The organism is Pseudomonas sp. M47T1 (assembly GCF_000263855.1).
Taxonomy (GTDB): domain Bacteria; phylum Pseudomonadota; class Gammaproteobacteria; order Pseudomonadales; family Pseudomonadaceae; genus Aquipseudomonas.
Map to the genome: position 1 here is coordinate 1 of NZ_AJWX01000041.1, position 40,504 is coordinate 40,504.

50 protein-coding genes, 3 tRNA genes and 1 pseudogene are annotated in these 40,504 nt (G+C 60.5%); 20 read left to right on the forward strand and 34 right to left on the reverse strand.

The genetic code is table 11. From position 1 onward, the window contains the following. Positions 1–455: 455 nt before the first annotated feature. The 9 genes from PMM47T1_RS27370 to thrS form a co-directional block, all read right to left on the reverse strand. Positions 456–532, reverse strand: a tRNA-Pro gene (locus tag PMM47T1_RS27370). Between the two features lie 106 nt (positions 533–638). Continuing rightward, the gene (locus PMM47T1_RS27375) at positions 639–995 is read right to left on the reverse strand and encodes a MerR family transcriptional regulator (RefSeq protein WP_008375355.1); all 357 of its coding nucleotides are present in this window, start codon (positions 993–995) and stop codon (positions 639–641) included. Continuing rightward, positions 976–1,278 (reverse strand): integration host factor subunit alpha, encoded by a 303-nt coding sequence (gene ihfA / locus PMM47T1_RS27380; protein WP_002553164.1) that lies wholly within the window; start codon positions 1,276–1,278, stop codon positions 976–978. Before ihfA ends, PMM47T1_RS27375 begins: the two co-directional genes overlap by 20 nt. Before the next feature lie 3 nt (positions 1,279–1,281). Beyond that, complete coding sequence (gene pheT / locus PMM47T1_RS27385; protein WP_008375357.1) at positions 1,282–3,660, reverse strand: phenylalanine--tRNA ligase subunit beta; 2,379 nt, start codon at positions 3,658–3,660, stop codon at positions 1,282–1,284. A gap of 21 nt (positions 3,661–3,681) precedes the next feature. Continuing rightward, positions 3,682–4,698 (reverse strand): phenylalanine--tRNA ligase subunit alpha, encoded by a 1,017-nt coding sequence (gene pheS, locus PMM47T1_RS27390; protein ID WP_008375359.1) that lies wholly within the window; start codon positions 4,696–4,698, stop codon positions 3,682–3,684. A 108-nt stretch (positions 4,699–4,806) separates the two neighbouring features. Continuing rightward, positions 4,807–5,163, reverse strand: coding sequence for a 50S ribosomal protein L20 (gene rplT / locus PMM47T1_RS27395; protein WP_002553161.1), 357 nt, complete (start codon positions 5,161–5,163; stop codon positions 4,807–4,809). A gap of 28 nt (positions 5,164–5,191) precedes the next feature. Then, positions 5,192–5,386 carry a 50S ribosomal protein L35 gene (gene rpmI / locus PMM47T1_RS27400; RefSeq protein WP_002553160.1) on the reverse strand — a complete coding sequence of 65 codons (195 nt, stop codon included), beginning with the start codon at positions 5,384–5,386 and terminating at the stop codon, positions 5,192–5,194. A 60-nt stretch (positions 5,387–5,446) separates the two neighbouring features. Beyond that, on the reverse strand, positions 5,447–5,998 hold the full coding sequence (gene infC, locus PMM47T1_RS27405) for a translation initiation factor IF-3 (protein WP_177323411.1): 552 nt from the start codon (positions 5,996–5,998) through the stop codon (positions 5,447–5,449). After that, on the reverse strand, positions 5,998–7,920 hold the full coding sequence (gene thrS, locus PMM47T1_RS27410; RefSeq protein ID WP_008375363.1) for a threonine--tRNA ligase: 1,923 nt from the start codon (positions 7,918–7,920) through the stop codon (positions 5,998–6,000). The genes infC and thrS overlap by 1 nt, the downstream gene beginning before the upstream one ends. Before the next feature lie 330 nt (positions 7,921–8,250). On the opposite strand from thrS, the gene PMM47T1_RS27415 reads away from it, so the two are divergent. Next, positions 8,251–8,556 (forward strand): hypothetical protein, encoded by a 306-nt coding sequence (locus tag PMM47T1_RS27415; protein WP_008375366.1) that lies wholly within the window; start codon positions 8,251–8,253, stop codon positions 8,554–8,556. Positions 8,557–8,843: 287 nt separating this feature from the next. After that, complete coding sequence (locus PMM47T1_RS27420; RefSeq protein ID WP_003234260.1) at positions 8,844–9,056, forward strand: cold-shock protein; 213 nt, start codon at positions 8,844–8,846, stop codon at positions 9,054–9,056. Positions 9,057–9,164: 108 nt separating this feature from the next. On the opposite strand, the gene PMM47T1_RS27425 is transcribed toward PMM47T1_RS27420, so the two are convergent. Next, positions 9,165–9,494, reverse strand: coding sequence for an I78 family peptidase inhibitor (locus PMM47T1_RS27425; RefSeq protein WP_008375372.1), 330 nt, complete (start codon positions 9,492–9,494; stop codon positions 9,165–9,167). A 120-nt stretch (positions 9,495–9,614) separates the two neighbouring features. Then, positions 9,615–9,917: a hypothetical protein gene (locus PMM47T1_RS27430; RefSeq protein WP_008375375.1), complete on the reverse strand. Its 303-nt coding sequence runs from the start codon at positions 9,915–9,917 to the stop codon at positions 9,615–9,617. A 190-nt stretch (positions 9,918–10,107) separates the two neighbouring features. Between PMM47T1_RS27430 and PMM47T1_RS27435 the strand changes: the two genes are divergently transcribed. Next, positions 10,108–10,335, forward strand: a complete 228-nt coding sequence (locus tag PMM47T1_RS27435; protein WP_008375376.1) for a hypothetical protein — start codon at positions 10,108–10,110, stop codon at positions 10,333–10,335. Between the two features lie 68 nt (positions 10,336–10,403). Here the strand turns inward: PMM47T1_RS27435 and rbsD are convergent, their stop codons facing one another. The 7 genes from rbsD to PMM47T1_RS27470 all read right to left on the reverse strand — a co-directional run bounded on the left by rbsD (position 10,404) and on the right by PMM47T1_RS27470 (position 16,795). Continuing rightward, entirely contained in the window at positions 10,404–10,808 is a 405-nt protein-coding gene (gene rbsD, locus PMM47T1_RS27440) for a D-ribose pyranase (protein WP_008375377.1), read from the reverse strand. After that, entirely contained in the window at positions 10,805–11,725 is a 921-nt protein-coding gene (gene rbsK, locus PMM47T1_RS27445) for a ribokinase (protein ID WP_008375379.1), read from the reverse strand. Before rbsK ends, rbsD begins: the two co-directional genes overlap by 4 nt. A 16-nt stretch (positions 11,726–11,741) precedes the next feature. After that, the gene (locus tag PMM47T1_RS27450) at positions 11,742–12,767 is read right to left on the reverse strand and encodes a LacI family DNA-binding transcriptional regulator (RefSeq protein WP_008375382.1); all 1,026 of its coding nucleotides are present in this window, start codon (positions 12,765–12,767) and stop codon (positions 11,742–11,744) included. Positions 12,768–12,770: 3 nt separating this feature from the next. Further along, positions 12,771–13,763 (reverse strand): ABC transporter permease, encoded by a 993-nt coding sequence (locus PMM47T1_RS27455; protein ID WP_008375384.1) that lies wholly within the window; start codon positions 13,761–13,763, stop codon positions 12,771–12,773. Further along, complete coding sequence (locus PMM47T1_RS27460; protein ID WP_008375387.1) at positions 13,760–15,313, reverse strand: sugar ABC transporter ATP-binding protein; 1,554 nt, start codon at positions 15,311–15,313, stop codon at positions 13,760–13,762. Before PMM47T1_RS27460 ends, PMM47T1_RS27455 begins: the two co-directional genes overlap by 4 nt. Positions 15,314–15,369: 56 nt before the next feature. Further along, positions 15,370–16,326, reverse strand: a complete 957-nt coding sequence (locus tag PMM47T1_RS27465; protein WP_008375389.1) for a sugar ABC transporter substrate-binding protein — start codon at positions 16,324–16,326, stop codon at positions 15,370–15,372. 244 nt (positions 16,327–16,570) lie between these two features. Further along, positions 16,571–16,795 (reverse strand): YgdI/YgdR family lipoprotein, encoded by a 225-nt coding sequence (locus tag PMM47T1_RS27470; RefSeq protein WP_008375391.1) that lies wholly within the window; start codon positions 16,793–16,795, stop codon positions 16,571–16,573. Between the two features lie 157 nt (positions 16,796–16,952). Between PMM47T1_RS27470 and PMM47T1_RS27475 the strand changes: the two genes are divergently transcribed. The 3 genes from PMM47T1_RS27475 to PMM47T1_RS27485 all read left to right on the forward strand — a co-directional run bounded on the left by PMM47T1_RS27475 (position 16,953) and on the right by PMM47T1_RS27485 (position 18,755). Continuing rightward, positions 16,953–17,222 (forward strand): DUF1654 domain-containing protein, encoded by a 270-nt coding sequence (locus PMM47T1_RS27475; protein WP_008375394.1) that lies wholly within the window; start codon positions 16,953–16,955, stop codon positions 17,220–17,222. Between the two features lie 77 nt (positions 17,223–17,299). Continuing rightward, entirely contained in the window at positions 17,300–18,361 is a 1,062-nt protein-coding gene (locus PMM47T1_RS27480; RefSeq protein WP_008375397.1) for an endonuclease/exonuclease/phosphatase family protein, read from the forward strand. 64 nt (positions 18,362–18,425) lie between these two features. Then, a complete protein-coding gene (locus tag PMM47T1_RS27485) occupies positions 18,426–18,755 on the forward strand; it encodes a hypothetical protein (RefSeq protein WP_008375400.1) in 330 nt (109 codons plus the stop codon). Positions 18,756–18,886: 131 nt separating this feature from the next. On the opposite strand, the gene PMM47T1_RS27490 is transcribed toward PMM47T1_RS27485, so the two are convergent. Then, positions 18,887–19,459, reverse strand: a complete 573-nt coding sequence (locus PMM47T1_RS27490) for an SPOR domain-containing protein (RefSeq protein WP_008375402.1) — start codon at positions 19,457–19,459, stop codon at positions 18,887–18,889. A 72-nt stretch (positions 19,460–19,531) separates the two neighbouring features. On the opposite strand from PMM47T1_RS27490, the gene PMM47T1_RS30655 reads away from it, so the two are divergent. From PMM47T1_RS30655 to PMM47T1_RS30020, 3 genes are all read left to right on the forward strand, one after another. Next, positions 19,532–19,663, forward strand: coding sequence for a hypothetical protein (locus PMM47T1_RS30655; RefSeq protein ID WP_274379888.1), 132 nt, complete (start codon positions 19,532–19,534; stop codon positions 19,661–19,663). A gap of 94 nt (positions 19,664–19,757) precedes the next feature. Beyond that, the gene (locus PMM47T1_RS27495; protein ID WP_008375404.1) at positions 19,758–20,054 is read left to right on the forward strand and encodes a DUF6388 family protein; all 297 of its coding nucleotides are present in this window, start codon (positions 19,758–19,760) and stop codon (positions 20,052–20,054) included. Positions 20,055–20,111: 57 nt separating this feature from the next. Continuing rightward, complete coding sequence (locus PMM47T1_RS30020) at positions 20,112–20,255, forward strand: hypothetical protein (protein ID WP_157213094.1); 144 nt, start codon at positions 20,112–20,114, stop codon at positions 20,253–20,255. Here the strand turns inward: PMM47T1_RS30020 and PMM47T1_RS28785 are convergent. From PMM47T1_RS28785 to PMM47T1_RS27515, 3 genes are all read right to left on the reverse strand, one after another. Next, positions 20,252–20,890 carry an SPOR domain-containing protein gene (locus PMM47T1_RS28785; RefSeq protein WP_008375406.1) on the reverse strand — a complete coding sequence of 213 codons (639 nt, stop codon included), beginning with the start codon at positions 20,888–20,890 and terminating at the stop codon, positions 20,252–20,254. The genes PMM47T1_RS30020 and PMM47T1_RS28785 overlap by 4 nt on opposite strands. A gap of 335 nt (positions 20,891–21,225) precedes the next feature. Then, complete coding sequence (locus tag PMM47T1_RS27510) at positions 21,226–21,573, reverse strand: hypothetical protein (protein ID WP_008375408.1); 348 nt, start codon at positions 21,571–21,573, stop codon at positions 21,226–21,228. Between the two features lie 144 nt (positions 21,574–21,717). Further along, a tRNA-Val gene (locus PMM47T1_RS27515) sits at positions 21,718–21,788 on the reverse strand. A 50-nt stretch (positions 21,789–21,838) separates the two neighbouring features. Here PMM47T1_RS27515 and PMM47T1_RS27520 point away from each other — a divergent pair. Next, positions 21,839–22,465 (forward strand): annotated as a pseudogene (locus PMM47T1_RS27520) (tyrosine-type recombinase/integrase); the annotation flags it as partial. Positions 22,466–22,902: 437 nt separating this feature from the next. Here the strand turns inward: PMM47T1_RS27520 and PMM47T1_RS27525 are convergent. From PMM47T1_RS27525 to PMM47T1_RS27540, 4 genes are all read right to left on the reverse strand, one after another. Then, positions 22,903–23,379 carry a hypothetical protein gene (locus PMM47T1_RS27525; RefSeq protein WP_008375413.1) on the reverse strand — a complete coding sequence of 159 codons (477 nt, stop codon included), beginning with the start codon at positions 23,377–23,379 and terminating at the stop codon, positions 22,903–22,905. Between the two features lie 16 nt (positions 23,380–23,395). Continuing rightward, the gene (locus tag PMM47T1_RS27530) at positions 23,396–23,647 is read right to left on the reverse strand and encodes a bacteriocin immunity protein (protein ID WP_008375417.1); all 252 of its coding nucleotides are present in this window, start codon (positions 23,645–23,647) and stop codon (positions 23,396–23,398) included. 7 nt (positions 23,648–23,654) lie between these two features. Continuing rightward, positions 23,655–25,001, reverse strand: coding sequence for an S-type pyocin domain-containing protein (locus PMM47T1_RS27535; protein ID WP_043301615.1), 1,347 nt, complete (start codon positions 24,999–25,001; stop codon positions 23,655–23,657). A 269-nt stretch (positions 25,002–25,270) separates the two neighbouring features. Further along, positions 25,271–25,347: transfer RNA gene (locus tag PMM47T1_RS27540), tRNA-Val, on the reverse strand. A gap of 175 nt (positions 25,348–25,522) precedes the next feature. Here PMM47T1_RS27540 and PMM47T1_RS27545 point away from each other — a divergent pair. Further along, positions 25,523–26,806 (forward strand): NAD(P)/FAD-dependent oxidoreductase, encoded by a 1,284-nt coding sequence (locus tag PMM47T1_RS27545; protein WP_008375424.1) that lies wholly within the window; start codon positions 25,523–25,525, stop codon positions 26,804–26,806. A gap of 126 nt (positions 26,807–26,932) precedes the next feature. Here PMM47T1_RS27545 and PMM47T1_RS27550 read toward each other — a convergent pair whose 3' ends face one another. Then, complete coding sequence (locus tag PMM47T1_RS27550) at positions 26,933–27,595, reverse strand: hypothetical protein (protein ID WP_050990469.1); 663 nt, start codon at positions 27,593–27,595, stop codon at positions 26,933–26,935. A gap of 236 nt (positions 27,596–27,831) precedes the next feature. Here PMM47T1_RS27550 and PMM47T1_RS30165 point away from each other — a divergent pair, with 236 nt between their 5' ends. Next, positions 27,832–28,008, forward strand: a complete 177-nt coding sequence (locus PMM47T1_RS30165; protein WP_008375429.1) for a hypothetical protein — start codon at positions 27,832–27,834, stop codon at positions 28,006–28,008. A gap of 54 nt (positions 28,009–28,062) precedes the next feature. On the opposite strand, the gene PMM47T1_RS27555 is transcribed toward PMM47T1_RS30165, so the two are convergent. Continuing rightward, on the reverse strand, positions 28,063–28,812 hold the full coding sequence (locus PMM47T1_RS27555) for a TerC family protein (RefSeq protein ID WP_008375431.1): 750 nt from the start codon (positions 28,810–28,812) through the stop codon (positions 28,063–28,065). Between the two features lie 114 nt (positions 28,813–28,926). Here PMM47T1_RS27555 and nhaR point away from each other — a divergent pair, with 114 nt between their 5' ends. Next, on the forward strand, positions 28,927–29,829 hold the full coding sequence (gene nhaR, locus PMM47T1_RS27560) for a transcriptional activator NhaR (RefSeq protein WP_008375432.1): 903 nt from the start codon (positions 28,927–28,929) through the stop codon (positions 29,827–29,829). Here nhaR and PMM47T1_RS27565 read toward each other — a convergent pair. Then, positions 29,820–30,980, reverse strand: a complete 1,161-nt coding sequence (locus PMM47T1_RS27565; protein WP_008375435.1) for an MFS transporter — start codon at positions 30,978–30,980, stop codon at positions 29,820–29,822. The two genes, nhaR and PMM47T1_RS27565, sit on opposite strands and share 10 nt — an antisense overlap. 178 nt (positions 30,981–31,158) lie before the next feature. Beyond that, positions 31,159–31,668, reverse strand: coding sequence for a DUF1993 domain-containing protein (locus PMM47T1_RS27570; RefSeq protein WP_008375436.1), 510 nt, complete (start codon positions 31,666–31,668; stop codon positions 31,159–31,161). 121 nt (positions 31,669–31,789) lie between these two features. On the opposite strand from PMM47T1_RS27570, the gene PMM47T1_RS27575 reads away from it, so the two are divergent. Then, the gene (locus PMM47T1_RS27575) at positions 31,790–32,437 is read left to right on the forward strand and encodes a YceH family protein (RefSeq protein ID WP_008375438.1); all 648 of its coding nucleotides are present in this window, start codon (positions 31,790–31,792) and stop codon (positions 32,435–32,437) included. Here PMM47T1_RS27575 and PMM47T1_RS27580 read toward each other — a convergent pair whose 3' ends face one another. After that, positions 32,438–33,256 carry a shikimate 5-dehydrogenase gene (locus PMM47T1_RS27580; protein ID WP_008375440.1) on the reverse strand — a complete coding sequence of 273 codons (819 nt, stop codon included), beginning with the start codon at positions 33,254–33,256 and terminating at the stop codon, positions 32,438–32,440. A 178-nt stretch (positions 33,257–33,434) separates the two neighbouring features. Here PMM47T1_RS27580 and PMM47T1_RS27585 point away from each other — a divergent pair, with 178 nt between their 5' ends. Both PMM47T1_RS27585 and PMM47T1_RS27590 read left to right on the forward strand, forming a co-directional pair. After that, positions 33,435–33,770: a hypothetical protein gene (locus tag PMM47T1_RS27585; RefSeq protein ID WP_008375442.1), complete on the forward strand. Its 336-nt coding sequence runs from the start codon at positions 33,435–33,437 to the stop codon at positions 33,768–33,770. A 138-nt stretch (positions 33,771–33,908) separates the two neighbouring features. Further along, a complete protein-coding gene (locus tag PMM47T1_RS27590) occupies positions 33,909–34,100 on the forward strand; it encodes a hypothetical protein (protein ID WP_008375443.1) in 192 nt (63 codons plus the stop codon). Between the two features lie 128 nt (positions 34,101–34,228). Here the strand turns inward: PMM47T1_RS27590 and PMM47T1_RS27595 are convergent, their stop codons facing one another. Next, complete coding sequence (locus PMM47T1_RS27595; protein WP_008375445.1) at positions 34,229–34,789, reverse strand: hypothetical protein; 561 nt, start codon at positions 34,787–34,789, stop codon at positions 34,229–34,231. 220 nt (positions 34,790–35,009) lie between these two features. Here PMM47T1_RS27595 and pbpG point away from each other — a divergent pair, with 220 nt between their 5' ends. Continuing rightward, a complete protein-coding gene (pbpG, locus tag PMM47T1_RS27600) occupies positions 35,010–35,927 on the forward strand; it encodes a D-alanyl-D-alanine endopeptidase (RefSeq protein WP_043301616.1) in 918 nt (305 codons plus the stop codon). Between the two features lie 34 nt (positions 35,928–35,961). On the opposite strand, the gene PMM47T1_RS27605 is transcribed toward pbpG, so the two are convergent. Together PMM47T1_RS27605 and PMM47T1_RS27610 are read right to left on the reverse strand one after the other, a co-directional pair. Beyond that, complete coding sequence (locus PMM47T1_RS27605) at positions 35,962–36,927, reverse strand: sensor domain-containing diguanylate cyclase (RefSeq protein WP_008375449.1); 966 nt, start codon at positions 36,925–36,927, stop codon at positions 35,962–35,964. An 83-nt stretch (positions 36,928–37,010) separates the two neighbouring features. Continuing rightward, positions 37,011–37,490 (reverse strand): hypothetical protein, encoded by a 480-nt coding sequence (locus tag PMM47T1_RS27610; protein WP_008375451.1) that lies wholly within the window; start codon positions 37,488–37,490, stop codon positions 37,011–37,013. A 235-nt stretch (positions 37,491–37,725) separates the two neighbouring features. On the opposite strand from PMM47T1_RS27610, the gene PMM47T1_RS27615 reads away from it, so the two are divergent. From PMM47T1_RS27615 to PMM47T1_RS27625, 3 genes are read left to right on the forward strand one after another with little or no spacing between them, the layout of a single operon-like run. Continuing rightward, positions 37,726–38,409, forward strand: coding sequence for a response regulator transcription factor (locus PMM47T1_RS27615; RefSeq protein ID WP_008375453.1), 684 nt, complete (start codon positions 37,726–37,728; stop codon positions 38,407–38,409). Next, on the forward strand, positions 38,387–39,778 hold the full coding sequence (locus PMM47T1_RS27620) for a sensor histidine kinase (RefSeq protein ID WP_043301617.1): 1,392 nt from the start codon (positions 38,387–38,389) through the stop codon (positions 39,776–39,778). Before PMM47T1_RS27615 ends, PMM47T1_RS27620 begins: the two co-directional genes overlap by 23 nt. Before the next feature lie 4 nt (positions 39,779–39,782). Then, positions 39,783–40,445, forward strand: coding sequence for a response regulator transcription factor (locus tag PMM47T1_RS27625; protein WP_008375456.1), 663 nt, complete (start codon positions 39,783–39,785; stop codon positions 40,443–40,445). The last annotated feature ends 59 nt before the right edge of the window (positions 40,446–40,504 follow it).

The window sequence follows — 40,504 nt, forward strand, 5'->3', positions numbered from 1 at the left end:
AGTAACGGGAAATGAATCGAAGCTAGCAAAATGCTATATCCACGTCCACCCGTGGTTGCTGCTGATGGTTGCGGCTCGCTGAGTGGGATCACGCTTGATCAGCCCTCTCCCCGTCACGCCGCTGAAACCGCGTGATACTTAATGCCTCTGCCGGAACCCGAGCGATTGTCTGAATCACCTCAGCAGCAACCGAGACTATCACCCCGCCAATACCCATCCTCCGGTGCTCGCCTCGCGGACCTTCGATATGGGCAATACAGTTGACGAACGCACTTGTCACTTCAGAGCATTGCCTTGGCACGGGGTGCCTCCGGACACGAGATCAGAACACAACTGCGCCTTCCGGATGGCAACGCTACCCAGATCCAAAATATCCGTGGGAGTAAATGTGGGAGTATTTGTTTAGACATGAAAAAGCCCAACCTTTTCAGATTGGGCTAAGTCATTGAAAAATATGGTCGGGACGGAGTGATTCGAACACTCGACCCCTAGCACCCCATGCTAGTGCGCTACCGGACTGCGCTACGCCCCGACTAGGCGTGAATCATGTTGCGTAAAACCCGTTCCTTGTTGAAGGGAACGATCAAGAATATACCGCAAGCTTTTGAAAAGTGGAAGTATTTTCTTGATGCGATTTATTACTTTTTCAGTACCACCAGCACGTCTTCAAGTTCGGAGATCATCTGCCGAATCAGCTGCTTGTATTGCGTGGTGTCGTCCTTGGCTTCGTCGCTGGACATGCGCAAACGCGCGCCGCCAATGGTGAAGCCCTGATCGTAGAGCAAGGCGCGGATCTGCCGGATCATCAGCACGTCCTGGCGCTGGTAATACCGGCGGTTTCCGCGGCGCTTGACCGGGTTAAGCTGGGGGAATTCCTGTTCCCAGTACCGCAGTACGTGGGGTTTTACAGCGCAAAGTTCGCTGACTTCACCAATGGTGAAGTAGCGTTTGCCAGGAATCGGCGGAAGCTCGTCGTTATGACTTGGTTCCAGCATATGCCTCAACTCGGGCCTTCAACTTCTGCCCTGGACGAAAGGTGACCACACGGCGAGCCGTGATCGGGATTTCCTCACCGGTTTTCGGGTTGCGGCCAGGCCGCTGGCGCTTGTCGCGCAGGTCAAAGTTACCGAAACCGGACAGTTTGACCTGCTCGTTGTCTTCCAGAGCGTGCCTGATTTCCTCGAAAAACAGTTCGACCAATTCCTTGGCTTCCCGTTTGTTCAGGCCCAGCTCTTCATAAAGACGCTCGGCCATCTCAGCTTTCGTCAGAGCCCCCATGCGCTACTTCCTTAACGTGGCATTCAACCTTTGTTCGAGCGAGGTGAGGATAGCTTGCGTTGTGGAATTCACCTCATCGTCATTAAGAGTGCGCGATGGATGCTGCCAGGTCAAGCCAACTGCAAGGCTTTTTCTATTGGGATCAATACCTTTACCTTGGTAGACGTCAAAGAGGCTGAGGTCTGTGAGCCATTCCCCTGCATTTTCACGAATAACCTGCAGTACGGCGCTTGCCGGCACTTCACGATCGGCGACCAGGGCCAGGTCACGACGCACTTCCGGGAACTTGGACAGTTCCGAGAATTTCGGCAGCTTGCCTTCGGCCACTTCAGCCAGCACCAGCTCGAAGACGAACACCGGACGGTCCAGCCCCAGGGCTCTTACCAGCTCTGGGTGCAGGGCGCCGAGGTAGCCGACTTCACGGCCTTCGCGCACGATACGTGCGGTTTGACCAGGGTGCAGGGCCGGGTGCTTGCCTGGCTCGAAGCTGAATTGCTGCAGCGCGCCGGCAAAGCCCAGTACCGATTCCACGTCCGCCTTGGCGTCGAAGAAGTCGACGGTGTCGCGGCCCTGTGCCCAGCCTTCGGGCAGGCGCGATCCGCAGACCACGCCGGCCAACATCGGCTCTTGCTTCAGGCCGTCCAGCTGCCCGACAAAACGCAGGCCGCTTTCGAACAGGCGCACGCGGTCCTGTTGGCGGTTGAGGTTGTGTTGCAGGGCCTTGACCAGGCCCGGCCACAACGAGGTGCGCATGGCCGCCATGTCGTTGGAAATCGGGTTGGCCAGCAGCAGCGGCTCGACGCCTGGGTTGAACAGCTCGAACCACTTGGGATCGATGAAGCTGTAGGTGATCGCTTCCTGGTAGCCACGGGCAACCAGCAGGCGGCGCAGCTCCGGCAGTTCGCCACGGGCTTCGGCCTTGGCCTGGGGGGCCAGGCGGGCTTGCGGGTAACGAACCGGCAGGCGATTGTAGCCGTAAAGGCGCGCCAGCTCTTCGATCAGGTCCACTTCCAGGCTGATATCGAAGCGATGGCTTGGTACTTCAACGCGCCACTGGCCAGCAGCCTCGGCGGTGATGCCCAGGCCCAGGGCGGCGATCAGACGCTCGATTTCGGCCGGGTCCATGTCCATGCCCAGCATCTGGCTGACGCGCTCGGCACGCAGGGTGATTGGCGCGATGTGCGGCAGGTGCTGCGCGCTGACGGTCTCGATGATCGGGCCTGGCTCGCCACCGGTGATGTCCAGCAGCAGGCCGGTGGCGCGCTCCATGGCTTCACGGGCGAGATTGAAGTCCACGCCACGCTCGTAGCGATGCGAAGCGTCGGTGTGCAGGCCGTAGGAACGGGCCTTGCCCGCCACGGCGATCTGGTCGAAGAACGCGCTTTCCAGGAAGATATCGCGAGTCTTGCCGGTGACACCGCTGTGCTCGCCGCCCATGACGCCGGCAATGGCCAGGGCCCGGGTGTGGTCGGCGATGACCAGGGTGTCGGCGCGCAAGGTCACTTCCTGACCGTCCAGCAGGACCAGCTTCTCGCCCTCCTCGGCCATGCGCACGCGGATACCACCGTTGATTTCAGCCAGGTCGAAGGCGTGCAGCGGCTGGCCCAGTTCGATCATCACGTAGTTGGTGATGTCCACGGCCGCGTCGATGCTGCGCACTTCACTGCGACGCAGGCGTTCCACCATCCACAACGGGGTAGGCTTGGACAGGTCGACGTTGCGGATCACGCGGCCCAGGTAACGCGGGCAGGCGGCAGGCGCCAGTACGTCAACCGGGCGTACGTCGTCAATCACCGGTGCCACTGCGGCCACCACGGGACGTGTGACCGGGGCGTTGTACAGCGCGCCCACTTCACGGGCAAGGCCCGCCAGGGAGAGGCAGTCGCCACGGTTCGGGGTGAGGTCGACCTCGATGCTGGCGTCGTCCAGGCCCAGGTACACGCGGAAGTCTTCGCCTACCGGCGCATCGGCCGGCAGCTCCATCAGGCCGTCGTTGCCCTCGCCCACTTGCAGCTCGGACTGCGAGCACAGCATGCCGTTGGACTCGACGCCGCGCAGTTTGGCCTTCTTGATCTTGAAGTCACCCGGCAGTTCGGCGCCCAGGGTGGCGAACGGGATCTTCAGGCCCGGGCGCACGTTCGGCGCGCCGCAGACAACCTGGAAGGTCTCGCTGCCGTTGCTGACCTGGCATACGCGCAGCTTGTCGGCATCGGGGTGTTGCTCGGTGCTCAGCACTTCGCCGACGATCACGCCGGTGAAAGCGCCAGCCGCGGGGGTGACGCTGTCCACTTCAAGCCCGGCCATGGACAGACGAGCCACCAGCTCATCGCGACCTACCTGCGGGCTTACCCAGCCACGCAGCCATTGTTCACTGAATTTCATCCTGCTCTCCTAATAATTCGTTTAGCGAAATTGCGCGAGGAAGCGCAAGTCGTTGTCGAAGAACAGGCGCAAGTCATTGACGCCGTAACGCAGCATGGCCAGGCGCTCGGCGCCCATGCCGAAGGCAAAGCCCTGGAACTCTTCAGGGTCGATGCCAGACATGCGCAGCACGTTCGGGTGCACCATGCCGCAGCCCATGACTTCCAGCCAGCCAGTCTGCTTGCACACGCGGCAACCTTTGCCGCTGCACATCACGCACTGGATGTCGACTTCAGCCGAAGGCTCGGTGAAGGGGAAGTAGGAAGGACGGAAGCGTACGGCCAGCTCTTTCTCGAAGAACACCCGCAGGAACTCCTCGATGGTGCCTTTGAGGTCCGCGAAGTTGATATCACGGTCGATCAGCAACCCCTCGACCTGATGGAACATCGGCGAGTGGGTGATATCCGAGTCGCTGCGGTATACCCGGCCCGGGCACACGATGCGAATCGGAGGCTGCGAAGATTCCATGCTGCGAACCTGCACCGGCGAGGTGTGGGTGCGCAACAGCATGTTCGCATTGAAATAGAAGGTGTCGTGCATCGACCGGGCCGGGTGGTGGCCAGGGATGTTGAGCGCCTCGAAGTTGTGGTAGTCGTCTTCCACCTCAGGGCCTTCGGCAATGCCGTAGCCGATGTGGGTGAAGAACTGCTCGATCCGCTCCAGGGTGCGCGTGATCGGGTGCAGGCCGCCAGAGGTCTGGCCACGGCCCGGCAGGGTCACGTCGATTTGCTCGGCGGCGAGCTTGGCACTCAGTTCGGCTTCTTCGAAACCGGCCTTGCGTGCATTAAGGACATCTGTGACACGCTCCTTGGCATCGTTGATCAGCGCACCGACTTTCGGGCGCTCATCGGCCGGCAGGTTGCCCAGGGTCTTCATCACCTGAGTCAGCTCGCCTTTCTTGCCAAGGAATTGAACCCGGATCTGCTCCAGGGCATTGATGTCTTCAGCGTGTTGCACGGCCTCCAGAGCTTGAGAGACCAGCGCATCCAGGTTTTCCATGTACAGACTCCAGATACAAAACAGGGGAAGAGCTTAAAGGCTCTTCCCCTGTTTATGACGTTTAACACCCGTTACCGTGAACCGGCCCCAGGTGATTGTCGTGGGTACTTAGGCCAGAGTGGCTTTAGCTTTCTCGACAATCGCAGCAAACGCCGCTTTTTCGTTCACTGCCAGATCAGCCAGAACCTTACGGTCGATCTCGATGGACGCTTTTTTCAGGCCAGCGATGAAACGGCTGTAGGACAGACCGTTTACACGAGCACCAGCGTTGATACGAGCGATCCACAGAGCGCGGAACTGACGCTTCTTCTGGCGACGGTCGCGGTAGGCGTATTGGCCTGCCTTGATGACCGCTTGCTTGGCTACACGGAATACGCGCGAACGCGCGCCGTAGTAGCCTTTAGCCAGTTTCAGAATCTTTTTGTGACGCTTACGGGCAATGACGCCACGCTTTACACGAGCCATGAGTAACTTCCTCTATCTTTGACCGAAATTAACGAAGGCGCAGCATGCGCTCGACTTTTGCAACGTCCGACGGATGCAGCAAGCTGCTACCGCGCAGTTGACGCTTACGCTTAGTCGACATTTTGGTCAGGATGTGGCTCTTGAAAGCGTGTTTGTGCTTGATGCCGTTAGCGGTTTTCAGAAACCGCTTAGCTGCACCACTCTTGGTTTTCATCTTTGGCATGTTCGGATACTCCGCATTCAGTTGATAAACATAACCGCAAGGCCTGCCGTGCCCTGGTGGTTATTTCTTTTTCTTGGGGGCGATGACCATGATCAGCTGGCGTCCTTCCATCTTAGGATGCTGTTCGACGGAACCGTACTCCAGCAGGTCTTGTTCAACCCGCTTGAGCAGTTCCATACCCAGCTCCTGATGCGCCATCTCACGGCCGCGAAATCTCAACGAAATCTTGGCCCTGTCCCCATCACTAAGGAAACGTACCAGGTTGCGTAGTTTTACCTGGTAATCCCCTTCCTCCGTCCCTGGACGAAACTTGATTTCTTTTACCTGGATCTGCTTCTGGTTCTTCTTCGCCGCAGCAACCTGCTTCTTCTTTTCGAAGATCGACTTGCCGTAGTCCATGACTCGGCAAACCGGAGGCACTGCGTCGGCAGAAATCTCTACCAGATCCAGCTTCGCTTCTTCAGCGATACGAAGCGCTTCATCAATCGAGACGATGCCAACCTGCTCGCCGTCAGCGCCAATTAACCGAACCTCGCGTGCCGAGATATTCTCGTTGATCGGGGCCTTCGGTGCAGCTCGTTTATCTTGTCTCATTTCACGCTTAATAATAATTACTCCGAATCTTGGCGACCACGCCGGGAAACCGCTTGTGCGAGGAACTCGGTGAACTGGGCGACGGGCATGGAGCCCAGGTCTGCACCTTCACGGGTACGCACAGCGACAGTTTGCGTTTCAACTTCCTTGTCCCCAATGACGAGGAGATAAGGAACCTTGAGCAACGTATGCTCGCGGATTTTAAAGCCGATCTTTTCATTTCTCAAGTCGGACTTGGCACGAAATCCGCTTTCCGTCAGATTTTTTTCCACGGACTGGACAAAATCAGCTTGTTTATCAGTGATATTCATGATCACTGCCTGGGTTGGCGCCAACCAGGCCGGGAACGCACCTTCGTAGTGCTCGATCAGGATACCGACGAAACGCTCGAAGGAACCCAGGATGGCACGGTGAAGCATGACCGGATGTTTACGGCTGTTGTCTTCGGAGACGTATTCGGCACCCAAGCGGATTGGCAGGTTGAAGTCCAGCTGCAGCGTACCGCACTGCCAGACGCGACCCAGGCAATCCTTCAGGGAGAACTCGATTTTCGGACCGTAGAAAGCACCTTCGCCCGGCTGCAGATCGTAAGGCAAACCTGCGTTGTCGAGAGCGGCGGCCAGAGCGGACTCGGCACGATCCCACAATTCGTCGCTGCCCACACGCTTTTCAGGACGAGTGGACAGTTTTAGCTGGATATCCTTGAAACCGAAGTCCGAATACACGTCCATGGTCAGCTTGATGAACGCTGCCGATTCGGACTGCATCTGCTCTTCGGTGCAGAAGATGTGAGCGTCGTCCTGAACGAAACCACGCACGCGCATGATGCCGTGCAGCGCGCCCGAAGGCTCGTTGCGGTGACAGGCGCCGAACTCAGCCAGGCGCATCGGCAGTTCGCGGTAGCTCTTCAGGCCTTGGTTGAACACCTGCACGTGGCAGGGGCAATTCATCGGCTTGATGGCGTAGTCGCGGTTTTCCGACTCGGTGGTGAACATGTTCTCGGCGTAGTTGGCCCAGTGCCCGGACTTTTCCCACAGGCTGCGGTCAACCACCTGCGGCGTCTTGATCTCCAGGTAGCCGTTGTCACGCTGCACCTTGCGCATGTACTGCTCGAGCACCTGGTACAGGGTCCAGCCGTTGGGGTGCCAGAACACCATGCCCGGCGCTTCTTCCTGGAGGTGGAACAGGTTCAGGCGCTTGCCGATCTTGCGATGGTCGCGCTTTTCCGCTTCCTCGATGCGCTGGATGTAGGCCGCCAGCTGCTTCTTGTCAGCCCAGGCGGTACCGTACACGCGCTGCAGCTGCTCGTTCTTGGCATCGCCACGCCAGTAGGCGCCCGACAGCTTGGTCAGCTTGAACGACTTGAGGAAACGGGTGTTCGGCACGTGCGGGCCGCGGCACATGTCGACGTATTCTTCGTGGTAGTACAGGCCCATGCTCTGGGTGTCAGGCATGTCCTCGACCAGGCGCAGCTTATAGTCTTCACCACGGGCGGTGAAGACATCGATGACCTCGGCGCGCGGCGTGACCTTCTTGATGACGTCGTATTCGGTCTCGATCAGCTGGTGCATGCGCTGCTCGATGGCCGCCATGTCGTCCGGCGTGAAAGGACGCTCGAAGGCGATATCGTAGTAGAAGCCTTCGTCGATGACCGGGCCGATCACCATTTTCGCCGTCGGGTACAGCTGCTTGACCGCGTGGCCAACCAGGTGCGCGCAAGAGTGACGAATGATTTCCAGCCCCTCTTCGTCCTTGGGGGTGATGATCTGCAGGGTGGCGTCGTTTTCGATCAGGTCGGATGCATCGACCAGGCTGCCGTTGACCTTTCCGGCCACGGTGGCCTTGGCCAGGCCGGCACCGATGGAGGCGGCGACTTCAGCGACCGAAACCGCGTGATCGAACGAACGTTGACTGCCGTCGGGAAGAGTAATGATGGGCATGGCGCCTCCTCTCCTAGTGGTGACCCCTACCAAAGGTCACGTGGGTTGGGATGAGCCAGTACAAGATTCGGCGGTATGCCTGCCTCACAGTGGCAGGAGCCGCTAGGCCAACCAGGACCGAACCAGAGTGACTGGAATAGTAATAAGGTAACTCGCCATTGCGGTTGCCAAAGGAGCAACCCGCACCTGTCGAGGGCGACCACAATAGCACAGAATAACGCTGATGAGTGGTCGCCAGCCGGCGGCTTGCCGGAACTTGCTTTCCATCCTTCACTCTGATGAAAGGCAAGCCATACTTCGAGTCAACCTGAACCCAAGGAGCATTACGGTATGCGTCTTCAATCGCTTTTCCTTTCCCTGGCCGCGTGCGCCGCAATCACCCTGCCCCAGTTCGCCAGTGCCGGCCAGTGGCCAGCCGGGGCGGAAAGCCAGTTCCTCTCGCAATGCCAGAACGCCGCCGCCGAAAAAGCCGGCGCCGCCAAGGCCAAGGCTGTGTGCGAGTGCAGCGACAAGGCCATCACCAGCAAGCTGAGCACCGACGAACTCAAGCAAGTGGCCAACTCCGACAACGGCGTGGACGCCCAATTGCAGAAGAAAATGATGGACGCGGCAGCCAGCTGCCGGACCAAAAGCTAGGCCCTTTTGGTGCCTTGCGTGCCCCCGATTGACCCCAAAGGCCTGAAAACCGGCCAACCGAAGGCGAAATCTGTGTTTTTTTTCGTCTTTTTTTTTCGCCGCTTTTTTCCGCCAAACCCAATGAAATCAAGGGTTAGACGGCTTTTGCGGTGTAGGGACGAAAAAATAGCTGGGACAAATGCGCATCTAAAGAGCTATTCGGTCGAACATTTAGACTATGATAGCTCGGTGTGCCCAGTTGGCCTGAGCAGCACAGCACTACTTAATATGTTTCTTGGAGATACACCATGTCTAATCGCCAAACCGGCACCGTAAAATGGTTCAACGATGAGAAAGGCTTCGGCTTCATCACTCCTCAAGGTGGCGGTGACGACCTGTTCGTACACTTCAAAGCTATCGAATCCGACGGTTTCAAAAGCCTGAAAGAAGGCCAGACCGTTTCGTTCGTGGCTGAGAAAGGCCAAAAGGGCATGCAAGCTGCTCAAGTTCGCGGCGAGTAATCTCCCGAGCTAAAAAGAACCCGTCCATGTGACGGGTTTTTTTATGCCTGCGATTTACTGCCCTACGCGGTTCCGTAGCCGCTGCCGCCAGCAGCTACGGGTAGCGGCTCAGCCGCAGTTGACGCGTGTGATCGTGCCGCTGTCATCGGCATTGAGGTTAACGCGGTCCGAACGGTATTCCAAGGTCACCACGTCATGGGGCTTTAGAATACGTGCAATCTGCGAGCCCGACCCGGTGCGCGCCTGCTCCAGCAACTGCGGGGAAGCTGGCTTGCCCACGGCGAACTGGGCGCCCTCGGCATGACATCGCCCGTCACTGGCCACCGCAGGGGCCGCGCTAGCCGCCCCCCCATTGCCCGAACCATTGCCAGACGACGCACAGCCCGCCAGGGCCAGTATCGCGAGCAGGGTTACCGATGATGCACGCATGCAGGACATGAAGCCTCCTTGTGAGAAAAAAGATCTGCCCCTGTGCGACAACACATCGGCCGCAGGGTTGCATGCCAGCCAGTCTGCCCGACCCGGCTGCGGCTGGCGCAGCGCATTCATGTCCAAATGTTAATAGACATCGATGTAATCGAAGGGCGGGTTGGGCCAGTTCTGCTTCAAGGCATTGAAAATCTGCTGGACCCACACGTCATCGCACGCCGCGACCTCCCCCACGTAGCCCGAACCCGCCGCCCAGGTCTCCAGGCGAAAGCACAAGCCGTCGACCTCTTGGCCGCCCACCATCGTGGATAACCAGGCCTGCCCCGCCTTGCTGACGCGCAATTGGTTGTGGACGTGGTCATCGCCCGCGGCAATCAACTGGCGCACGGCGTCGAGGGTAAAGGCGTTGCTGTCGTTCAAATCGATGTGCACGGGGCGCTTCCAACCAGGCAAATAAGCCCGATTTTGGCATGAACCCGGCTTTATGCCTAAGTAGGAGTGCCAAAAGATGCCCCAAATGGTTTACTGGAACCCCCACGCAGGCCATTTGCCGCGACGGGACTCAGCAGCCAGGGAACCGGCCCTGCTGATGCCACTTCACCTGCTCAGGTAGCCCAGCATCATGGCCAACGTAACCGTAGTCGCCGACATCAAAGCCAAATGGCCCCAGGGGCAATGCTCCTACAGCCCGGGCAACCCCGAGGAACTGGCGATCATTGCCATCGACCTGCTGGTCAAGGAACTGGGCACTCCGGCGGCGCTGTCGTTCATCGACCAAGTGTTCGAGAAATACTCCGGCGAGCATGGGCATTACACCGCCCCGCCCGAGGCGCCTGCGCTGCCGGCTTGACCTGTTCGCCCTGCCGCTGCCGTCAGGCTGCGGCTACAGGTTTCAGATTCAGGGGCAGCGCGCAGGCTTCAGAACGTGACGCCTGCAATCAGGATGACGTTGCTGTAAGGCTGACACTCCCCTGTACGCACCACCGCCCTGGCCTGGCGGGTCAGTTGCTTGAAGTCATCATGGCTGATGGCCTCCCGCCCCCCCAGGGCGCCCTCCTCGTTCAGGCGCTCCAGCGCAACCAGCGCGGGCGGTGATGCCGCAAAGATCTCCTGAGCCAGCACATGGCGCTCCACCTGCATTTCACTGAGCACCACCGTCAGGGTCGAGACAAAGTCCGGTACGCCGGGCGTCAACGCCAGGTCGATCAGCTCGACGCCCGGCGGCACCGGCAAACCGGCATCGCCGATGACGACGATGTCGCCGTGCCCCAGGGAGGCGATCAGCCGCGACAGGGCGATGTTGAGCAGCGCAGTCTTTTTCATGGCTGCACGAACCCCGTTACATCGGCCAGGTACGGAATGGACGGCTGCGCCCCGGCCCGGGTGACCGACAGTGCCGCGGCCACCTGGCCAAACGCAATTGCCTGAAGCTCGTGCTCGCCGCGCGCCAGCGCGGCGGCGAACGCCCCGACAAAGGTGTCTCCCGCCGCCGTGGTATCCACCGCCTTTACCACCGGCGCAGGAAAGTGCTGGAAGCGACCGCCCTCGGCGAACAGCGAGCCCTGGGCCCCCAGCGTGATAATGACCTTGCCGGCGCCCTGGGCGTGCAGGTGCGTGGCGGCCTGCTGGGCGCTGTGCAACGAGTCGACCCGCACGCCGGTCAAGGCAAAGGCTTCGCTTTCGTTCGGGATCAGGTAGTCGATGGCGCGATACCAGTCAGCCGGCAGTGGCGCGCTGACCGGTGCCGGATTGAGGATCACCGTCTTGCCCAACGCCCGGCCGCGCTTGAGGGTGAAGGCCACGGTATCGAGCGGCACCTCCAACTGACAGACAATCACATCCGCCTGTTGCAACAGCGCATCGGCCTGCTGCACACGCTGCGCGCTGACCTCACCATTGCCGCCGGCGACAATGACGATGGTGTTCTGACTGGCCTCGTCCACCACAATCAGCGCCACGCCGCTGCTCACGCCGGCCGCCGTGACAACCGCCTGCCCATCGATACCCTCATCGAGCAACGCCTGGCGCAACTGCGCGCCATAGGCGTCGTCGCCCACGCAGCCAATCATGGCAGTGGGTGCGCCCAGGCGCGCAGCCGCCACCGCCTGATTGGCGCCCTTGCCGCCCGGCACCGTGGCGAACGAATTGCCCACCACGGTCTCGCCCGGCTGCGGCAAACGCTGGGCACGGGTGACCAGGTCCATGTTCAAACTACCTACTACCACGACTTTCGCTTGCATGTGCCTGCACTCTGTTTCAGCGGTATTCATTGAAAAGCCCCGTACGCGGGGCGGTCGACTCACGGAGCACAATGCTGGGGGCAACGATCTGCTGCACCACCCCTTCACTGACCTTGCTGCCAATGCGCGCCAGCAGCCGCTCGGCCGCCTGTTCGCCCAACTGGCGGATGGACTGGCCCACGGTGGTCAGCGCCGGGTACACGTAACGGCACAGCTGGATGTCATCGAAGCCGATCACCGACAGCTCTCCCGGCACGCGGATATTGCGCTCGGCGGCAGCGCGCAGCACGCCCATGCCGATCATGTCGTTGGCGGCAAATATGGCGGTAGGCGGCTGCTCGCCGTCCAGCAGCACGCCAGCGGCCCGGTAGCCCCCCGGGCCGCTGAAATCGCTTTCCAGCACCCGCGCAGGCACGGCTTGCACATTGAACTCGGCCAATGCCCGGCTGTAGCCCGCCAGGCGCATCTGCGCCACGCTGGTATCGGCCGGGCCGTTGATGCAGGCGATATCGCGATGCCCCAACTCCAACAGGTGCCGGGTGGCCAGGTAACCCCCCAATTCGTGATCGATGCGCACCAGGTCTGCGGCCACGCCGTCCAGGCTGCGGTCGACGATGACCATGGGCGTGCGCACCGTGGCCAGGCTGCTGAGCAGGTCGCTGTCTTCACCCACCGAGGCCACGATCAGGCCGTCCACGCGTTTTTCCAGCAACACCCGCAGGTAGCTGCGCTGTTTTTGCGGGTTATCATCAGAGTTGCACAGGATCACGCAGTAGCCATTGCGTTCGCAAAAGTCCTCGATACCCCGCGCCAGCTCGGCGAAGTAGGGGTTGATGCTGTTAGGCACCAGCAGGCCGATGGTGGCCGTGCTACGGGCCTTCAGCGACCTCGCCACGGCGCTGGGCACGTAGTCGAGCTGGGCGATGGCGGCTTCGACCTTGAGCCGCACCGGCTCGCTGACCGGCCGGGTCTTGTTCAGCACATGGGACACAGTGGTGTAGGAAATGCCCGCCAACGCGGCGACATCTTTGATGGTTGCCATGACTCAGCTCCGCTTCCGGGCACGTTGGCTGCGGTAGGTGTCGAGCACCACCGCCACCACGATGACCGCCCCGGTAATGATTCTTTTGGTCGGTTCAGTGGCACCGATTTGCGCCAGGCCTGCGGCCAGCACGGAAATGATCAACACCCCGAAGAACGTACTGATGACCGAGCCGCGCCCGCCCATCAGGCTGGTTCCGCCAATCACCACGGCGGCGATCACCTGCAGCTCAAGCCCCGAGCCTGCGTTCGGGTCGGCCGCCTCAAGGCGCGAAATCTGGAACAGCGCCGCCAGGCCGGCCAACAGCCCCATCAGCGAAAACACGAGGATCTTGTAGGGTTTGGGGTTGATCCCCGCCAGGCGCACCGCTTCTTCGTTAGTACCGATGCCGATCAGGTAGCGGCCAAACACGGTACGGGTCAGCACCGCCTGGGCCAGCACGATCACCACCAGGGCAATCACGAATGACGGCGAAATACCCAAGGCCAGTGGGTCGGACAACCAGGCAAACGCATCACCGATGTACGCGGTGCGCGAATCGGTCATCTGGTAGGCCACCCCGCGCGCCATCTCCAGCACACCCAACGACACAATGAACGAGGGGATGCGCCAGGCCACGGTGATGGAGCCTGTGAGGGTACCCGCCAGCGCCGCACAACCCATGCCCAGCAACGCGGCCGGCAACACGCTCCAGCCCCAGCCCAGAATGGCCACGCTGACCGCCGACGCCGCCAGGGCCAGCACCGAACCGACCGACAGGTCGATACCGCCGATGATCAGCACGAAGGTCATGCCCACTGCCAGTACCATCAGGTCGGGGATCTGGTTGGCCAGGGTGCTGAAGGTGCTGAAGGAAAGAAAGTGATCGCTGAGCAGGGAGAACAGCACAATCATTGCCAGCAATGCGCCTGCCAGGCCCAGGTAGGTGCCCAGGCCGAAGTAGGTGCCGGTGCGCTTGGCCGCAGGCGAGGCCTGAGTGTCCACGGTAGTTTTCATGCAAGGTTCCTGGGCGCTGTATCACTGACCAGCGCATCTCGTTTTTGATAACCGGCAAAAGCGGCCGCCAGCAGTTGGTCCTGGGTCCAGGTGTCGCGCTCGAAGGTCTCGATCAGGTGGCCGGCCGACAGCACGCCAATGCGATCGCAGATCAGCATCAGCTCGCGCAGGTCACTGGACACCACCACCAGCGCCTTGCCTTGGCGAGTCAGTTCACCCAGCAGGGCGTAAATGTCGAACTTGGCGCCCACGTCAATGCCACGGGTGGGCTCATCGAACAGCAGCACCGAGCAATCACGCTCCAGCCAGCGGCCGATCACCACTTTCTGCTGGTTGCCGCCCGACAATTGCGACACCAGTTGATCGGGACTGGAACTGCGGATGCGCATGGCCGCGATCTGGCGCTGGGCCAGTTGCCGCTCGGCGACACCGTTGACCAGCCCCCCTGCGGATATCGCCGGCATGTTGCCCAGGGCTATGTTGCCGCTGATTGACTGAGGCAGCAGCAGGCCCTCGCCCTTGCGGTCTTCGGTGATCAGGGCGATACCGTGGGCCACGGCGTCAGACGGCGAACGGATAGCAGCCTTGCGCAGGGGCGAACCCACCTCCACATGACCGCTGTCCGCCGCGTCGGCGCCGAAGATAAGCCGCAGCAACTCGGTGCGCCCTGCGCCGATCAGCCCGGAAATGCCAAATATCTCGCCCTTGCGCACTTCGAACGAGACGTCGCGGACCTTGTCGGCACGACTCAGGTTTTTCACCGACAGCGCCGGCCCGCCAATGCTGCGCGGCCCCAGGTCAATGTGTTCGCCCAGTTCGCGACCCACCATCAGGTTCACCAACTGTTCGCTGTTGTAGTTGCTCATCGAGTCCACGCACACCAACTGGCCATCGCGCAACACGGCGATGCGTTGGGCCACCTGCGCCAACTCTTCCAGGCGATGTGAAATGTAGACAATGGCCACGCCACGCGCGCGCAAGCGGGCGATTTGCTCGAAGAGCATCTCCACTTCCCGCGAGGTGAGCATGGCCGTGGGCTCGTCGAGAATCAGCACATGGCAATCGCCGATCAGGTTGCGGGCAATTTCCACCATCTGCTGATGGCCGATGCCCAGCTCGCCCACCGGCGTGTCCGGGTCTATGGCCTCCAGGCCGACCTGGGCCATGGCCTGCAGGGCTGCTTCGCGCAGGCGCTTGCGGCTGATCCACCCTGCCCGGCTGGGCAAATTGTCGAGAAACAGGTTTTCGGCCACCGACAAGGTCGGCAACAAATTCAACTCTTGCATGACCATGCGCACGCCCAGGGTTTCGGCGGCCGCACGGCTGCCCGGGCAATAGGCCTGGCCCTGGTACTGCATCTCACCGACGGTGGCGGCTTCAAGGCCGCCGATGATCTTGGACAAGGTGCTTTTGCCGGCGCCGTTCTCGCCGGTCAGGGCCAGCACCTCGCCACGCACCAACTCCAGGTCGATGCCTGACAGCACGGGCTGGGCGTAAGTCTTACCGATACCACTGACCGAGAGTACGACGTTCGGGGCAGCAGCTGACATAGGAATTCTCCAGGCGCCCGCCCGGAAAGGGCAGGCGCGGCAATGCTAGCGGGCAATCAGGGCTTGGTGACCAGCTCTACCGGGGTCTCGATCACGCCATTGGCGGCGCCATCAATGGGCTCGTGCTTGATCATCTTCAACGCCGCCTGAATACCGAACACCGCCTGCTTGGCGGCGAACTGGTCGGCCGTGGCCAGCACGCGACCATCCTTGAGCATCGGCTTGATGGCGTTAATGTTGTCGTAGCCCACCACTTGCACCTTGCCCACCTTGCCGGCAGCACGAACGGCCGAGACCGCGCCCAGCGCCATGCTGTCGTTACCGGCCAGCAAGGCCTTCAGGTCGGGGTATTCGTTGAGCATGGCCGAGGCAACGGCATTGCCCTTGTCGATTTCCCAGTTGCCGGACTGGGTGGAGACGATCTTCATCTGCGCCGCATCCATCGCATCCTTGAAGCCGGCGGTACGCTGCTGGGCGTTGGTGGTGGTAGGTACGCCTTCAATGATGCCCACCTGATCGCCCGCCTTCAGCTGCTTGGCCAGGTACTCGCCCACCAGGCGCGCGCCCTTGCGGTTATCAGGCCCCACGAACGGCACGCTGATGCCTTTGCTCTTGAGTACATCAGCGTCCAGCTGGTTGTCGATGTTGATGACGGTGATACCGGCATCCATGGCTTTCTTGATCACCGGCACCAAGGCCTTGGAGTCAGCGGGGGCGATGACCAGGGCATCGACCTTGGACACGATCATCTGCTCGACAATGCGGATCTGGTTCGCGGTGTCGGACTCGTCCTTGATACCGTTGGAAATCAGGTCGAAATCAGCAGAATGGGCTTTCTGATAGTCCTTGGCGCCGTCTTCCATGGTGAGGAAGAACTCGTTGGCCAGCGACTTCATCACCAGCGCGACTTTGGGCTTGGCGGTGTCGGCCACGGCCTGGGACAAGGGGGCAACCGCGCAGACGGCGGCCAGCAGGGAGACGGCGAGCAAGCGTCCAGCGAATGGCAATTTCATGGGGTCACTCCGATCTTATGATTATTGTTTGCAGCGGATGTGCGCAGGATCGTGCTGAAAGGATAAAGCAGGGATCCCTCAACGCAAACGTTTGCGTTAGTGGACTATGAGAACGCCGCGCGACTTTGTCAACGGGTCGCGCGGTGATTTTGTGACGCCCTGCCGGAACACGGCCGGGTGCGGGGAAAGGTCCTACACAGGGGTAAACGCCCCCTTGGTTACAGCATAACCCAAAGCAGCGAATTCAATCTTCCGGCTTCACCGTGGCCACCTCATCGGCCCGCACGCGCACGTGTTTGCCAGAGATGTCAGTGAATTCATAAAAGCCATCGGCGTTTTTGGTATCGGGCTTGGCGCGGGTGATGTACTGGGTGCCGTTCTGCAGGGTCACCACCGTTTCAGTGGAACAGCCAGCCAGGGCCGCAGCCGCCAGCCCCACGGAAGCCAGCCACAGGTGTCGAGTATTCATCTGCCGTCTCCTCACGTAAAAAACACACACTTCCTACGTAATAGAGCCATCGGCAAACAGAATAATTTCGTCGCTGCGCAGCAAAAGGAAAAATTCGCGGTCAGAGGGGCTCTTCTTCAGTAGACCTGTTGCGAAATTGCCCACAGTAAAATACTGTATGCACGTACAGCAAAATAAGGAATGCTTCGTGGCCAATACCCCTTCCCCGCTCGACAGCTATCAACAGCTGGGTCTGCGCATCTCGAAAATCATCAACGCACCCACGGCGCAGAAGGCCAGGTCGGCGCTGATTTTCAAACTGGACCATGAATCGCCCGAGGACTGGACACAGCTGCTGGAGGAGATTGGCGAGAACGATAACGTCACCCTTGCCTGGCGCGACGACGGTGGCGTGCAGATTTTCTGGGTAGTACCCAAGGAAGACTGAGCCCTCCAAGGCTTGCCCTTTACAGTGGCGGGCACTTCGGTGACCTGCCCTCCCCCCGTTTTTGATTGGAAAATTGCATGTTCAGGAAATTAACCACGGCGCTGCTGGCGTTGATGCTCGTCTGCGGCCAGGCCTTTGCCGATGTACGCATAGGCACCTGGAACCTGGAGCACCTCAGCGTGCGCCCCGGCAAGGATTTCGCCAGCATTGCCAAGGTCGCGCAGAACGTCGACTTCCTGGCCGTACAGGAGCTGATGAACGAGGATGGTCTCACCGCCCTGCAAAAGGCACTGGAGCAGGCCACCGGCAAGAAGTGGTCGGCCATGGCCTCCCACGCCACCGGGCGCAGTTCCTACAAGGAAATGTATGGTTTCGTGTGGCGTGATGACGCCGTTTCCTATGAAGACGGTGCCGCAACCTACTTGGACAAGGGTGACCACTTTGAACGCGAACCTTACTCGGCGCGCTTCCGCAACCTGAAGGACAACAGCACCTTCGTGGCTGCCACCGTGCACATCCACTACGGCAAGACCGTGGCCGACCGCACCAAGGAAATCGCCGTGCTGGGCGATTACTGGGCGTGGCTGAAAAGCGTGTACGACGGCAACACCAACATCATGCTGATGGGCGACTTCAATACCCCACCCACCTCCACTGCCTGGGCCGGCCTGCGGGTCAGCGCACGGCCGCTGATGCTGCAAGGCGCCAGCACGCTGTCCACCACCGACGGCCAGTTCTCGAACCTGTATGACAACATCTTCGTGTCCAACGAAAGCACCATCAACGTCAAGAGCGTGCAGGTGTTCGACTACCCCAGCTACCTGAAGATGAGCAATGCCAAGGGGCGATCCAGCGTCTCGGACCATGCACCGATCTTCATGGACGCGGTGATGGGCGGCAAAGCCACCGGCAAGGCGGCACCCTTTGCTGCGGCAAAACCGACCACCACCGCCACCGCGCAGGTCGCCAGTGCAAGCGCCAGCAAGAGCGGCCCGGTGCGAGGCAACCGCAACTCCATGACCTACCACCGCCCGGACTGCCCGTCCTACAACTCGATTTCGGCGAAGAACCAGGTCGAGTTCGACAGCGAGGCGGCCGCGCTGGCGGCCCATTACCACATCGCCGGCAACTGCCGTTGATCTGCGGCCGCCGCTTCACGGCGGCGGCTTGATGTTTTCACACCGTATTTCAATGAGAGGGTATATGCGACGTTTTGGCTTGACCATGATGGCCTTGGTGCTGACGCTGGCTGCAGGTGCGGCGTCGGCCAGGAGCTTGACTCGGCATGACGTGGAAATGTGCCGCTGGGGCGCCGATATTGCCGCCCAGGCCCAGCAGTCCAAGCTGTCCGGCAGGACGCTGTACAGTGCCCGGCGCAGGCTGCAACAACGGCACTTCAGCCAACCCTGGATGCGCAAGATGGCCCTGGGCATCACCGACCAGACCTACCACAGCCGTTCGCGACTGCGCCCTGCCTCGGTGAAGCAGACCTACTACCAGGGCTGCCTCCACCACGAAAAAGCACGCCACTGATGGCACCACGCGGTGCCTGTAGCAGCGGCCCCGGGCCGCGCCGCAGACGCCGCGCACTGCCTGACACAACCCCTCGCAAGACGCAGCCTCGCAGGAGCTGCCGCCAGGTCGTAATCCGTGGCCATGGCCAGTCAGTTGGCCTGGTGTTCCACCACCACCGATTTGATGCCTTGGGAGGCCAGCAACTGGGCGCGTTTCTGCTCGGCTTCTTCCTTGCTCTGGAATGGCCCCAGGTACACCAGCTGCTTGCCGTCACGCTGGGCCACGCTGGCCACGAAGCCGTTCTCGATCAGGCGCGAGGTCATGTCGCTGAGCGCGCCCATGTTGGCGCCATCGACAATTTGCACTTCCCAGCCATGGGCAGCCGTGGCGGCAGCAGCAGGCGCTGCGTCCTCAGCTGACACTTCCTGGCCTTCGCCACACACTTCGCGCACCTTGGCGTTGTTGCCATCTTCATCGATGACGGCCTTGAAACCATCCTCGGTCTTGATGGCCGCGTAATTGCGGTAGCCCTCAAACTTGCCCGACGCATCCTTCTGCCGAACCTGACCGCAGACATCACCCTTGTCCGTGGTGCGCACATTGGTGAAACGCGCCGTTTTGGGATTGTCCAGGTGCAGCAAAACAGCCTTGGCCGACTCTTCCACGGCACTGCCACAGCCGGCCAGCATCAATACCGCACCCACCACCATCAATTTGCGCACGCGCCCACCTCCCGAAAATAATCGGCCAATTTTACCACCGATCGTCGCATACAGGCCGCACAGGGCTAACACATGTACTCCGAAGCGGTCTTCTATGGCATGAGCAGGCTTTTTCAAGCCACTGCAGGCAGGGCTGGCGATGAAGTTATTGATGCTGTTGCTGCTGCTGTTGATCGCCCTGATATTGCTGGCGGCCGCGCTTAATGCAGCGGCGCCCCCCGCATAAGCGCAACGCCCTTCACGCCGTGGTGCCACTGGCTGATAATGTTCGGGCTTTTACCGCCTGAAAGAGACCACCATGATTGCCAAAGCAGACCGCAGCTCGCTTGCCCTGGAAAAATTCGCCGCCAGTAACCCACAGCTGCTGGACGAGATCAAGGACCTGAGCCCTACCGAACAACAGCAGCAGATTCAGTGGGCGTTCGACGACCAGGCTGAAGATCAGGGCATCGAGCCCTGGGAGCTGACCTTGGAGTTGATCGCCAACAGCCCCGAAGAACTCAAGGCCATGCGCCTGGAAGTGCATCAGGAAGTGGCCCAGACCCTGGGCATGAGCTGGGAAGAATATTGCTCGTTCAACGAAATCGAGCCCTGACCGTCGGCCAACCATGCCAGACACCCCGGGTGCCTGGCACTACCCCAGGAGTGCTTTATGCAAGCTGATGAGGATTTCGACCATGGCGACGAAGCGCCGCTCAACGACTCGGACGAAGGCGAAGCTAACCTGGACACTGACGAAGTCCTGCCTGACGAGCCCGAAGTCTTGGTTGATGAGGGCATCAACGGCGTCGACTAACCGTGGGCTACTGAAGGCGCCGGCAGGTCCCCTACCCCGCGATAGCGCACCACGATGCCGCGGATCTTGTGATCATGGCGCAGTTGATCAAGCTTGCGAGTGGCCTCGGAGCGCGAATCGAACGGGCCCACGAAGACGCGACTGACGTTATCTTCGCGCGCCACGTAGGGTGAATACCCGAAGCCTGCGAGCTTCTTGCTCATCAGGCTGGCCGACTCCGCACTGGTGGATGCCAACTGCACCGACCATCTTACCCCGGCAATTTCGTTGGGCCCTTTCGACCCCGCCACGGGCGCGGCCGGCGCCTGGGCTGGCGGCGCCACTGGCACGGCCGCCAGTGGGTAACCACATGCCTGAGCGGCACTGGCATTGCTGCCCTGCGGGTCCAGCACTACCTGGAAGCCATCCGCGCCCTTGCGTGCCAGGTAATGACCAAACCCTGAGTAGGCGCCGTAGCTGTTCTTGCCATTCACCTGCCCGCAGACACTGCCATCGGCCAGCTCGCGATCTTCACGAAATTGCGCCGAAGCCGGATCCATCAACTGGTAGGCCACGGCCTTGTGGGCGTCCTGTATGGCGCTGTCACCACAACCGGCGAGCAGCGAGGCAGCCATCAGAATGGAAAATGTGCGCATGAGAAGACCTCCACATGGGGACTACATCCTTGATTCTAGCAGCGCCGCGCATGCGAGCTGAGCAATCGCCACCAGACCCGAATTGACTATAGGCCCCCTCGGCAAACGGCGACAAGCGGTCAGGTTCGGTAAGGGTGTTGATTTCATGAAAGACAGGAGCTCAGGTTACGCGGACCGCAGAAGGCCCCGCCAATGAGGGCAGCACGCGGGTGCAAGCCAGCACCGATGGATGCTGACACTGCCAGTACGGGCGGGGGCCGAGCGGCACGACACCCCATGAACAGCGAATCAGGAGTGTCCTACGCAAACTTTGGAAAAGCTACACACACCACGCACTACAGACAGGTACTCAACGCCGCCAACCGCTGGTGCGCCAGCGGCGAGCCCTGTTCCGCGAAGTAAGCCACCGCACTGCCGGTGCCGGCCTGGCGTACGTCGGCAAAGTTCTTGGAGTCGACCATCACGGTCAGGCTGCCGTCCTTCGCCGGTTCGGTGTGGGAATCGGCGGCGGCGCCCGACAGCACTTCGTCCTGCCAGGAGTATTCGATGCACTGGGCAACGTCCTTGGCCGGCTTCTGCGAAGTAAACGAGCGATAGGCGCCCTGGCTGCGGACCTGGTCCATGTTTGCCGACATGCAGCCGCCCAGTGATACCAGCAGCATTGCGCTCAACAGCTTACGCATGGTGTTCCCTCATGATTAGTCAGGGCGGCACTTTAGCATCCGCGCACCCTCAATGCCGTGTCAGGATGGTTTCCTGCAGGCAAACAAAAAAGGCGACCCTTTCGGATCGCCTTTTCTACACCGCCCAGCAGAGCGGATTTTGTTTGGTAGGCGCGATTGGACTCGAACCAACGACCCCCACCATGTCAAGGTCTGCTTGAGCAAGCTGCAAGCCTTGGTGCTCAAGGTTTCACAGAACGCCCATTCACATTAAGAGGCGTCACAAATGGCCAACTTCCGCTTACTTCCGTCCGGCAACTGGAACGCTCAGGTACGAGTTAAGGGCAAATCTCCGCAGTCCAAAACCTTCCGCACCAAAGCTGAAGCAGAGTCATGGGCGAACCAGCTCGAAGCCGTCACGATGGATCGCAAACATCACACCATTTATACGTTGGGCATGACGTACGGTGAAACGATGCTCAAGGGCAAAGGAAGCTACGGCCATGCACTGAAAATCGTGGAGCATCTTGGCAGGGACTTCACCCAGCCTATTCACGAAATCACTCCACAGATGATCAATGACTTCAAGATCATGCGATTGAAGACGGTGAAGCCATCCACGTGCAGGACGCAACTCGCCTTTATGTCACGCTTCTATCGGTTCGCTAAACGCGGGTTACTGATCGATATTCACAACCCCGTGAGTGATATCGCACTCCCAAAGCCAGATCGGTCGTCTGACAAGGTCATCCGTGCGAGCGAGCTTGAGCGACTGCTCGCGAAACTCTCCCCTAGCATGAAGATGATTGTTGAACTGGCATACGAGGCTGCCATGAGGAGGTCTGAAATCCTGAAGCTAACGAAAGAGTGCCTGCACCTCAAGGAACGAATTGCCGATGAGCCATCAGGTAAAGGAAGGAACGCTGCCAAGTGGGCCAAGGTCAAGGAAACCCTAACCAAGTATCCAACCATGTCTGCTGACGAAGTGGCCCGCGTTGCTCACTGTGGTGTTGCAACGGTGTACAGGATCAAGCGGGAAACAATGGCAGCCTGATACGGGGCGCTACAGCGTCACTCCTGGTCAAACTTCGGGGCTACGTGCCCCAACTTATTTGTGGTGCCCTTTGGGCGTTTCTGGGCAAGCCCGCTGTTCGATACTAAGCACCACCCGAAAAACCACCAGATTTATTTTCCAAGCTCGACAGCCAAACGCCTGTTGAAGTGCATTGAAAATTTTGGCGGCGGCAAGGAATTGGCTGGGGCGAGTCATGTCGAATCCCCGCTGCTCGCTCACACCCTCAGTTTCAACGCCGTGCAGGATGACAGTCCTTCGGTGTGGGCGGGCTGTCGCTACAGCACAACCTCTCTATCATTCAACGCGATTTCTATCACCTGCTCTGGCGATAGTCCCTCCGGATAATCAGCTTCATCGAAGTATTCGTCTGGCCAAAAAATCAAATCGGATACGCGTTCATTAGGTATGTTGATTTCCAGCATGTGCAACCAAAAATCAATGTCGTGTTCGGCCCCATCGCACTCCATTACCCTTCGGGCCAGCTCTATCAGCTCCTGCTTGGTTACATCTGTCACACGCTGTTCATACGGTGTTGCTAAGACCTTGCGAACCCAAGTGTCGTGGGTTTGCCCACCATAGATTCCCTGAAAGTCGATGAATTCAAACTCGGTCATGGTTTCTCGATTGAACGCGGCCAACTGCTCCCGAGTTCGGTCGGGATGTCCACAATCAATTTGTTCAGAAAGGTTCGTCAGCCGAGCGACCAAAGATTCATCCAGCATCGGCGGCATTAAATCAGGGCGAAGCTCCATATGTACTCTCATAAGATTATTCTTTGAACCCCGGCAAGCCTTGAGCGGCACGCCATTCCTTCACCGTCTTGGTGACACCTTCGGCAGAGTTGTCCGCACCGGGTTCTGGGTGGAAAATCAAATCGTAGCCGTCGGGATGGCCTGCAAGCTGACTGAATTTCTCAAGCAACTCGCCAAGCTCTTCATCCGTGCCGCCTTTGTTGACGACACGTATGTTTTTGATGAAGGCGATGAATTCGGCTTCGGTGAAATCAGAAATGTTTTCCATGCTGTGCCTACTGTTTCTTGTGAAGGTCAATGTGGTTTCGAGGGGTATTCACCCTTAGGTTGTCCGCGTCGTACACCGCCCCCCCATCTTTAATTAGCTCGATGTGGTGTATTTCATAGGTGACCCGTTTGCCTACCGAGTCTCTGAATCGAACAGTAGGGGCGTTCCCAGTTAGCACACGCGCCTGATCGTCCTCACTCAGTTGGCTAAACAGCTCAGGATCGTTGCTTACTGCCTTCCAGAATGCCGCCCTGAAAGTATCGAAGCTCTTAAATTCTCGCCCCCGTAATACGTTCGCTATCCGGGTAGGGATTGGAGCGCCTAACCCTGTGCCAGCTCCGGCAAGCCAGATGCCGAACACATCTTCACCCCGTCCTGTTGCGATTCCCGGTGAATACCGGGCGCTGATAACGATGTACAACGGCTGCACACCAGAATCAGCCGGGAACACCAAAATGAAATCTTTGTAAGCGTCCGGGTAGATCGGGCTGACGATGATGTTATCAGCCTGTTCGGTGGGCGGATAAATCCAAACCTGTGGCGCCTGTGGTGCGCCTTCTAACGCTGGAGTTCCTAACGTGCTGGACGGGTCAGCGGCTGGTGTCCATATCAGGGTTACGCCATCACCAAAGTCAGCCACTTGCTGGGAGCCTTGAGCAACGAACTGCACTACGGGAATCATTTCCCAGTCACGGCGCTTTTGGGTGTTGTATCCGTACCCCTTCAAGGTGCCATCGGCCTGCTGCTCAACGGTTAATCGGACACGTGTACGTCCTTCTTTAAACGACTGGAGCTGTTCTTCTGTATAAAGGCTACTGTCGCCAAGACTCGACGGCCAAAGCATTGCAACCACACCGGCCAATGCGCCAGCAACAACACCGGCAGTAACCAAGCCTGCACCGCCAGCAGCACTCGCACCCGTTGCAGTGCTCCCTGTCGCAACAGCAGCTCCAGCAACGCACAAACCACCACAAGACACGCCAGCAGCCGAAGTAGCTGCCCCACCCAGTAGAAGTGTTCCCAGTGTTGCCGGTATTGCACCACTGATTTTCTTGAGGGGAGTGTTTCCCTGTGCATCCGTATCACGGCCACCGAGAATGGCGAACTCGCCGTAGTTGCCCACTTTCTCTACAGGGATGAACCCGGCTGGCTTTTTGTGATCGATCACGCCGTCTGGAAGGTCACAGCTCTTTGCGAACACACAACCCAAGCTGTTTGGCTTGGCGTCTTCTTTGGTGGGGAGGTCTGGGTATTCCGCCCAACGCTGGGCATGGATGTCAACAGGCTCCACGCCGCTGTTGCGGTAGCCCTTTGGCGTGTTGGGTAAAGCTGGTTTTGGGACATAACCGGACATGCAGCTTCCTTTCGTCCTTGGGGAATTCCAGCCTGTAGCTGGGCAGCGTTAACCCTACCGAGAAGTTTGAGCGCTGGCTGTAGGACAATTCCCAAAAGCGTGCTGAGTGCTCCCTTTCATTTGCAGGCTGCGGATCATATAGGCGTTCACATTGCCCCGTGTGAACGAACCCGATATTTTGTGAACGTTCTGTATGAAATCCAAGACAACAAAAAAGGGCCCACCTTTCGGTGGGCCCTTCCAGACCGCCCAGCAGAGCGGATTTTGTTTGGTAGGCGCGATTGGACTCGAACCAACGACCCCCACCATGTCAAGGTGGTGCTCTAACCAACTGAGCTACGTGCCTGCTGTGAGGCGGTATTTTACGTATTTACAGTGGGGTGTCAACCGCATTTTGAGCTAACCCACTGAATAACCGAAATTTTTACCCAGATAAGCATTTCAAGTTAGCGCTGGAATCCGGATTTCATCTCAGGTACGATTCGCCAACACGTCAAAAATATAAAACAGAGGTTGCAGCAATGGCGAACACCCCCTACCCACAGTCCTACTACGCCGCATCAGCCAATGCCGCGCCTTCACGCCCATCCTTGCAGGAAGAAGTGCAAACTGACGTGTGTATTATCGGCGCTGGCTACACCGGTCTATCCAGTGCACTGTTTCTTTTAGAGAACGGCTTCAAGGTCACGGTTCTCGAGGCCGCCAAGGTCGGTTTTGGCGCGTCGGGCCGCAACGGCGGCCAGATCGTCAACAGCTATAGCCGCGACATCGACGTCATCGAACGCACCGTTGGCCCCAAGCAGGCCCAACTGCTGGGCCAGATGGCCTTTGAGGGCGGCCGCATCATTCGCGAGCGCGTGGCCAAGTACAACATTCAGTGCGACCTGAAGGACGGCGGCGTGTTTGCCGCCATCACTAGCAAGCAGATGGGCCACCTGGAGTCGCAGAAGCGCCTGTGGGAACGCTACGGCCACACCCAACTGGAACTGATGGACCAGAAACGCATTCGTGAAGTGGTGTCGTGTGACCAGTACGTGGGCGGCATGCTGGACATGAGCGGCGGCCACATCCACCCGCTGAACCTGGCACTGGGCGAGGCCGCTGCGGTGGAATCCCTGGGCGGCACCATTTATGAGCAGTCGCCGGCCATTCGCATCGAGCGCGGCGCCAATCCGGTCATCCATACCCCGCAGGGCCGCGTGCGCGCCAAGTTCGTCATCGTGGCAGGCAACGCCTACCTGGGCAACCTGGTGCCGGAGCTGGCCTCCAAGTCGATGCCGTGCGGCACCCAGGTGATCACCACCGAGCCGCTGAGCGACGAGCTGGCCAAGACCCTGCTGCCTCAGGACTACTGCGTCGAGGACTGCAACTACTTGCTGGACTACTACCGCCTTACGGCGGACAAGCGCCTGATCTTCGGCGGCGGCGTGGTCTACGGTGCCCGAGACCCGGCGAACATCGAAGCCATCATTCGGCCGAAAATGCTCAAGGCCTTCCCGCAGCTCAAGGACGTGAAGATCGACTACGCCTGGACCGGCAACTTCCTGCTGACCCTGTCGCGCCTGCCGCAGGTAGGACGCCTGGGCGACAACATCTATTACTCCCAGGGTTGCAGCGGCCACGGCGTGACCTACACGCACCTGGCCGGCAAAGTGCTGGCCGAAGCCCTGCGCGGCCAGGCCGAGCGCTTCGACGCTTTCGCCGAACTGCCCCACTACCCGTTCCCCGGCGGCCAGTTGCTGCGAACTCCGCTCACGGCGCTGGGTGCCTGGTACTACAGCCTGCGTGACCGTCTGGGCGTGTAAAACCCGAAAAAAAGGCACCGCGAGGTGCCTTTTCCAAGGGGGCGATATTGGCTTAAGCCAGGCAAACAAGGCGGACAGTGCAAACGCCACTGTTCGCCTTGGCGCGCCGCGGGGTATACACCTTGATCATTGGGCGCCCAAGGCCCGGGTAGCCCGCGCCGCCGCCTGTTCCTGCCCCGCCTGGCCCAGATCATTGGCCGCCTTCAGCCAGCGCTGGCGAACCACATTGGCCGGCAGTTGCCCCGGTTTCTGCACCAGCACCGCCCAATGCCCTGCGCTGTTCCACGCCGAACTGAAGCTGCCAAAGTCCATCAGCTTGCGCCGCTCGTTGCCCGAACGCAGCAGCACATGCTGTTTGTAGCGATCATAGCCCACCAGCAGGGCGTAGCGCGGGCTGGTCCAGACCGTGCCGTCCATGTAGCGCACCAACACCGGATAACCCGCCGCCACCTGGGCAAACAGTGCCGGCAAATCATCATCCAAGGGGTAGACCACCATGCCGTATTCCTGCGCCGTCGCCTGTAGCGAGGCCTGCAGCTTGTCTTCGCCGCCGGGGAGGTGCAGCGACTTGTCCAGCAACCCGGGGGTGATCACGATGCCCTGCTGCGACAAGGCACTGGCCAGGGCCATGGATGCACCCTGCTCGGTGTCGCCACGAAAGAACGGCACGCTGCTGAGCTCAACCCGGTCCGGCAGCCCCTTGATCGGCGGTGCCGGCGCCTTGTGGCCGGCGCAACCGGCGACCGCGAGGGTCACAAGCACAGGGGCGAACAGCTTGGCGAAGGTGATCTGGAATCGGGCAAGTCCCTGCAAAATAGCCTCACTGTCGGGTCTGACGCCGCCTGCTGGCGGCCTTGGGGCTTGATGATAGGCCGCGCGCCGGCCCCGGTATAGCGTTTGCGCGCAGTTTCACCCACGCCATAGAGCCAATCGGCCCAAGCGCTGCGACCTTTGGTCAATAGCCTGAAACACGGGGCAGACTAGACTGTCACCTGTAATACCGTTGAAGCCTTCAGGAGGCACTTATGAGCCTGACCATGGCCATTGTCATGATGATCGGCGCCTGGCTACTGGTGGCCGCAGCCATGCTATGGGGTGTCATGCGCATTGCTCGCCGCCATCAGCACCCTGCCCCACCCGCCCGCGTGCCGCAGCGCCCTGCAACTGCTGCTGATGGCTGCGCGGGGCCTTTGCCTCACTGAAACTCTTCAGCGTCTCAGGGGCCAGCGCAGCCTGGCGGCAGCGGCTAGACGCTGTTACGAAACAGCGGCTTCACGCGTGTGGCGAGCCCTTCGCGACAGCATGTTCAGGCCTTCGATCAACGCCGAGAACGTCATGGCGGCATACACATAGCCCTTGGGCACGTGGGCGCCGAAGCCTTCGGCGATCAGGGTCATGCCAATCATGATCAGGAACCCCAGGGCCAGCATCACCACCGTCGGGTTATCATTGATGAAACGGGCCAGCGGCTCGGCGGCCAGCAACATCACCAGCACGGCGCTGATCACGGCGATGATCATGATAGGCAGGTGCTCGGTCATGCCCACGGCCGTGATGATGCTGTCGATGGAAAACACCAGGTCCAGCATCAGGATCTGACAGATCGCGCCCACAAAGCCCATGGCCACTTTGCCGCCCACACTGGCCTCCTGCCGGGCCTGGGGGTCGACACTGTGGTGGATTTCCTTGGTGGCTTTCCACAGCAGGAACAGGCCACCGGCAATCAGGATCATGTCCTTCCAGGAGAATGCCTGGCCGACCACCTCGATCACAGGCTCGGTGAGCTGCACGATGTAAGCCACGGTACTGAGCAAGCCCAGGCGCAACACCAGGGCCATGGCGATGCCGATGCGCCGGGCACGGGCCTGGAACTGCTTGGGCAGCTTATTGGTGAGGATCGAGATAAAGATCAGGTTGTCGATGCCCAGCACGATTTCCATGACCACCAAGGTGGCCAGGGCCACCCAGGCGGTAGGGCTGGAGGCTAGTTGCAGAAGGTAGTCCATGGAAATGCCGCTCACGGTGTCGAGGAGATGAGCGCAGTCTAAGAAACTTCCAACATCAGAAAAATTCGTATTTTTTGCCGGTATACTTCGGTTTTTACGAATCGGCAGCCCTTCATGCTCAACTACCGCCAGTTGCACTATTTCTGGGTTGTGGCCAAGACCGGCAGCGTGATGCGCGCCGCCGAGCAATTGAGCCTCACCCCGCAGACCATCAGCGGGCAGATCACCCTGCTGGAACAGACCTTCGGCATCGAACTGTTCCAGCGCGTGGGCCGCCAACTGGAGCTGACCGAGGCCGGGCGCCAGGCCCTGCCCTACGCTGAACAGATGTTCCAACTGGGCAACGAATTGCAGACCCTGCTGCGCGCGCAACCCGGCGAGCAAGCCCTGGCCCTGCGCATTGGCGTGGCCGACGTGGTGCCCAAGTCCATTGTCTACCGGCTGATCGCACCCAGCATGCAATTGCCTGAGGCTGTGCACATTACCTGCCGCGAAGACAAACTCGAACGCCTGCTGGCGGACCTGGCGGTACAACGCCTGGACCTGGTGATTTCCGACAGCCCCATGCCCGCGCACCTGGACATCAAGGGCTACAGCCAGAAGCTGGGGGAATGCGGCATAAGCTTTTTTGCCACCCAGGCCCTGGCCGAGCGATATGGCCCGGGCTTTCCGCACAGCCTGAACGGTGCGCCGCTGTTGATACCCGGCCAGGAAACCATGGTGCGCAGCCGCTTGCTGCGCTGGTTTGGCGAACAATTGATCCAGCCCACCATCGTCGGCGAATTCGACGACAGCGCACTGATGCAGGCCTTCGGCCAATCGGGCAGCGGGCTTTTCATTGGCCCCAGCGTGATTGCCGAAGAATTGCAGGCGCAGCACAACGTGCGCCTGATCGGCCAGACCGAGGCGGTGCGCGAATCGTTCTATGCGATATCCGTGGAGCGGCGGGTCAGCCACCCCGGCATCGTCGCCATCACCGAAGGCGCGCGCCGGGAGCTGTTTACCCCTCAGGCCTGAGGGGAAGGTGCGGCCAGGCGCGTGCTCATCATCAGCCACGCCAGCGCGATGGACACCAGCATGAAGCCGGCCGCGGCAAAGCCGACGCTGCCCAGGCCCAGGGTGTCTATCACCCGGCCACCAACGATAGCGCCCAGGCCGATGCCCAGGTTGGCCCCGGCGATATTCAGCGAAGCGGCAAATGCCGGGGCCTGGGGCGCTGCCTTGATCAAACGCACCTGGCTGACCAGGAACAGTGCCGCCTGGGTAACGCCCCATACCGCCAAGGCCGCCGCCAGGGCAACGCTGGAGTGGATGCTGGGCACCACGGCCACCAGGCCTGCGACCATGAATGCCGAAAACAGGATAGAGGCAATCAGCGGGTGGCGATCCACCAACCGGCCACCCAGCGAATTGCCGATCAGTCCCACGGCGCCGAACGCCATCAGGCACCAGCCCACCACCGAGCCGTCGAAGCCGGCCAGGCGCTCGAGAATGTCCGCCAGGTAGGTGTAGGCGGTGAACATCCCGCAGAACACCATGATCGACAACAGCACATGCCCCTGCATCAACGGCTGGCGCAGGATGGCGAACTGCGAACGCAACGAGCGCTCGTCACCCTTGGCCTGGCTACGCGGCAGGTAGACAGCCAACAGCAACGCCTTGGCCAGGGCCACCCCGGCAATGATCCAGAACGCGGCGCGCCAGCCCATAGCATTACCGATCAGCGTACCCACGGGGATGCCGAACACGGTGGCGCAGACAATGCCAAAGCCGATCTTGGCAATGGCGCGCCCGGCCTGGTCCGGCCCTACGATGTCCACTGCGGTTTCGCTGGCCAGGGCCCAGAACACCGGCAGACCCAATGCCGGAATCAACCGCGCGATGGCCATCACGGCGATGTTCGGCGCCATGGCGGCGATGACGTTGGCCAGAGCAAACAGCACCAGGATGGAAACGAACAGGCGCTTGCGCTCGAAGCGCGCGAACCAGGCTGTGAGAAACGGGCCCAGGGCGGCGACGGTAAAGGCAAACAGGGTAACCAGCAGGCCGGCCTGGGACACGCTGACGTGCAGGTCGCGGGCAATCGCCGGCAACAGGCCGACGATGATGAACTCTGTGGTCAGCACGGTAAAACCGGCGGCCGACAACAGCAAAATAGGGAACAGCATTGAAACCTCAAACGAAGAAAAACGGGTGGGAGCGGGTGCTACCCGCGAAAAGAACGCAGCGATAGTCCAGAAACCCCGCGGTGTTGCCTCCGCGGGTAGAGCCCGCTCCCACATAAATCGCGTAGCAGCGGCCATCAGGCCGCGTCACAGGCACCAGAGTGCCCCTGACATCCTGGGATCAGTAAGCGCCCATGAAATCGCGCTTGCCTACTTCCACGCCGTTGTGGCGAAGGATGTCGTAGGCGGTGGTGACGTGAAAGAAGAACTGCGGCAGGCCGTAGTGCAGCAGGTAGGCCTGGCCGCTCAGTTTCTTCTCTTTCGGGGTGCCGGGGCGCAGCACGATTTCACGCTCTTCCTGGCCGTCGATCTGCGCCGGCGTCAGGCCTTCGATGAAGCCCAGCACCTTGGCCAGCAGCGCGTGCAGGTCAGCGAAACTCTGCTCGGTATCGGCGAAGGACGGCACTTCAACACCGGCCAGGCGTGCCGAAACGCCCTTGGCGAAGTCGACGGCGATCTGCACCTGGCGCACCAGGGGGAACATGTCCGGGTACAGGCGCGATTGCAGCAGTACCGACGGCTCGATCTTGCGGGCCGTGGCGTGGTCCTCGGCCTTCTTGAGGACGTCGCCCAGTGCGGTCAGCAATTGCTTGAACACAGGAACGGAGGCAGCGTACAGAGAAATGCTCATGGGAGCTCCTGATAACGATTAAGGGCAGTGAGCCGCCAATGATAGACCCTGCGCCTGCGCGGCGTCCGGTGTTTTATTGCATACTGGCGCCTTTACACGACCTTACGCCCCGGAGCGCCCCATGTCCGCCGATCACCAAACCGTAACCGAAGCGCTGACCCTGAGCGCCGTCGAAATTCGACTCCTGGGCGCACTGATCGAAAAGCAGGCCACCAATCCGGAAACCTACCCGCTCACCCTCAATGCCTTGGTGCTGGCCTGCAACCAAAAGACCAGCCGCGAGCCGGTGATGAACCTGGCCCAGGGCCAGGTGGGCCAAAGCCTGCGCGCCCTGGAAGCGCAGGAAATGACTCGCCTGGTGATGGGCAGCCGCGCCGACCGCTGGGAGCAGCGCCTGGACAAGGCCCTGGAGCTGGTGCCGGCGCAACTGATTCTGATGGGCCTGATGTTTCTGCGAGGCCCGCAGACGGTCAACGAACTGCTGACCCGCAGCGGCCGCATGCACGATTTCGAAGACAGCGAGCAAGTGCTGCACCAACTCGAACGCCTGGTGGCCCGCGGCTACGCCCTGCACCTGCCGCGCCAGGCCGGCCAGCGTGAAGACCGCTACACCCACGCCTTGGGCGGCCCGGTGGACATGGACGCGCTGCTGGCCGCCCGGCCAAGCAGCAGCGAGCGCAGCAGCAGTGGCGGCGTGACCCTGGAACGGGTTGAAGAGCTGGAAGCGCGCATTGCCGCCCTGGAAGAGCGGCTCGCGCGCCTGGAGTGATCAGCCCCGCGCGTACTCGGTGGCCAGGCGCACCTGCTCATCGGTAGGGCGCACGCCGGTGTACAGCACGAACTGCTCCAGCGCCTGCAAGGCAATGACCTCAAGCCCGGTAATCACCTGCTTGCCCAGCGACTGCCCCAGCACCACGAACGGTGTCTGGGCTGGCAGCGCCACCACGTCGAACACGATCTGCGCCGCAGTTACCGCTTCGGCCGGGAACGCCAGGTCGTTGGCCTCCGGCCCCCCGCTCATGCCGATGGGGGTCACGTTGACCAGCATCTGCGGGCGCAGGTCGCCTAGCTCGGCACGCCACTCATAGCCCAGTTGACGCGCCAGCGCCGGGCCGCTTTCAGGGTTGCGCGCAATCAGCGTGCCCTGGGCGAAGCCTGCATCGCGTAGCGCCGAGGCCACGGCCTTGGCCATGCCACCACTGCCGCGCAAGGCAAAGGAGGTGTTTGGCAACAGGCCGTGGCGCTCGATCAATTGACGAATGGCAATGTAATCAGTGTTGTACGCCTTCAAATGGCCGTTATCATTGACCACGGTATTGATCGACTCAATGGCTGCCGCCGACGCATCCATCTCATCGACCAGCTCGATGCACGCCTCCTTGAACGGCATCGACACACCGCAGCCTCGGATACCCAGGGCGCGGATACCGCAAACCGCTGCCGGCAGATCGTTGGTGCTGAACGCTTTGTAGTAATAGTCGATACCCAACTGCTCATACAGATGGTTATGAAAACGCACGCCGAAATTACCCGGGCGCCCCGCCAGGGACATACAGAGGACGGTGTCGCGAGTTGGAATCATGGGCATTGCAAGGCTCCATCACTGGCATGTAACTGAGTAGTAAGGACATTCGAGTTTCAGACCTTACACAAAATTTACCAAACACCGTCGCAGATTCTTACAAAACCGCTGTCATAGTAGTGCGACAGTCCTTGGATCAACCATCCGGTCCCGGGTACTGGAATCGTAATATGAGGAACAAGTCATGATTCGTCAGCTTCCCAAGATTGCCTTGCTGATCGGCGCCCTCGCCGCAGCTGGCCAGGCGTCCGCCCATGGCGGTGGTGGTCCAGGTGTGTTGGGTGCAGTAATAGGTGGCGCTGTTGTTGGCGCAGTGGTGACGTCCGCCCTGACCCCACGCGAAGTCGTGGTACAGCAGCCGGTCTACGCCGCGCCGCCACCACCGGTCTATGTTGCCCCGCCGCAACCGGTGTACTACGCGCCGCAACCGGTCGTGTACGCGCAACCGGTCTACGCGCCGCCACCGCCACCACGCTACTACGGCCCGCCGCATTACTACTACGGTCGTCCAGGCTGGTAAGTGACAGCGCCACCGGCAACCGCCTTCGGGCGGTTGCGGTGAGCTGATGCGTTGCGTCAATGATCACTATTGAAAGCGGTGATTTCTCCCAGCGTGTGCCGGGCCTTAATCTAGGCCCATGCCATGCAGGAGTTACCCATGAACACCGTCAGCATCATGTCAGTCATCGGCAGTGCCGTTCCCGCCAACCTTCGCGATCTAGGGTTGCTGGCGTGCTGGTATGTGGTCAAGGACGGCGAGCCGCTCAGCGGTCCCCTGCTCTCGCGGGTCCAGGCACAGGCCCTGTTTCTCAGTTTCAAGGACCAGGCCAATGCGCCGCTGAAGCACTGAAATTGCAACACCCCGAATTTATCCCGTGCGTTGCTCTCGCACCCCTTGCCCCGCCTTTTTCGCGGGGCTTTTTAATGGGCGCAAAAAACAGTGCGCTGCGGCGAACTGTGGCCAGCTCCCACATCCCGTCAGGTGCGCTCGGCGCCGAGTGCGTTGGCCTGGGCGCGCTGAGTAAGCTTTTGCAGACGCTTTTCCAGGCCCAGCAGCACGGCGCGATCCGAACGGCCGCTTTCCAGCTCGTCGATCAAGGCATTCACTACCTGGCGAAGCTCGTGGGCGATGACAATGCGGTCGTCGTTGTTGTCCAGCTTGTGCGACTCGAACAAGCGATGCAGATAATCCTGCAACCCAGCCTGCACCCGATGACGATCGGTGGCACGCCAGTGCGCCATGCTCACGCCCACCTGGTTCAGCAGTTCCTGGAATTCCAGCACCAGGTATTGCAGGCGACGGGCATAACCAACCTGTTCTTCGCGCCATTTCTTGTGCGCCGCGGCCGCTTCCTGCTTGCGCTGGATGGCCGGCACGGCAATGGCCAGCATCAGGGCAATGACCACCGCCACCGCCTGAATCCAGGCCAGGGCATCCAGGGGCTTCTGAATGAACGCACACAACAGCAGGACCACTGCAATGACACTGCTCCACAACAGCAGAGCCCGGTAATCCTTGCTGAAGACACTTTTAAGCATTGCGCGACTCCCGAGTCGTTTTTGAACGTAGAAGATAGGGAAAACCCGCCGAATCGGACTTGGACGGCGACCGAACATGAAAAACCACTTTTATTTTTTATTACAGGGGTTTAAGCCCCCCAGGCAATCGACAGTTACTCAGCCATACTCATAAAATGTCACGTTTTTTCAAGAAGAACCCGTTGTAAACGGCTTATCTACTTTTTAGCGAGCGCTACACGTGAAAACCTCCCTTTCGATCCTCAGCCTGTTGCTAGTTCTTACAGGTACTGCTGCCGTCACGTCGAACGCTGTTGCCACCGAAAAATCTGTTTCCCAACGCGATCCCTCGCAATTGCACCTGGCTTCCGGCAGCGCCCTGCTGATCGACCTGGAAACCAACAAGGTGATCTACGAAAACCGCGCCGACACCGTGGTGCCGATTGCATCCGTGTCCAAACTCATGACTGCCATGGTGGTGCTGGACGCCAAGCAGGACATGAACGAGATGATCGACGTCGACATCAGCCATACGCCGGAAATGAAGGGTGTGTTCTCGCGCGTCAAGCTGGGCAGTGAGCTGAACCGTCACGACATGATGCTGATTGCCCTCATGTCCTCGGAAAACCGCGCCGCCACCACCCTTGCCCATCACTACCCGGGCGGCTACAACGCCTTTATCAATGCCATGAACGCCAAGGCGCGCAGCCTGGGCATGAGTCACACTCACTACGTGGAACCTACCGGCCTTTCGATCAACAACGTGTCCACCGCACGTGACCTGAGCAAACTGCTGATCGCCGCCCAGCACTACCCCATGCTGCGTGAGCTGAGCACCACCCCCGAAAAGACCGTGTTCTTCAAAAAGCCCAACTACAGCCTGGGCTTCCATAACACCGATCACCTGATCAACAAGAACAACTGGGACATCCGCCTGACCAAGACCGGCTTCACCAACCAGGCCGGCCATTGCCTGGTGCTGTTGACCACCATGGGCAATCGCCCGGTGGCCATGGTGATTCTGGACGCCTTCGGCAAGTTCACCACCTTTGCCGACGCCTCGCGCCTGCGCAACTGGGTGGAAACCGGCCGCAGCACCACCGCTCCGGCCGTGGCCGTGCGCTACAAGGTCGACAAGCACGGCCGTCAGATCGACTGACCGTCGCGCCGGCACTGGCCACGCCAAGGCGTGGTCAGTGCCGGCGGCTGGCCTGCTTGTGGGCGTACATGGCCGCGTCGGCCTCGGCCAGCAGCCGCTTGATCGAGTCATGCCTGGCGGCATCGTACTCAATGCGCCCAAGGCTGTAGCCAATGTGGTAGCCACGCTGTGCCTCTGCATTGCGCTTGGCCAATGCATCCTTCAGCCGCCGGGCTATCACGTCACCGTCCTGGGCATTGGAGCCCATCAGCAGGGCCACAAACTCATCCCCGCCCAGGCGCCCCACCAAGTCCATCTCGCGCAGTACGTCGCGCAACACTTCGGCAAAGGTCACCAACGCCCGATCACCCTCGGCGTGGCCCCACGTGTCGTTGATCTTCTTGAATTCGTTGAGGTCGAAAAACAGCAGCGAAGCCGGCGTATTCATGCGCTTGCAGATGCTCAGTGCATGTTCGGCCAATGCCTCGAAACCACGACGATTGGACACCTGCGTCAGGTCATCGATGGTCGCCAGCTGCAACGCTTCTATCTCCTGCTCGGCCATGCTGGCCAGGTCACGCAACAGTTCGCGCTCCTCGGCGTCGAGGATGCGCGGGCGTGAGTCGATCAGGCACAAGGTGCCGATTTTCGCGCCATTGCCCACGCGCAGCGGGCAACCGGCATAGAAGCGAATGTGCGGATCACCGGTAACCAGGGGGTTGTCGTGGAAGCGCTCGTCGTTGGTGGCGTCAGGAATCATCAGTACCTGATCGCCCAGAATGGCGTGCCCGCAAAAGGAGATGTCGCGCGACGTTTGCGTGGTGCTCAGCCCCTGGCAGGACTTGAACCACTGCCGATTGGCGTCCACCAGGCTCACCAGCGCGATAGGCACGTCGAATAGACGCCTGGCCAGTCGCGTGAGGCGGTCAAAGCGCTCTTCGGGCGCGGTGTCCAGGATGTTCATGGAGCGCAGTGTGGTTACGCGCTCTGCATCGTTTACCGGTTTGGCTGGGGCCAGCATCGAAACACTCCAGAGTCCAGGCTTTACTGAATCAGCTAAGCCTAGCCCATAAGTGCGGCTGGACGAGTACTGGCCCCAAAACATCAGGCGGTGGTGTTGATAGTGGAGCCGGTGGTGCTGCTGCCTTCTTCGGTCAACGCCTGGGACAGTTCGGCGCTCAGCGAGGAAATTTGCGCCGTGGTCGACGAAACCTGAGACTGGGCGGTGGCCACGGCCGCAGCCTTGGCGTCCTGGTCTTGAAGGGCCTGGGCCTTCTGTACCGCTTGCTCCTGGGCTTGCAGTTCTTTCTGCAGTTCGGCGATCTGCTTTTGCAGCTCGGTCACCGTGGTGCTGGTGGTGCTGGAGCTGTCGCTGTCGCTGCTGCTGCTACCGCCGCCACCGCCTGCACCCGCCGCGCCGCCAGCCGCGCTTGCGGTGGTGCTGGAAGTGCTGGTAGTGCTGCCGTCAGCGCTGGTGGTGCTGGTGGTGCTGTCGTCGGTACTGGCGGCGGTGGCAGCCGTCGACTTGGTGCTGGTGGTGGTTGCGATATGCAGGCCGGAGGAGATGTTGCCGATGGTGGACATGTCGGAAATTCCTTTAAGGGAAGATGGTTCATGTGTCATCGACTGGGCAGACCACAGCTTTAGAAATATCGTGTAACACAAGGGATACGCCTGCGATACAAAGCCAAAAATCGCTGAAACCCTTGATTTAGAGGGCTTTGTAGGAAGCCGCGCCAGATGAAATAATCTTCAGCAAGGCGACAGGTAAAAATCGGCACAATAGCCGCTCAACAGCCGAAATCCCAGGTACGACACCATGACACGCGTTTTGACCATCGAAGACGATGCCGTGACAGCCAAGGAAATCGTGGCCGAACTGAGCAGCCACGGCCTTGAAGTGGATTGGGTGGATAACGGTCGCGAGGGCCTGGTCAAGGCCGTCAGCGGCAATTATGACGTTATCACCCTGGACCGCATGCTCCCCGAGCTGGACGGCCTTGCCATTGTCACCACCCTGCGCACCATCGGCGTTTCCACGCCCATCCTGATGATCAGCGCCCTGTCGGACGTAGACGAACGTGTGCGCGGCCTGCGTGCCGGCGGCGACGACTACTTGACCAAGCCCTTTGCCTCCGATGAGATGGCTGCCCGCGTCGAAGTGCTGCTGCGCCGCAAAAGCACCGTCGCCGACGTCGACACCACCCTGAAGGTCGCAGACCTTGAGCTGGACCTGATCACCCGCGAAGCACGCCGCGGCGAACAGGCCCTGAACCTGCTGCCCACCGAATACAAGCTGCTGGAATTCCTGATGCGCAATGCCGGGCAAATCCTGACCCGCATGATGATCTTCGAGGAGGTGTGGGGCTACCACTTCGACCCGGGCACCAACCTGATCGACGTGCACATTGGTCGCCTGCGCAAGAAGATCGATCCGTCGGGTGCCATCGCGCTGATCAAGACCGTTCGGGGCTCGGGTTATGTCATTGCCGAACCCCTCTAAGGGCTGGCGCTCGTCCAGCAGCCGCCTGCTGGCACTCTACAGCTTTCTCTTCGTGGCCTGGAGTTGCATCCTGATGGGTGTGCTCTACTACGAAGTGTCGGACTACCTGAACAGCCTGGCGAGTCACTCCCTGATGCAACGCCAGCACCTGTTCTCGCGCTTCAGCGGCCAGGCCCTGGACGACGCTCTGTCGGCCAGCGAAACCTTCGATAACCGTGCCTACGACGCCTACGGGCTGTTCGACGCACAGTTGCGCCCGCTGGGTGGCGACATCAAGGAAATTCCCAAGGGCGTGGCCCTGGACGGCAACATCTACGAACTGGATGACTGCATCGATTCCGACGACCCGAAACTGCCCCAGCAAGGCTGCGACGCCGTGGCCATGGCCACCCAGGACGGCCGCTGGCTGGTACTGGTGCGCGACAACGGCTCGCTGTTCGCGGTAACCCGCATCATTCTGCATGCGCTGCTGTGGGCCGTGTCGCTGACGATCATTCCGGGCGCGGCTGGCTGGCACTTGCTGCGCAGGCGACCGATACGACGCATCCGGGCGATTCAGGACAGTGCCGACGCGATTGTCGCCGGCGACCTCACCAAGCGCCTGCCACTGTCCAACCGGCGTGACGAACTGGACATGCTGGCCGCCATCGTCAACACCATGCTCGACCGCATCGAGCGGCTGATGATGGAGGTCAAGGGCGTGTGCGACAACATCGCCCACGACCTGCGCACGCCGCTGACCCGCTTGCGCGCGCAGTTGTATCGCATCCAGCAGCAGGCCGGGGTCGATTCCGACCATGCCCTGCAGCTTGATGGCGTGATTGCCGAGACCGACACCCTGATGGCGCGTTTCCGCGGCCTGCTGCGCATTTCCGAACTGGAAGACCACCAGCGTCGTTCCGGCTTCGTGGAGTTCGACCCGCTGCCGTTGCTGCATGAACTGCACGACTTCTACCTGCCACTGGCAGAGGAAGGCGAGTTGCGCCTGGAGCTTGAAACGCCGTCGGTACTGCCCAGCCTGAATGGCGACCGTGCCTTGCTGTTCGAGGCCATCGGCAACCTGCTGAGCAACTCGATCAAGTTCACCCCGCCCGGTGGCGTAGTGGTGCTGCGCGCACGCAATGAACTGGACAGCACCTGCATCGAAGTCCAGGACTCCGGGCCGGGCATCCCCAAGGATGAGCGCGAAGCGGTGTTCCAGCGTTTCTACCGCTGTGACGACGAGCAAGCCCAGCCAGGTTTTGGCCTGGGGCTGTCGATTGTCGCGGCCATCGTCAACTTGCACGGTTTCACCCTAGAAGTGGGCAACAGCCAACAGGGCGGTGCCAGCCTGGCACTGCACTGCCGTCAAAGCAAAGCGCGAGTGTGATCACATGAATCTGCTCTATATCGCCGATATCCGAGACGAACAGCTGCTGCGTGGCTTTGCTGACAGCGGCCAGCGGGTCGTCGAAGCCAAGCCCCACGAAGCCGACTGGGCCCTGGCCGACAGCAACTATGGCTTTATCCTGCTGGACCTGCAGCAGGCCCAGCCTGACCTGCTGGAACGCTGTGTGGCGCGCAAGCGCAAGTCGCGCATCCTCGTGCTGCTGGCCGAGGACAACCGCCAGGCGCGGGTTGCCGCCCTGCGCGGCGGCGCCGAGCTGTGCCTGACCAAGCCGGTGCTGTTCATCGAACTGCAGGCTCGCATGCACGCCCTGCTGCGCGACCACCTGAGCCCCGCCGTGGACGCCGAGGCCGGCCTGTGGCTGTCCACCACGCGCCTGCTGCTGGGCCGCGGTGCGCACCAGCAACCACTGACCGTCAGCGAACAACGCCTGCTGGCCATCCTGGCAAAGCGTCCCGGCGCGGTGAGTCGCGAGCTGATTGAAGAACAGCTATGGGGTGCGGCCCATGACTCACGCAGCGCCCTGATCGAGCGGCATATCTGCAACCTGCGGCGCAAGCTGGCAAGGCTGGATGCGCCCAATGCGTTACAGACGTTGCGCGGGTTTGGGTATAGCTTGCGGGAGACGGTGCATGTGCGGACGGATTGAGGTTTGGTGAGGTGACTGACAAGTGCCAGCCGTTGTTCTTCTGGCGCTCTTGAGACCGC

What these genes read in the sequence shown, in the direction of transcription:
- PMM47T1_RS27375 (WP_008375355.1), bottom strand. Translation starts at nt 995, where the DNA reads ATGCTGGAACCAAGTCATAACGACGAGCTTCCGCCGATTCCTGGCAAA.
- ihfA (WP_002553164.1), bottom strand. Translation starts at nt 1,278, where the DNA reads ATGGGGGCTCTGACGAAAGCTGAGATGGCCGAGCGTCTTTATGAAGAG.
- pheT (WP_008375357.1), bottom strand. Translation starts at nt 3,660, where the DNA reads ATGAAATTCAGTGAACAATGGCTGCGTGGCTGGGTAAGCCCGCAGGTA.
- pheS (WP_008375359.1), bottom strand. Translation starts at nt 4,698, where the DNA reads ATGGAAAACCTGGATGCGCTGGTCTCTCAAGCTCTGGAGGCCGTGCAA.
- rplT (WP_002553161.1), bottom strand. Translation starts at nt 5,163, where the DNA reads ATGGCTCGTGTAAAGCGTGGCGTCATTGCCCGTAAGCGTCACAAAAAG.
- rpmI (WP_002553160.1), bottom strand. Translation starts at nt 5,386, where the DNA reads ATGCCAAAGATGAAAACCAAGAGTGGTGCAGCTAAGCGGTTTCTGAAA.
- thrS (WP_008375363.1), bottom strand. Translation starts at nt 7,920, where the DNA reads ATGCCCATCATTACTCTTCCCGACGGCAGTCAACGTTCGTTCGATCAC.
- PMM47T1_RS27415 (WP_008375366.1), top strand. Translation starts at nt 8,251, where the DNA reads ATGCGTCTTCAATCGCTTTTCCTTTCCCTGGCCGCGTGCGCCGCAATC.
- PMM47T1_RS27420 (WP_003234260.1), top strand. Translation starts at nt 8,844, where the DNA reads ATGTCTAATCGCCAAACCGGCACCGTAAAATGGTTCAACGATGAGAAA.
- PMM47T1_RS27425 (WP_008375372.1), bottom strand. Translation starts at nt 9,494, where the DNA reads ATGTCCTGCATGCGTGCATCATCGGTAACCCTGCTCGCGATACTGGCC.
- PMM47T1_RS27435 (WP_008375376.1), top strand. Translation starts at nt 10,108, where the DNA reads ATGGCCAACGTAACCGTAGTCGCCGACATCAAAGCCAAATGGCCCCAG.
- rbsD (WP_008375377.1), bottom strand. Translation starts at nt 10,808, where the DNA reads ATGAAAAAGACTGCGCTGCTCAACATCGCCCTGTCGCGGCTGATCGCC.
- rbsK (WP_008375379.1), bottom strand. Translation starts at nt 11,725, where the DNA reads ATGCAAGCGAAAGTCGTGGTAGTAGGTAGTTTGAACATGGACCTGGTC.
- PMM47T1_RS27450 (WP_008375382.1), bottom strand. Translation starts at nt 12,767, where the DNA reads ATGGCAACCATCAAAGATGTCGCCGCGTTGGCGGGCATTTCCTACACC.
- PMM47T1_RS27455 (WP_008375384.1), bottom strand. Translation starts at nt 13,763, where the DNA reads ATGAAAACTACCGTGGACACTCAGGCCTCGCCTGCGGCCAAGCGCACC.
- PMM47T1_RS27460 (WP_008375387.1), bottom strand. Translation starts at nt 15,313, where the DNA reads ATGTCAGCTGCTGCCCCGAACGTCGTACTCTCGGTCAGTGGTATCGGT.
- PMM47T1_RS27465 (WP_008375389.1), bottom strand. Translation starts at nt 16,326, where the DNA reads ATGAAATTGCCATTCGCTGGACGCTTGCTCGCCGTCTCCCTGCTGGCC.
- PMM47T1_RS27470 (WP_008375391.1), bottom strand. Translation starts at nt 16,795, where the DNA reads ATGAATACTCGACACCTGTGGCTGGCTTCCGTGGGGCTGGCGGCTGCG.
- PMM47T1_RS27475 (WP_008375394.1), top strand. Translation starts at nt 16,953, where the DNA reads ATGCACGTACAGCAAAATAAGGAATGCTTCGTGGCCAATACCCCTTCC.
- PMM47T1_RS27480 (WP_008375397.1), top strand. Translation starts at nt 17,300, where the DNA reads ATGTTCAGGAAATTAACCACGGCGCTGCTGGCGTTGATGCTCGTCTGC.
- PMM47T1_RS27485 (WP_008375400.1), top strand. Translation starts at nt 18,426, where the DNA reads ATGCGACGTTTTGGCTTGACCATGATGGCCTTGGTGCTGACGCTGGCT.
- PMM47T1_RS30655 (WP_274379888.1), top strand. Translation starts at nt 19,532, where the DNA reads ATGTACTCCGAAGCGGTCTTCTATGGCATGAGCAGGCTTTTTCAAGCC.
- PMM47T1_RS27495 (WP_008375404.1), top strand. Translation starts at nt 19,758, where the DNA reads ATGATTGCCAAAGCAGACCGCAGCTCGCTTGCCCTGGAAAAATTCGCC.
- PMM47T1_RS30020 (WP_157213094.1), top strand. Translation starts at nt 20,112, where the DNA reads ATGCAAGCTGATGAGGATTTCGACCATGGCGACGAAGCGCCGCTCAAC.
- PMM47T1_RS28785 (WP_008375406.1), bottom strand. Translation starts at nt 20,890, where the DNA reads ATGCGCACATTTTCCATTCTGATGGCTGCCTCGCTGCTCGCCGGTTGT.
- PMM47T1_RS27510 (WP_008375408.1), bottom strand. Translation starts at nt 21,573, where the DNA reads ATGCGTAAGCTGTTGAGCGCAATGCTGCTGGTATCACTGGGCGGCTGC.
- PMM47T1_RS27525 (WP_008375413.1), bottom strand. Translation starts at nt 23,379, where the DNA reads ATGGAGCTTCGCCCTGATTTAATGCCGCCGATGCTGGATGAATCTTTG.
- PMM47T1_RS27530 (WP_008375417.1), bottom strand. Translation starts at nt 23,647, where the DNA reads ATGGAAAACATTTCTGATTTCACCGAAGCCGAATTCATCGCCTTCATC.
- PMM47T1_RS27535 (WP_043301615.1), bottom strand. Translation starts at nt 25,001, where the DNA reads ATGTCCGGTTATGTCCCAAAACCAGCTTTACCCAACACGCCAAAGGGC.
- PMM47T1_RS27545 (WP_008375424.1), top strand. Translation starts at nt 25,523, where the DNA reads ATGGCGAACACCCCCTACCCACAGTCCTACTACGCCGCATCAGCCAAT.
- PMM47T1_RS30165 (WP_008375429.1), top strand. Translation starts at nt 27,832, where the DNA reads ATGAGCCTGACCATGGCCATTGTCATGATGATCGGCGCCTGGCTACTG.
- PMM47T1_RS27555 (WP_008375431.1), bottom strand. Translation starts at nt 28,812, where the DNA reads ATGGACTACCTTCTGCAACTAGCCTCCAGCCCTACCGCCTGGGTGGCC.
- nhaR (WP_008375432.1), top strand. Translation starts at nt 28,927, where the DNA reads ATGCTCAACTACCGCCAGTTGCACTATTTCTGGGTTGTGGCCAAGACC.
- PMM47T1_RS27565 (WP_008375435.1), bottom strand. Translation starts at nt 30,980, where the DNA reads ATGCTGTTCCCTATTTTGCTGTTGTCGGCCGCCGGTTTTACCGTGCTG.
- PMM47T1_RS27570 (WP_008375436.1), bottom strand. Translation starts at nt 31,668, where the DNA reads ATGAGCATTTCTCTGTACGCTGCCTCCGTTCCTGTGTTCAAGCAATTG.
- PMM47T1_RS27575 (WP_008375438.1), top strand. Translation starts at nt 31,790, where the DNA reads ATGTCCGCCGATCACCAAACCGTAACCGAAGCGCTGACCCTGAGCGCC.
- PMM47T1_RS27580 (WP_008375440.1), bottom strand. Translation starts at nt 33,256, where the DNA reads ATGCCCATGATTCCAACTCGCGACACCGTCCTCTGTATGTCCCTGGCG.
- PMM47T1_RS27585 (WP_008375442.1), top strand. Translation starts at nt 33,435, where the DNA reads ATGATTCGTCAGCTTCCCAAGATTGCCTTGCTGATCGGCGCCCTCGCC.
- PMM47T1_RS27590 (WP_008375443.1), top strand. Translation starts at nt 33,909, where the DNA reads ATGAACACCGTCAGCATCATGTCAGTCATCGGCAGTGCCGTTCCCGCC.
- PMM47T1_RS27595 (WP_008375445.1), bottom strand. Translation starts at nt 34,789, where the DNA reads ATGCTTAAAAGTGTCTTCAGCAAGGATTACCGGGCTCTGCTGTTGTGG.
- PMM47T1_RS27605 (WP_008375449.1), bottom strand. Translation starts at nt 36,927, where the DNA reads ATGCTGGCCCCAGCCAAACCGGTAAACGATGCAGAGCGCGTAACCACA.
- PMM47T1_RS27610 (WP_008375451.1), bottom strand. Translation starts at nt 37,490, where the DNA reads ATGTCCACCATCGGCAACATCTCCTCCGGCCTGCATATCGCAACCACC.
- PMM47T1_RS27615 (WP_008375453.1), top strand. Translation starts at nt 37,726, where the DNA reads ATGACACGCGTTTTGACCATCGAAGACGATGCCGTGACAGCCAAGGAA.
- PMM47T1_RS27620 (WP_043301617.1), top strand. Translation starts at nt 38,387, where the DNA reads ATGTCATTGCCGAACCCCTCTAAGGGCTGGCGCTCGTCCAGCAGCCGC.
- PMM47T1_RS27625 (WP_008375456.1), top strand. Translation starts at nt 39,783, where the DNA reads ATGAATCTGCTCTATATCGCCGATATCCGAGACGAACAGCTGCTGCGT.